The organism is Ferrimicrobium sp., from assembly GCA_022690815.1.
GTDB lineage: Bacteria > Actinomycetota > Acidimicrobiia > Acidimicrobiales > Acidimicrobiaceae > Ferrimicrobium.
Genome location: JALCZJ010000016.1, coordinates 1 through 53,341, shown reverse-complemented (window position 1 = coordinate 53,341; position 53,341 = coordinate 1). Strand labels below are relative to the sequence as shown.

Sequence of the window (53,341 nt, the reverse complement as noted above, 5' to 3'; positions counted from 1 at the left end):
TGGAAGGTTCTATTGTTGGCGAAGTAGTCTGGTATCTCTCCATCAGGTGAATTCACAATCTCGGTGAGTATCCGATGGAGCACCACCTTCGCTGCATTCTTGTGATCGTAAGGGTCACCATTGGCGATTGCTCTCCCCGAAGCTAGGTATTCGAGGTGACGTTGCAAATTCTCCCTCAAGATCACCAGCGACTCGGCGGCTAGGAATTTGTCAACGTCATCGCTGTCTGACTGTTTGACATCCTCCTCCCCAAAGTCAGTTGATCTCCCCGGAAAGGCCTTCTTATATGCACCTGTCAATGCGTTGTGCACAGCTCGGAGGAAAAAGCTGGTCAGGTTAATGATATCACCGGTGCGCCATACGCCCCCAACCTGCTCAATCTGATAGTCAGGACAGGAACGCGAAAGTCTTTGACTAACACTAATCCATGCATTTTGGATAGCGTCATCGACGTTCGCAGTACCCCAAGAACGAAATTTAATATGGCAATAGCGCTCAAGCACTCTCTTGTCCGCGGCGAAAAACGTCTCCCACCCGTGGTCCTGGTCCATCGTCCCTCCCTCAGACGTGTTGTACGGCCATATTACACCAAGGTTTTAGGGGGGGTCTCAAGCACGCTCGTGAAACATTCTCTCTAGGTCATCGAAACCAAGCGAGTCACCGAGCTCCTTGGGAAGGGAGGCGAACTCACCTGCGATCCAGGTAACAGACTGTCCGATCGCCATTATGGTTACTTCCAGCAGATGGAGAAGCAACTCGTCGTCGACTCCTGGCTCCAGCAGAGAGAAGTGTTGTAAAATGATCCTCCCACGGCCGTTGTCATCGCAGCGCAGAAAGGCCTTTGGCATACGACACTTCAGGTTCCAGGCATTGAGCATGCTCAAGACCCTCGGGCACTGATCGGACTCGATCGTCCTATCGAGCGTGACCCGGCAATCGAGGTCACCCTGGAGGCTAACTATGAACCAGATCTTGTACACCTCTGCCTCGGCACTAAAGGGGGCCACTACGTCGCCATCCTCATCAACCAAATAGTGCAAGTCGAGGTCCTTGAGGACTTTGGTGATGCGTTCTGTCGTGAGCTTTGCTTCTGACATCTGTTTTGCCTACTTTCTTATCGATCCCATTCTTGGATTCCAAGAGGGAGAGTCCTACAGCGGGGTCTTCTTACAGGTTTTGGGGAGATTTTCTGTAGATGGGCTCGAAGATCCAAAAGCTTTCTATCTGGTTTGAGATCCTCGAGCCCCTTCTCCTGGTCTTTTACTTACCTCTTAGGGCAACCTTGCCGGCAAACTTTGCCGTCTTGGCATCTACCTTCCGAGACTCATGCGGCTTGGTCTCTTTGCGGATGTTTGGCGGGTCCTTCTCTGGGTTGTACATACTTTCTCACCTCCTCTCGCCTTGTCTGTGTGAGTGATACAGTTACTAGAGCTGTCGCAGGGTGCGATATTACCGATTGCAGAGATTTACTTGGAGGCCTTGACGATGACAAGGCGATCAAGCTCGGCTAGGGTATTGTCGAACTCGCCGTTGATCACATCAGGAACAAACCCGTCAAAATGAGTTCCAACTCCTGCAATGGTGACATCTGTACTTGGTACGCCATCGTGTTCTAGGGTGGTTGCGACTGACTGAGCTCGGGCTAGAGAAAGTGCTCGATAACCTGGTAGCGCTGCTGTACCAGTGATTGTGATCTTGGTATAGCCTCCTGAGGTGATCTGTGTAGCGAGATTTAACAACACGCCACCTGCTCGAGCTGGATTGAGGTAAGTCGCCTCGCCGGGGACAAAATGGACGCTAGTGCTTCCAAGGTCACTCACCATCTGCCCAGAGATCGATCCAAGCCCACCCACGGGAGTTGGCGTGACTGGTGGCAGAGTTGAGGATGCGACACCGGGGAGAGGGGAGGTGTTAAAGCTCGTGGTCTTGGCTCCGCTCGCCGTCAAGATAGCCATCCAGATTGCCTTGAGGTCACCCTGGTCAGCGATTGTGAGCTGGCTTTGTTGCCCAGTTACATCGCCGAGACCTAACCAGTCGATTGAAATTCCCGATAGGTCCGGTAGCTCATCTGCTGACCGTAGTTGACTCACCACCTGGGATGGAGTGTCCGAAAGGATGCCGTTTTGAAACCCTAGTGGGGCCACCGAACTAAGTCCAGAGTTGATCACGATTATCTCACGCGGTCCCGCTCCTGATTTTCCATGCAACAAGTCAGCGGCTAGGTTCAACGCATAGAGAGGGTTGTTCTGCGGGGTAGTGGCATCGAGGGTACCAAGGTACTTTGCAAGTTTTGATTGCTCAAGGGCTGTCGTCTCCTTCCTGATGAGGCTGTTATTTCCCTGTGGGGCGAGGTTGAATGACATTGGGGCCACTGTTGGAGTCCCATCTGGAACCACGAAGTGGATAATTGCGTCAGCTGCTACGAGACCGGTAAGTTCGCCATCGGCGGCGAGGGCATCATTAATGGGGGCAGCATTGGACTCATTGGCACCAACCACAACGACGGAGGCTCCAGTCGTTGGCTTGGCACCAACGAGGCCACAGCCCGTCAACAGAATGCCGGCACCGAGGGTGAGAGCTATGGCCTTGATCAGTCGCTTAGTCATCTGTTACTCCTTTACTTTGTTGAATACAGGTCCTTTCAGAGAGATGTCTCTTGGATCCTGTGATTACACATACTTTGGGATTGATGGTGCACGCAGCTAGAATCGAACCCGCGTCCTCGACATTTGTTGCTAGGTGTTCTTTGAGTGCAGTATTGATATATCTCCCTGGGTCGCTCAAGACAACCATCCCGCCCTAGGTCTCAGTATCAGTGTGTGCGAATTCCATCAGGTGTGCCTCAGTGAGATCCACAAGCCCAAGAGAATGCTGAGCGGTGCCCGCCGCAAACTCCCCGATAAGAGCATCGGGAGCCTGCAGCGCTGCTGACTCAAGGCCCAAGCTGTAGGTCGAGCTACTGGACGAAAGCACCTTGGCTCTCAAGTCCGCAGTCTGGTAACGACCAGTGTGGTTTGTAGAGCATAGGTTCACAGTAGCGATGGAGCCAGCCGTCTTCGCTTGAAGCAATCGTCCACTCACTGGTTATAAGATGATCGCTAAGAATGCTCTATCCACGAAATGGGCCTTGGGCCAGCGGTGTAGCCGTTGCCTGCGACTCAATCACAGACCCGCTTCGTGTCACGAAAAATGTCACGAAATCCTGCGCAGTCGTGACTAATCCCGACAAGCCATGACAATCTCACCCTCTCTGAACTGCACTGATGCAAACTGGTGGCCAGAACTGAGTCACTTATAAGCCGACTTTGGATCAGGAGGTTCCAGGTTCGAGCCCTGGCCCGCCAGCCACATTCTACCAGTTCAGAGGCCTAATCTGAATCTTATCACTGCTACGATCCCCATTGACCCAACATAAAACCCAACATTCGTCACAAGGGGTGGTTATGGCAGGATCGATTCGTCTCAGGAAGCAGCCCTAGGTCTCATCCACCCCGGCGCTACCAAACTGCGGATGCTGACCAGAAGATAGACTCTCGTGCCGTCTGACTGCACTCGGGCAGCAAGATCGTGTAATGGCAATCTCGCCGGTTCAGTTCTGCCTCGCACGGTACGCTCTCGGTTGCCGAGGTGCGTTAAGGCTGCTTTGGGATGGGGGAGCCACTGGCTAGGAATCGGACGGGGAGCCTCCGCCAAGTCTTACCCTGGTCTGAGGAGACGTAGGTCGCGGTGACTCTCGGAGCGGTCGGTGATGGAATGTCGACCTGCCCTGCCAGCGTAACTTGAAGTTGACCTTGAGCGTTCACGAAGAGCGAAGATGGTCCAAAGTACTTCGCACCTGACGGCCCAGGAGGATCGGAGACCAAGCTGTAGGAGCCATTTGATTGGAAACGTACCAATTGAGGCTGGCCGTTAAGGTCTGGTGTCACCCAGATCGAGTCGCCTCCTACTAAGGCTACTAAAGGTGGACCTTCGATAGCCTGCCCTATCCCGGTGAAGGACGCGATCTCCTGCCAGGTGGCGCCGTTATTGGCGCTCTCGTAAGCTGCGGTTGTCACCGGCAGGTTGCCGTTGCACCCACCATCTGGTCCCTTGGAGGTAACCATAACGGTCTGCCCAGAAGGCAGTTCACCGGCGATGGACGGATACACCTGGTAGAGGCAACCAGATCCGGTTTTCTCATCGAGTGACTCACCCGGAAAGTGGACAGCGCTCCAGGAGACACCACCATTAGTGCTTTCATCTAGTTGTTGTTGTGCCGCGCCAGCGAGAAGCCACAGCGTAGATCCCACTTGGGTGATCTGGCTCCCACCGATATTATGTAGCGTGTGGTACTCCGTCCATGAGGTGCCATCGTTACTCGTCGGGTACCATTGCCCTTGCAGGAAATCCGGCATTGTCTCGTCGTTGACCAACAAGCCGACGACTGATCCGTGAGACACCACGAACTGCCCGTCTGCAGGACCAGAAGTGAACGCAGCTGGCAGCTGGACTTCACTCCACGTCGATCCGCCATCATGAGAGACATCGACGCTTAACTGTGGGTTGACCTGAGATTGGGGTGGCATGGGGTACACCATGACGGTCGAACCTGTCACCACGACGGTCGCCGCCGAGGCCGCTTGGGGGACCAGATTGGGCGGATCTACCGGATAGTACGTCTGACCATTTGTAGAGATGTAAAGCTTGCCTGAGGGAGTTATTCGCCAGTCATGACCGAGGGCTGCGAACTGCGGAGGTGTCGCCGATGAAGCGGGGTTGGTGGCCGCCGCACTCAACTTGGCGCTCGCTCGATTGCCCCTGGTCCCCTTTGGCTCGTGCGCGACCGAGTGGGATGTGGTAGGACGATCATGGCCATTGTTGAGGACAAACGCTGTGAGTCCTGCAATCACCAAGACCCCGGCAGCGCCAGATAAGAGTAGTTTGCGATTTAAGGGCTTTGACATTAGCACTTCCCCAATAACTCTAACAGAGAGGCCCGTCGGCCTCGTCAAGGTCGACTACAGCCGAGCCACCACCCACCGGTATCGACACGTTACCCTGGTATTGCTTGAGACGCTGGTTGTTGTTCCAATCCCCATTCGGGATGGGAGGAAGGTAGGCTGGATTCGAACCGGTGCCCCAGTCAGATCCCCAAATGAATGCGGGAGCCGGAGCACCGGCGAGGTTGGCTATGAAAGAACCTCCGGCTGAGACCCGTACACGCGTGGGGCAACTGACGAGGCAACGTGGCATCCCAACCTTAGATAAATTGTTCAGCTGCCACCTTGTATCCTGTCCCATTGGGGGTGAATTTTTCTAGATCGTAGACAATCGGGACACCACCTCCACTGACATCGAAGCCCTCATCCTGTAGGGCAGTGTAGGCGAGGTGTGCCTGCTGTTCGCCTTGTGAGTAGGCAGTGGAGGGGTTGTTTGAGAATGCGGAATATCCACTGCACTGTGACTGTGGGCCAGCCCATAGGGGCTCAACGAACCACCCCTGACTTTCATTGGCATTGAACCAGCTAGCAGAGGGGAAGTTCTGGCAATAGGCATCCTACCCTCCTGCGTAGACGCCCACCCAGCCGTAACTCCCAGTAGACCACAATTCAGACATTTGCGATTCACCGAGATGCGAACACGTGTCAAACGTAGCAGGGTTAGGACCGCCGGAACCTACCACCAGTTGGGCGCGGAACTTCCAGCTTGACCCGCCGCAGAAGAGTATGGTTTGGAGGCCGTGAGGGTGCTTGAAAAAACTCCGTGGTCCCAAGCCAATGCACTGCCGTCAGCTAATCCCGTGATCCCCAGACTCAAGGATGCTGCTGGTACCCCCCAAGCGATGGTTTTAAGTTTCATAGTCCCCTCCCATTCGGCACTACCGCAACATGGCCACCAACAGATGATTACAGCTCTAGTCGATCTCAACAAAGCTTGTGTCGTAATCACCAAGATTCGTCGGGACGTGTAATCCGTTTGGATGACACGGCGAAACTCCAAAACCCAAGCAAGGCTGGGTTCTCTCGCCGATGCGTAAAGCCGCTGGCGCAGTTCTCTCACCACAATTAAACATATTTCAGTACGACTTGAGGCGCATGCGGTAACCGTCGTGCATCAGCAGTGACCACACCCCGTCTCGCAACCGCTGCGCTTCAAGCGGCTACTCGGCGCGACGCTCCTTCCACTGGTTCCACTCGCGATTGGAAACGCTTGACTAATCTGGCCCCACCAGGTTGGCGGTAAGAATTGGGTATCAAGCGATCGGTGTTTGCGCTCTCATACCCCTCGGCGAAGCTCATCGTTGCGCCACTTGGGCGTCCCGTCCACCCAAAAAGTAAGGCGACAGCCTCTGGATATCACGCGGACCCGTCGAGATGCGTCCCTGATTGTCGCGGTGTCAACAACAGCTTCTAGCATGTCTCCTCCTTGCAACTTCCAGCGATGTCAGTGAGGATGTGCGTTAGCTCGTTGAGATATGCTGCAAAGTTGTGTACGGACCACTTCAAAATTGTCTTCGGACCCAGTTGCTAGCCGGTTGACCAATCGGGTATGATTGCTGCACAAATGCCACCAACCGCTGTAGTAGCCAGAGCGACATTAGGCACAGGTTTGGGGACCATCTCAACGTTCGTGGCTAGGGTTCGACGATAAACCCAGTGCCGACGAGTTCGCTGATTGTGATGCTCTCCTCAAACGAGGGGCAATGCCCACCGATTCCGACTCGTCGCATGAAGGTGTGACACTGTGTGCAGCGTTGTTCTCCAAGAGAGCGCTCACCACAGGTATCGCACACATAGACGGCGATCTCCCGACGTGGTTGTAACTTGGGGACCCTGACTTGCCAAGTCATTCCACTGCGACGTCGTCGATAGGCATTGGCCTGACAAGCATCTGAGCCTAGGTTCTCCTCCCGGAGGGGCCAAAGCTACTCTGACAGACTTGGCACGCTATCGTAGGGCAACGGGGATTTGACCCCACACTCGGGTGAACTTTGCTATTCGCATTGGCACTGGACATGGTGATACTCCAATTCTTAGGGTTGTGCATTGCTCAAGATGCTGGATGCTTGGGCGCGCTCCCGGGATGCCATTGGCAAACCCGATGTTCTCGCTGTCGCGCCTCGACGATGTACTCGTAGTCCACCTTGAACCAGGGCCCAGATGTGCGTGCAGTTTTGGTGTCCGTCACCGTGCAATTATTTGTCCGCCACTGTGCAGTTTTAGATGTCCGCTAACATGTGCGGCTATTTCCGCCCCAAATACCCTCACTGAACTGGGGCTATGAAACCTCGATGGGGTCTGGGCATCCACATGAATGTCAATAGAGCCCGTAATCGGACGGAAGTCGACTGCACCAAAGTTCAGCGATAACAAGGGGCCGTTCAGCGAGAATACTGATTAACCGTTAAAGTTTGGTGCTCTGTCAACCGACAATACCGGTGTGTCAAGTGTCGATGACGACCTATCGTGTCATTGATGACGCGGAAATGAGTAGAGGCGGACCATACTGTGCCGTGGTTGTTGATTAGTAGGGTTGGCTGATTTCAAGTTTTGACGACTTTTATATCGTTGGTTTGCGTTCGGCGTTGGGAGGTGTAATGAAGAAGTCGCATTGGTTGGCGGTTAGCCCATTGGTGTTGATAGGTGGTGCATGCGTGCTTGTTCTGAGTGCGGGATCGGTTGCTTGGGCTAGTGGTAGCCCATCACCAACTGCCCCTGCTGCCCCGACTCCTGCGGCTGGATTCCAAACGACGGTCTTGAGTCAGCAGGTTAGTCCTTCGACGAAAACTCAGGTGTTTTCTGCAACCTCGAATGGATCAAATGTGACTGCGTCCGTTCCGCCTGGCGCCTTTGGCAATGAGAATGTTGAGCTCGTGATCACCGAGCCTAAGCTCTCTGACTTGACAGGCTCCCTGAGTTCTTTGGGCTTGGCGAGTTACTCGTTAGGTGCGGGTGTCGGGGTTGAGGTGGTCAATCCGTCGACTGGACAACCGTTGACGGCAACGTTCGCTGCTCCAATCTTGGTGTCCATCACGTCAAGTTCGATTACATCGAGTTCTAAAGTGATTGAGTTCCCTTCCACCGGGAGCCCTTTTGTTGTTTCCAATGCCTCAGTCACGAGCGGGAAGGCGGTGGTCTCCATCACCAGTGATCCTGGGTTTGCAATTGCATCTCCGACCTCGACTGCGGTAGTTCCCGGGGCCACCACTCCAGTTACTGGGAAGAATTTCTTGTCTGAAGGACTTCTCGCGGCATTTTTGATCGTTGCTGGCTCATCCGTTGTTCTGGTGGCACGACGACACGCGTGAAGCTTTTCGGGAGGGTTGGTGCGATCGTTGTGGGTCTTGGACTCGTTGCGTCCGCCTGTGGGTCGTCGGCAAAAAGTACGGCGACACAGCGTGTCTCTGATACGCATCCACAACCCACGGCAATAGTTCCGGTGTCCTCGGGGGCAGTCTCGTTAGGCCCACTTCAAGCGAATGGCACCTTCGCGATTCTGGCTGGCACGCCATCGACGAAGGGAGTCTTCATATACGATCTTGCCACGCATCATGAGGTTGGAAGTTACTCCGTCTCGGCGCTCGCTGACTCGGTTACAGAGCTCCCGGATGGAATCATTGCGGTTGGCCTTAGTGGACAAGGCGTTGGTGCGGTTGATCTCTATAGCAATTCGAGGAATGTTGTCGCATCAGTTCCGGTGGCTGGGCCTGTCATCTCGTTAGCACTTGCGACAAATGGGAACGGCATCCTTGTGCTAGAAGGGACGCAAAGTTCGCGAGCCGTCGCGATCCTTGACACCACCACACGGGTTGCGACCACGACAATTCCGGTTGCTAGTAACACGGTAGCGGTCGTGGATTCAGCCCATGGACACGAACTCTATGGTCTTGGTTCCAGTGGGACGGTGAGCGTCTACGCTTCGGCGACTGGCCAGGAGATTGGAGGATTTCCTGTCGGTCACTCTGGATCCAGTCTAACGTTAGCTCCTAACGGCACGCAACTATATGTCCTTAAAGGGAGGCGTGATGTGCGTAACGTGGCTGTGGTTGATCTGAACACACAGCGAGACTTACGTGCGCTACCGGCACCGGCCGGAGCGGTAACGTTGCAACCCAGCCTCGGTGGCCAACATCTACTGGAGCTTGCTAGTGTCGCGGCCTCATCGAACGTACAGGAATGGCCACTGTCGTGACGACGCTCGTGGCGCCCAAAGGATCGGAAGAAAGCTCTGATCCGCCAGTTCCAAGATCAACGCTCGTGCGCAAGGTTGCCCTCGATGGGTTTGGTGCGTGGGTGCTGTTGGGAGCGGTGCTGGTGCTTTGGGGGCTCCGTTTCGGCACTGGCCTTCAGGAAAATGCTTGGTTTGCGCTAGCTGAGCCATTATTGATAGCAGCAGGCATTGCGGTCATGGTAAGTGCGCCATGGTTGGCCAGTTCACATTCCGTTGCGAGGTGGGCACGTCTCGTGGTGGTCGGACTGGTGGTCATCGCATTCTTGGCCTGGGCTTGGCAGCAGATATTGATCGCGCCAGCCTATGCGACTGATGAACTTGCGTTCGATCAATACGCTGCCCATCTCTTGCTGGCCGGGGTTGATCCCTATAAGGTGTCTCTGGGCGCTGCGTTCGCCCGTTACCAGGTATCACCAGATGCCTACACGCTTCGCTACAACGGTTTGCCGGTAACGACGCTGTCTTACCCCGCTCTTGCTTTTCTGGCCTACGTTCCCCTATTGTTAGCTGGAATACACGCTCAAGCTGGTGAAATTGTCGACGTAATTGCTTGGGCGGTGACCATCGTCTTGATGTGGTTGGCAGTGCCGAGGAGTTGGCGACCGCTCGTATTGGTCCTGGTTTCGTTGTCGGCTTATATCGCATACGCTGTAGGTGGCGTCACGGACGCTGTCTTTGTCCCCATGCTGGTGGGCGTTGCCGCACTCCTTGGAAGATTCGTTGAGCATCGACGCTTTGGCTGGCTCGCACCTATGCTTCTGGGCTGCGCCATGGCGGTCAAGCAGACACCGTGGCTGGTGGCTCCCTTTCTCGCCATCATTGTCTTACGCGCGGTTGCCGATCGGGAAGGATGGACGGTGGCTTGGCGCCGCTTGTTGTGGTTCGTCCTAGTAACGGCGATCCTGTTTTTCGTCTGGCAAATCCCATTTATTCTGTGGGATAGTCGGGCCTGGCTCGCCGGAGTGCTGACACCATTTAACTCGTCGGTCGTGCCGGCCGGCCAAGGGCTGGTCGCACTAACCCTGTCGCTCGGCATAGGTGGCGGTGGACTGGGTTGGCTGAGTGTGTTGTCCTTCGTGATTCTTGCCGGTGGGCTTGTCGTGGCATGGCTCACTTGGCCTCGGACCGCCTGGTTGGCATTTCTTGTCCCGGTGGTTGCGCTGTTCTTTGCGACGCGCTCGTTTGGATCGTATTTTGTCAACCTTATTCCACCTGCGCTTGTCGCCTTAGGACGATGGCCGAATGGTCCATACGTCCCAGCGTGGTCGCGGTTGCGTCTGGTACTCGGTGGCTTCGCAGCTCTTGTCGTTGTGCTCCTCGCGCGATGGGCGCTCTCGCCGGCTCCCTTGTCGGTGCAGATCACAGGAGTGCATACATCCGGCCAACTGGCGACGGTCGATCAGGTCAAGCTTTCGGTCGACAACCGATCGGGAGCCAGTTTGCGACCCCGGTATGTTGCCGTGCTCGCAGGCTCGTTTAGCGTTCCATGGGTTCAGCTGTCAGGGCCGGCTCGCATCGCACCTCACTCCGTTGGGACAGTGGTGATAGCGGCGCCAAACTTCCCCTCACAGCCCTCGATTGTCGGGGGATTCCAGGTTGTTGCGCTGACGCAAGGGACGATGGCACCAAGTCCGCTGTATCAGCCCGGACTTTTACATGTTGCGCTGGTGCCCTCCGCGGTCAATCAACCGGTGCGCTTTGGCCAGCCAGTACTGTTGAGGGCTGAGTTGCTGAACAGATTCGATCAACGGGTACACCAAGCCGGTGTCCCGGTGTACCTTGGTCAGGTTGTCTATGCCCAGCGGGGTCTGCTGTATGGGAGCTCGTCCATCAATCAGTCGGCGCCTGGAGCCACCCCGGTAGAGGAATTGACGGGCCCCAATGGCGTCGCAACGTTTCGCGTCGTTGATGATGCGCGAGAAGTTGACCCGATCAGCTACGAGGCTAATCTGGTCTCAACCGATGGTTTCTACCCGTATGGCTATTCTCAGGTGGTCCCCATTCGCTTCGGTGTAAAGGGTCACCTACGATGACGGATCTCCAACAACGACACGACCGGATAAAGCTAGGTGACTCGTTTAACCTCGCAAGGCAGAGGTTCTGTGGCAGGTTGAATGCCTGGCTCCACCAACAGGATGCAGTCGTTCGTTCTGCTTGGGGGCTTGGAGCGCTCCAGTTCCTTGTATTGACCCTCGAAGAGGTCCGTATCGGATCACAGGGTGCATTGAGCTGGGACTACTCGGTGGATGCGGGCGCCTATGGCGCAATCGCTCGCGGTGACTATCATCCGACGTTTGTTATCGGAACTAATCTAGCGCCCTTTCTCCACAATCACTACGACGTGTTAACCTGGCCACTAGCGTATTTACTTGTCGGCATCGCGCATTTGCCGGTGAAGTGGTTGTTACTCATCGGGCTCCAGGCGTTGCCTCTTGCCCTGATTGGGCCAATAGTCGCCACCTACGCGGCGGTCCGTGCTCGCGAAGCGGGCCTGGCTGGACCCACCCGCATCCTGGTGGTGGTGGTCCCCGCCTCGTTGGCCTGCCTCGACATCTGGTTGTACTGGTCTGCTCAGTTTGATTATCACGATAAAGCGCTTCAGGGTCTGCTGATGGTGCTCGGTGCGATCGCGCTTGAACGACGTCGTTCCGGCTGGCTTATGGTCATCGTAACTGTACTAGTCATGACCGGAGATACCGGCGGCCTAGTGGTGATTGGCTTGGCGGCCGTAGCCCTGTTGCGTCGGCGTTGGCAGGTGGCGGTTGTCCTATTCGTCGTTGGGCTAGTTGTCGCAACTGCGCCAGGCACGCTGCTACCACCAGACGCTTGGGGTGGGGCACTAGGTCTGTATGGAGCACTCGCCCCTGGCGCGCATAGCATCGTTGGTCTCGTTGTCGGTGTCCTTAGACATCCCGCTCCAGTGTTGGTGCGACTAGGGAAGCACTTGCCCGATGCCTGGGCATTGCTCGGCGCCGCCGGGTTGATTGGGGCGTTGACCCCCGAAGGTATTGGTGCGCTGGTATCGGTGGGGCTAGCTGCTTGGTTGGCGCCATCGTTGTTCGCGTATGCTGGCTTGTTTCAGACGGTCCCTGTCTCGGATATGGTGTTGCTGGGCTCGGTGGGTGGCTTGTTGTGGGTGACTCGCCATCGTCGTTTCCTGGTTGTAGGGCTCATGAGTGGGGCGGTTGTTGCGTGGTCGCTCGGCTGGGCGCTGGTGTTCGCCCCACAACTTGTGGCCTCGGTGAGGGCAATCGCGCCGATGGGTCCGACGGGCAGCTCACTGGCGGCGATCGAGGCGAGCATACCAGTGGGACAAGAGTTGGTGGTGCCGAATGGGACCATCGGCGATTTTGCGGTCCGACACCAACTGCTACAGTTCTTTCCGTGTGGAGGCACTGGCACCATCCCGACCGTTGGACGAACCGTCAACTTCGTGGTGGCGCCCAAGACGGGCGTCAACTCCTGTGCGCCTGGTTCGCTGACAGAGGCGGCGAGTGAGGTAGCGGAGCTGCCCGGCGCGAGGTTGAGGGTATTCCCTGGACCAGTGTATTGGGTGCAGTGGATGCCGGGACCTGGGGAGCAGCGACTCACCATTGATTCCAGCGCGACCGGTGTCTGTCCTGACCTGTTTTCTAGTGCAAGGAATCCTGATGGTTCTACCAGCCCGAGGTCCCAAGCTGGTGGGTCGATATCGAGCTGTTCACTCACATCACGTACCCCTGGACTACTGGTCAAGGGCTATACAGTCGACTTACCGCCACGAAGTAACGGTGAGGCGATTGTAGAACTTTCTATCCGGGGCGCTGCATCGATCCAGGTATGGGATGATCCAGCTGGTCAGCTTGTTGCTCAGCGCTATTTGGGCTCGACCTCTGGCAACGAGACCGTGGTGGTTCCATTTAGGACCCCAAGGCTTACGCCTTCCACCAAAATTTTCAGTGACGGCAGTGCGCCATTTGTGACACGTTTTGTGCCCCCGGTTCCGCTGGATGCCTTCGAGTTACGAGTTGCTGTGGACCCAGGCTCAACGGTAACGTCATCTGGGGTTTGGTTGGGGAGTCAACAGGAAGCCCAGTCGGTTCTCCACACCGCCATGTTCGAAGGTGTTCAGAGCGTTAATTAGGAATCATGGTTGCTGGCCGCGCGAGCCAAGATGGAATACGACTTGAGAAAAGATATTGGTTTGGGAGGTGGTGAAATGTTGAGTGGCAAGAGGGTGATCGTCGTGGTTCCAGCGTATCGGGCTGAGCGTACGATCGAGCGTACCCTCACCGAGATTGATCGTTCGGTCGTGGACGAGATCATTGTCGTGGACGATGCTAGTGGTGACGCGACGGCTGAGCTGGCGAATGCTTGCGGCGTATCTGTTGTTAGACATAAAGCCAACGCTGGGTATGGTGCAAATCAAAAGACTTGCTACACGGAGGCATTACGACTAGGCGGCGAAATCATTGTAATGGTACACGCGGACTACCAGTACTCTCCTCGCCTGATTCCAGCGCTTGCTGGACTTGTTGCGTCCGGACACTACGACGTAGCCCTTGGCTCACGGATCCTGGGTGGTGGTGCCAAAGAGGGTGGGATGCCCTGGTGGCGTTATGGCGCCAATCGAGTATTAACCGCAATCGAGAACCTGCTTCTAGGGCAGAAAATTTCTGAGTATCACACGGGTTTGCGTGCGTGGTCGCGAGAGGTGCTGACCATGCTGCCATTGAATGATCTTTCAGACGACTTTGTATTCGACAGCCAGACGCTTGCGCTGGCGATTGTTGCGCAAGCGGCGATTGGCGAAGTGTCCTGTCCAACGCGATATATGAGCGATGCATCGTCAATCAATTTTTGGCGCTCGATACGTTATGGACTTGGTGTCCTCGGCGTCTCGTTGGCTGGGCATCGTGCGCTGCATGGTCGGCCTCGTGGGGTCTTCACTGCTATTGGTGAATTGCGGACTCCATCTTCATTGTTAGTAAAGGCAGCGTCGAAGTAGTGTGGAGGTGTTCCCTGTCAAGAGAGGAGTCTATGGACGATTGCTGCACTGTGACTCAAAGAACGATCGTGAGGCCATTAGCCTACCGGTACGGAGCGCGTATGCTAGTGTCACTCTATTGGAGTTTGTGAAGTGTCGACGGTGAATTGGGAATGAGTGCACGCCGCGGCAGGCATAGCTCGGCTCGGCTAAGTGCGTCGCGTCGGGTCCTCATCTCACTAGGCGTTTTGGCCATTCTGGGTGGTCTGTTCTTGGCTGGACGCATTGCATTCTTCTACACCCGCACCGCTGTCGTTGGCGGCGGTAAGGTTCGTGCGGTCGTTGCGGCAGGTGTGGCGAAGCCGTGGCCCTCCGGGGTTTTAGCCTTACTCAGAATTCCCAGTCTTGGTTTGGCTGCCCCAGTTGAGCAGGGTACGAATGACTCAGTTCTCGATGTGGCCGTGGGTCACCTTGCTACGAGCGTGATGCCTGGCCAGGCGGGAACCTCGATCTTGGCCGCCCACAATGTCAGCTGGTTTTCCGGACTTGGCGGTGTGCGTCGGGGGGATCTCGTCGAAGTAGATACACCGACAGCCCAGCAGGTGTATCGGGTTGCGTGGCATGAAGTGGTAAAGGTGGGCGCGCCGGTGTTGAATACTCATTCCCCGAGCATCGTCTTGGAGGCCTGTTGGCCACTCAATGCCTTGTATTTGACACCTCATCGATACCTTGTTGGTGCAACGCTAGTCTCATCGGTTCGGATTGAGCGAACGCCAGCTATCCCTGCGCAGCAACGGTTCACAGCCGTCGGAATTGTGAAGTCCATCGCCGATGAGAATCTGTCCCTCGTCGCCAATGATCTCCCAATGGGTTCGTTCGCTATTGTTGGTAATCCCTCTCCGTCATTCACCGCCTCAAGTAGCCCATATTCTCTAGCAAGTGCGGAGGTAACGTGGCTGATAGCCTTGTTGCATGCATCACGTGCAGGTGGCGTGAGCGAGCTAACAGCTTTGACTCACCAACCGGCCAGTGCCGTTCGCCCGCTGGCTGATGGATACTCCGGATTCGCCTCACTCGCTGATCTGACTGAAAATGCTATTGGCATTCGGGCGATTGCGGGAAGTGCTACGGTGGCACTTGACACTGCTCATGGTCCAGTCACAGTCATCGAGGAGTTTAAGGTGACCGGTAGGTCTGTGGAACTCGATGGTCTGCACGTCAGCTAAGGTTGACGGTGGGGAATGCGAATGAGGTCCGGCTTTGCCGTCATGGCGGAAGCTCTCAATTTGGCCAGGGAGTCGGTGAAGCTGTTATCAACCGCACCCAAACTAGTTCCGGTTGCGGTTGAAAAGTGGTTCATACACGAACATATTCCATGCCTCACGATCGATAGCACTAGACCCGGTTGACGCTGTCAATCTGTGGAAAGTCACAACACTTCGGGGAAGCCCGAACGCTCTGTCAGTCATCGTCTAATCCATGAGTATCAATAATCGCACCTTCTCACCTGCCGGAACTTTGACATCGAAGCCTCAGCCTTCCTTGAGTCCCTGGACGCTTCGCTAGCTTGGGCGTTGACCGCATGCGTACAATGGAGAGTCCGCGAACTTATCGCTCACTTGGCAGCTGGTGCCGTCGTGATAGCCATCAATTTGGAGGCCTACGCAGAGGGCCGTCCCGTACCGGAGCCCCGAGGCTTCGGAGAACGAGAAGCTCCATAGTGAGAATTCACACTATGTATTGGCAAGGGAAAGCCGGTATGGCGGCTGCTGGCATTGCACGTTCTCGCCAATGGGAGTGTGAGGAAGATGCGATCTTAAAGCTGCGCGCCTTACGCAACAGCGACTTCGACGAGCGCTGGAGATACCATCTCGACAGTTACGGTACCAAGTGCACGAGGTTCCATACGTCCATAAGGCAATCCTGTTGGCCGCATAATGTTCCGCTGCGGGAGTCACACCCAATGCAAATGGTCCCGGGGCAGCTAGCAGCGTGGCAGACAGGTTATCGCGGCTTTGTCGTTGGTTCGCCTATCGACACTTTGCGTCTCGAGCCTGAGGATCCCCGCTCCGATCATCTATACCTGGATCATATGGTGCAAGAGGATGAGCTGAGCTACCGCCAGTGGGGCGGATCGCTCGCTCGTGCTGATACGCCCAAGACTCTCGGGGATCTCGCCTGGGAGGCCGATGTGCTCCCACAGCTTCTCCTCGACGATGCGAGTGACCGACTCCGGTGCGTGCCCATGGACGTGCAGCGCATCAACTGGCTTGCCATCTTGGTCTCGAATGAGCTTGATGTGAGCGGCCTCTCGAGTGGAGGGAGTGAGGATGTCGTGAAGATCGGGGTGCGGCGCCGTCGGCCGCAGCAAGATCGTCGCGCTCAAACGATCGCGGCCCTCGACTGGAGCAAACGAGATGACTAGGTCTGCATGGGCACGCTGTGGACGGATATATTTTTCGGACTCGGATTCACGTTTTTCGAGGTCCGCAAGGACCTGCTCCTTGGTATAGCCTCGTTTGCTGGTGTCCCTGGCGATCTTCCACTCGCGACGGATTGGCTCGGGTGGGTCAAGGTAGGCCGTGACGTCAAAGGCGGCTCGTGAGAGTTTTGACCATAGAGGGAATAGTCCCTCCGCAATCACAATCTCGCTTGGTGTAAACAGCTCGGGCCGCCCGAGAGTCCCATCAGCGTGGTGGTATTTGGGCTTGAGGATTGGTTGTCCGAGTGTTAGGAGCTGGAGGTGTTGCTCCATGATTTTCAGATAGTTACATTCGGGATTGAGTGGGGTGAAGGGGAGGGCCTTGCGTTCCTGGCGGTCGTAGCGATGATAGTCGTCCGTGCAAAATGAGGTGATACGGTCCTTGCCGAGCGCCTGCACCAATCCTTTGGTGAGGGTCGTTTTGCCAGAAGCCGAGTCCCCACCGATTGCCAACATGGCGACCCTCGGCGGATGAGGCTCGGTGGCGAGTAGTTTTTGGATCGCTGCTATTCGATGGGGCATGAGGTCTCCTTGATGACGTGGGCTGCTAATGATCTTTGGTGCCGCTGGGCAGCGCGGTCTTCTCGGTTGCCGTGTGGGTCGCGGATGCGCTATGGAACAAGGCGCCGAATGATCCCATATCGCCCCTCCCCAATCCACAGGCTCTCGAGGTAAGTAAACTCACCGACGCTTCGAGGTGGTGCCAACGGGTAGGCGCCACTCACCGAGGTCGCGACCACGATCGAGCTCGGATGTGCTAACTCACTAGCTTCGAAGCACCGGGTCGCGTAGTCAGGGTAGACGCCTGCCACGGTCGTAGCCTCTTGCTCACTTTGGGGAGCGCACCTGGCCTGCATCTGACCCGAGAGTGCGAGTGTCGCTGCCGCTGAGATCACGCCTTCAGGTGTTCCACCGATCCCCCAGAGCATCGCGGTATTGGGATCTCCGCTCAAGACCCTCAGGCTGGCCATGACGTCGCCATCGGAGATCTCAAGTACCGGTACCCCATGAGCGCGAAGATCTGCGATTTGAGTTGCGTGTCGAGGCTTTGCAAGAACCACAACGGTGGTCTCCCCGACGCCGAGTCCGAGGCGACTCGCGACCCGCTTGACGTTTTCCAGGAGTGGGCGATCGAGGTCGATGACCCCAGCGGCTCGTTCCCCGACGATGAGCTTCTCAAGGTAGTATCCCGGTAGAGCTCGTAGTCCCCCCGATGGGGCAGCGGCGATCACCGAAATTGCCCCCTCCCTGCCGGAGGCGGCAAAGTTGGTCCCCTCGAGCGGGTCGATGGCAAGATCGATGTCGATCGTACCGGTACCGAGTCGCTCGCCAACAAAGAGCATGGGTGCATGATCCTTCTCACCCTCACCGACGATAACGGTGGCCAAGACCGGGAGGCGCCCAAGCTCTTCGCGCATCGCTGACACCGCCGCTTGATCAGCTCGGTTCTTGTCGCCAAGCCCCACCTCGTCAAGGGTTGCACAGGCCGCCGCCTCCGTGGCTCTGAGTAGGTCAGCTACCAGATGCGAGGGCTGGCCAAGCCGATAGGCCTCGACGACGAGATCAAGAGCTGCCTCGGCGATCTTGTCAGGGGTAAAGCCAAGATAGGCGGCCACGTCGTCAATCGGGGCGGAGGCGCCGAACCGGTTGATGCCATAGAGTCGGTCGCCGGGACTTAGGAACTCATGCCAGCCGGTACCGACCGAGGCCTCAACGACGAGGCGAGGGATCCCAGTCGGGGCGAGAAGATCGCGCTCTCTTGGATCGATACCCAAGAAGCGCTCACGATGGGGCACGGAGATGACCCGGGCGTCGATGTCATCCTCGTCTTTCAAAATCTTGGCAGCCGCGATTGCGAGCGCTACCTCCGATCCCGAAGCCACCAGGACGACTTCTGGGTTGTTCTCAGTATCGTGGACCACCCTCGCACCGGTGTCTACGAGCCAAGTGGGCGACTCGGAGCTTGGAAGCTGAGGGAGTGGTTGGCGCGTCAGGACCAAGATGGTGGGTCGGGAGCGTTCGCTTCGTGCAAGCTCCCAACAGGCGTAGGTCTCAAAGGCATCGGCTGGGCGCAACACCTGAGTATTTGGGATGATCCTCAGTGCTTCGAGCTGTTCGATGGGCTGATGGGTTGGCCCGTCCTCGCCAACGGCGAAGGAGTCATGGGAGAAGAGGTAGATGACCCCGAGGCCCATGAGGGCACTGAGACGAAGTGCTGGACGCAGATAGTCGGAAAAGACCAGAAACGTCGAGACGTATGGGCAATAGCCCGAGAGCGCAAGCCCGTTGGCAATAGCAGCCATCGCGTGTTCGCGGATGCCAAAGTGGATCACTGACCCGGAGAAGTCCCGAGCAGTGATCGCCACAAGACCGACGTTGAGCCCAGTCGACTCGGCGAGGTCAGCCGAACCCCCGATGAGCGTTGGGTCATGAGCGGCGACACGAGCCAGATAGGTCGCAGATGCCACTCGAGTCGCCACGGGCTCGGTTGTCACGGTGATGTCACTGGCATCAACGGTTGTGCTAGCTGTGACACCCCCAGTTGGATTGGCCTCTTCCCAGCTCTCATGGATTACCCGTTTGGCCGCGATCTGTTGGTCAACGTAGGTCCTCACCTCGTCAGGGACGAGGAACGTCGGCTCATCAGGCCAACCATAGCCAGCCTTGGTGGCGCCAAGCTCGCTGGCACCAAGGGGTGCCCCGTGGGCCTTTGCGGTGTTCTCTTTGGTGGGTGCGCCACGTCCGATGATGGTTGGGGCCACGATCAGGGTGGGACGTTCGTCGGCCATGGCCTCGCGGTAGACCCGTTCGATCTCCTCGACATCCTCAGTGTCTGCAATCGTGAGTACCTGCCAGCCATAGGACACAAACCGCATGACCACATCATCGGTGCACGACTGGTGCCGTGGACCATCGATGGTGATGTCATTGGAGTCATAGCCAACGATGAGGCGACCGAGGCGCAGGTGACCAGCGAGGGAGGCGGCCTCGTGACTGATTCCCTCCATGAGATCACCGTCAGAGACCAAGACGAAGGTGTGGTGGTCGATGACGCCATCGCTCATTGCGCGTTGCTTCGCCTCGGCGATCGCCATCCCGACGGCGGTTGCCAGTCCCTGACCGAGCGGGCCGGTGGTAGTCTCGACCCCGGGTGTTACACCATACTCCGGGTGCCCGGGGGTCTTGGATCCGAGCTGGCGAAAGCGCCTCAGCTCGTCGATGGGAAGATCATAGCCAAACAGGTGCAAGAGGGCATAGAGGAGCGCGGACCCATGACCAGGGGAGAGGACGAACCTATCACGGTTAGGCCAGGTGGGGTCCAGGGGATCAAAGTTCATGATGCGTGAAAAGAGGGTGTAGGCAATGGGTGCGAGGCCAAGCGCTATCCCCGGGTGTCCAGATTGGGCCGCCTCGACCTGATCGATGGCGAGCATGCGGACGGTAGTGATGGCGCGCTGGTCGAGTGCCTTCATGTGCGAACTCCTTGTACGTGGGGATGCTCCTCTGCGTGCTGGCACCAGGTTGAGCATCGTTCCCGCCTCGTGATGGTGGTTGGTGATGAGGCCTGCGCGATGGTGGCCGTGGGCGGCATGTGACGCTGGCCTGGAGCTGTCGCAGATGTAGGAAGCTTCGGAGAAGTAACGTTGCACGGGTGAGCGAGAGCCTGAGCGAGCACCCCTGGATATGACTTGCGTCGAGCTAACGCTACACGACCCAAGATCTCAAGAGTGGTGGTCACTGTGCCCGGGTATCCCGTGTGACGATACGTGTACCTTGATGGGGCCACCTGAACCCCGTGTGTCGGCGGCCACTGGAGTTCAGCCATGTTGTGATCTGCTTGATGCCCAGCGCCTTGATGTTGCGTGTCTCGGTGCTGGGATGGGGGTCGTGTGGACGAGGCCTGTGCGTGCCGGCATGGCGCTTGAGTCGTGGCATTATCTCCGATGACTGGTAAATCGTCACCCTGATGAGGAGCGCGCTCTTCATGTGTGTAATCGAGCGGCTGCTGTGCGTTCATCTTTGCCATCACCCCTTGGCTCATCAATGTCATCCCAACCTAGCGGATACGTGTCGGCTCTCTCCTCCCCAAGATGGGTGATGGTTGGGGTGAGGCCAGTGGCGATGCCATGTGCCGAAACTCCGCGAGCGACGTGGCGTCTGTGTGCCCGTTTGGCGTCAACTATTCATCGACGCCTGGGCAAACCAGTGCCTTCGACTGCATGGGCGACAAGCGGCAGACGCAGACGCACCAGCGTGCCCTCTCCCATAGTTGAGTAGAGTTCGAGGTGACCGCCGATCATACGAGTACGCTCACGCATGCCTCGGACTCCGAGGCTGGTCGCCAACGTCGTCTGTTCAAGATCGAAACCATTGCCACGATCGCGGACAACAATCACGAGGTCTCCACCGATCGTCGTGAGGCGGAGTTCGCATTGATGGACACCGGAGTGTTTCCAGGCGTTGTTGAGGGCCTCCTGAAGAATGCGCAGGGTTGCAAGCGCTCGTGTGGGTTCAAGGGTCCCTTCGAGCTGATCGGTTCGATCCGTGACGACGACGGAGAAGTCCGGATATGAGGTTGCCAAGGTGTGAACGGCCTCTGGAAAGCCAAGTTCGTCGAGGACTTGCCGAGCTGAGTCTCCAGTAATGTGACGAATCGCTTCGGCACTGGATCGAAGCAGTTCTGAGGCAATTCGGACATCTCTGACTTCATTCTCGTCGAGCCCGCGAGCGGCCTTGATCGCCTCAAGACGATAGTAAGCAGCGTGAACCTGCTGAAGGACGCCATCGTGGAGGTCAAGCTGGATGCGGCGTCGTTCAGCCTCTTGGGCGTCGATCAGCTGTTGGGTGAACCCTTCTAAGGTGCGTTCGTGTGCTGCCAGCTGTTCCACGAGGAGCGCGTGATCGAAGGCGCCAGCGAGGAAGCTGGCCACGCTGGTGAGTACCTCTAGATGGTGATCGAGATCGACATCGTCGCGTTGCCAGTGGACGTTGAGGACGCCGACCACCGTTGCGTTGACGTTGAGCATCGGCACGGAGATCAGCGCGCGAAAGCGCTCTCCTTGCAGCTCGGGAAGATAGCGATAACGGTGATCACTCCACTTGTCAGGAACAACGGCAACCTGTCCGGTCTGGGCGACCCAGCCGGCGATGCCGTCGCCAAGGCCGAGCGATACGCGACGACGATAGGTGTCAAAGGGCGGGGTAGCACCAACCAACTCGATGCGAGTCAACTCCTGGTTGACGAGGTGCACGAAGCAAACACTGGCACCAACTGCCTCAACCACGAGCTGAGCCGATTGGGTAGCGAGCTGGTCGAGCGTGAGGTTCTGCGCGAGCACGAGCGCGAGCTTGCGATAGAGGGTGAGTTCGTCGGGTTCGAGAATCATCGAAAGGTTACATCTTTCAAGGCGACTGCGACCGCCTCAGCGCGTGACTTTACCTTGAGCTTCCGATAGATCGAAGATAGATGACTTTTTACCGTCTCTTCACCCAGAAAAAGGCTCTGTGCAATCATCTTTGTTGACATTCCTTTGACGATGAGCTCAAGAATTTCGCTCTCGCGTTGCGTGAGACCCAGATGTGCGCCGGGCCAAAACTCGCCAAACTGTAGCCTCGCCGCGAGCAGGGCGACCCGGCCGGCAATAGATGGATCAATCGTGATCTCACCCGCCATGACACGGGTGAGGAGCCCGACGAGTTCGGCGCCAGTGGCCTGTTTGAGGATGTAGCCACGGGCGCCGCCACGAAGTGCCCGGAACAGATAGGCCTCGTCGTCATAGGCGGTGTAAAAGACGACGGGAGCCTCAATGCCTGCCGATACGACCTGCTCTAAAAGCTCGAAACCTGAGCCACCTTTGAGCCGGGCGTCGGTGAGAATCAGATCAGGTGACTGGTTGCCGAGGTAATCCATTGCCTCCCCAGTCGTCTTCACGGCCGCTAGGACCACCACCTCGTCGGCGTAGTTGCGAAGCATGGCACGAACACCATCAATGATGACCTCGTGGTCATCGACGAGGAGCAGTTGAATCGGGTGCATTAGTCCCCCTCCTGGTGATGTAATCGCCGCCTGCGTACTTGGGTTGGCGTTTCACGGTAACAAGGCACAGCCCTGGCTCTGGTGGCGGAGAGCGAGAGCCTCGATCGACATCCCAGCGATTAATGTGATCGGGAGAGTCCTTCGACCGACGACGATCGTCACGGTTGGCCTTGTCGTTGTGGACCGTTGAGGAACAATCATCGTATGCCTTGAACTGCTGGTGGTCAGGAGACATTCTGCCATGTTTGGACCCTCCGGGTTCTAGGGTGGCCAAAGCTTAGACGCCGTCGACGTTGGGTACTGCGACCGCTGTGTGCAAAGGCGCAAAGCGGTGTTGGATGATCTAACCCGAACGAAGCTCACCCAAGTGGACAGGGTGTCGTGACGGGGTGGGAGATTGTCGCTACTTGTGTGCATGTGCAGGGCATCTGGTTCCATGGTTGTCAGACTGAGATCAGCTCTTGGGGTTTGCGGGTGTTTGCCGCTGCCCGGACCCTTGTCATCAGACTCGCCTGGGTCAGCTGGCGATCCTGTTTGGAGCTTGCCCACACCCGCAGCGGGGCATCTTGGAGTGCGCGACCAAACGAAAAGGTAATCGGCCACGGTAGCGATCCTTTCGCATTGATCGCAGCCAGGTTCTCGGTCGCATCGTGATCTGACTGGCCCCCTGAGAGCAGGGCGATCCCAGCGACCGAGGCTGGCACAGCATCGAGATAACAATCGATGGTGGCCTGTGCTATGGCATCTGGTCGAGCTGATGGCCCAGCTACGCCTGGGGTTACCATCGATGGCTTGAGTACGATGGCCTCCATAGCAACCTCAAAGAGACGCAGCTGGTCGAAGACGGCTACGAGTACAGTTGTGGCAACCTTCTTAGCGACCGCCAGATCATGTTGCCCTTCCATGAGGATCTCTGGCTCAACGATCGGAACCAGGCCGAATGTCTGACAGAGCTTGGCGTACCGTGCGAGAGCATGCGCATTACTGGCGATGCAGGCAGCACTTGGCTTGGCGTCTTTGATGCCAAAGACGGCGCGCCATTTGGCAAATCGGGCACCGCCCTGGTGGTAGCGCTCCAGGCGTGCCCCCAAGTTGTCAAGCCCCTCGGTGACGAGCTCGCCGTCATAACCAGCAAGCGGCTTTGCACCCGTGTCGACTTTGATGCCGCATAACATGCCCCGGCGGTTGAGAAAGTCGCAAAAGGGTTCTTCTGTCGACGTAGCTTGATTAAAGGTTTCATCGTAAAGGATGACACCGGAGACGAACTCGGCTAGTCCTGGGGTATCGAAGAGCGTTTCTCGCCAGTCGCGTCGTGAGTCCTCAGTCGAACTGAGTCCGAGAGCCTCGAAACGCTTCGTCAGTGTTGGGCTGCTCTCATCGGCCGCAAGGATCCCCTTCGGGTAGGCGACCATCATATAAGCGGTGTTGACCATCTCTACGTAGCTCGTCGATTGGTTGGCCATTGGTCCTCCTGGTTTGGGTTTTTGTCTAACCTAGGTTGATCTCTCCGATGGTGTCTCACCCAAAGGGTTGGGCTAGGGGGTGAACTTGACCTCACCCGAGGCATCTAGATGGTTGACGAAATCGAGGATCGCACTGGTGGGTGACTCTTCGCTTCGGACACCAAGGCACCAGGTTCTTTCTTGGGGTAGCGGTGGTACCCGCAAGGAGATCAGCTCGCCAGCCCCGAGCTCTTGGGCTACCGACTCAGTAGAGATGACCGCGATGCCGAGCCCAAGTTCCACAAGGCGCTTGATGGCTAGATTAGAGCCAACCGTCAACGTAGGTGGCGTAATCTGGAGTTCACCGATGAGCTCCTCTGCAGAAGCTCGGGTTCCAGATCCAGGCTCTCGCACCAGCCAAGTCAAAGCTCCCACCTGTTCTGGGGTGGGTGTCTGAGCGGGGCCGAACCATTGGTAGGCCTGTCGCTCGTTGGCGATCAGGGCGAGTTCGTGCCCTCTGGTGGCGATTACCCTCACAGGGTCGTTGTTCCTAGGTCGCCCAGAGATTACTAGGTCGACGCGATGCTGGTCAAGAAGTTCGACGAGTGTCGTCTTGTTCGCGACCTCAAGACTCACCGTGGCGGTTGGACGAAGTGCAAGATAACCCTGGAGCCAACGAGGAAGGAGTTCTTCGCCGACGGTCGCGACCGCACCGATGCGAAGGACGAAGGCGTCGGAGTTGCACGCCTCCCTGGCTCGAAGCAGTGCTTCGTCCATGGACCCCAACAGGGTCGAGGCATACCCAGCCAGCACCTCTCCAGGAGGGGTAAGGACAAGACCTCGTCCAGCTCGCTGCGTGAGATCGACGCCGACCTCGCGAGCCAGGGCAGCCATCGCCGATGAGACAGCCGCCGACGTCACGAAGAGTCGTCGACTTGCCGCGACGATGGAGCCAGTCTCGGCTACTGCTAGCAGGGTTTTGAGTTGAGTTGTGGTCATAGTTAATATTATAGTTAACAATCAGAGGTAAATTCATAGGTATTAAATGATGTATTGAAAGAACAAGCTGGCTATCGTTACCTTGTGCCCACAGGCAGGGCAAAAGGAGTGAGACATGGCAGAGTTGACCGGGGAGGATCGCTACAAGGCAGGAGTCATCCCTTATAAGCAGATGGGCTATTGGGATAGTGACTATGTCCCGAGTGAGACCGACATCATCGCACTCTTTCGGATCACTCCTCAACCAGGGGTCGATCCTGAAGAGGCGGCGGCGGCAGTCGCCGGTGAGTCCTCGACGGCAACATGGACGGTGGTGTGGACCGATCGCCTGACGGCGGCTGACCTCTATCGAGCTAAGGCCTACCGGGTTGATGCGGTCCCGGGCCAGGAAGAACAGTTCTTTGCCTACATCGCCTACCACCTAGACCTCTTCGAGCCGGGCTCGATTGCGAACCTCACCGCCTCGATCATTGGCAACGTCTTTGGGTTCAAGGCGGTCAAGGCGCTGAGGCTCGAAGATATGCGGATTCCGGTTGCCTATGTGAAAACCTTCGATGGTCCCCCGACTGGCATCGTGGTCGAGCGAGAGCGGCTTGACAAGTTTGGTAGACCGTTGCTCGGTGCCACGGTGAAGCCGAAGTTAGGGCTTTCGGGGCGGAACTACGGGCGAGTGGTCTACGAGGCCCTCCGAGGGGGCCTTGATTTCACCAAGGACGATGAGAACATCAACTCCCAACCCTTCATGCACTGGCGGGATCGATTCTTATACTGCATGGAGGCTGTCAACAAGGCACAGAGCGCCAGCGGTGAGGTTAAGGGTCACTATCTCAATGTCACCGCAGCGACGATGGAGGATATGTACGAGCGAGCCGAGTTTGCCAAGGAGTTGGGCTCGGTCGTGGTGATGATCGACTTGGTGATCGGTTACACAGCGATTCAATCCATGTCCAAGTGGGCACGGCGCAACGATATGGTACTTCATCTCCATCGCGCAGGGCACGGTACTTATACCCGTCAGAAGAATCACGGGATCTCCTTTCGCGTGATCTCAAAGTGGATGCGATTGGCTGGGGTCGATCACATCCACGCTGGTACGGTTGTCGGCAAACTCGAGGGCGATCCGAACACTGTGCAGGGCATCTATAACGTTTTGCGTGAATCGGTCAACCCGGTCGATCTTCCTAGAGGGATCTTCTTTGAGCAGGATTGGGCGGGCCTTCGCAAGGTGATGCCCGTCGCCTCCGGTGGTATCCATGCTGGGCAGATGCACCAGCTGCTGACATACCTCGGCGATGATGTGATTTTGCAGTTTGGTGGTGGTACCATCGGCCATCCGATGGGCATCGCGGCAGGCGCTACAGCCAATAGAGTTGCCCTCGAGGCGATGGTGCTTGCGCGCAACGAAGGCCAAGACATCTGGAACAAGGGGCCAGATATTTTAGACGCTGCGGCAAAGTGGTCGCCAGAGCTCCGTGCGGCTCTCGACACATGGCGCGATATCACCTTCAACTACGCCTCAACCGACACCCCTGACTTCGTGCCCACCGCGAGCGAATCCTATTAATCACACCGTTTAATCACACCGTGTGAAAAGTGAAAGGACAATACGACAATGCACCTTACCCAAGGCCAGTTTTCATTTCTACCTCCATTGACTGACGAGCAGATTGTGGCCCAGATCCGCTGGGCACTTGCCCATGATTGGGCGATCGGCGTGGAGTTCACCGACGACCCACACCCTCGGAACACGTATTGGGATATGTGGGGTCTGCCGATGTTCGACCTCCACGACCATGCGGCGATCCTCTATGAAATCAACGAATGTCGACGTGCGTACCCAAAACGCTACATTCGAGTCACGGCGTTTGACTCCACCCGAGGCTGGGAGGCACCCCGGATGTCGTTTCTGGTGAACCGGCCCGATGACGAGCCTGGCTTTGCGACCGAGCGTCAAGAGCTAGAGGGGCGCCACATTGTGTACTCTACGTCTAGCTACGCGGCCACACAGCCACCGGGGGAGCGCTATTGAGGTGTCTACGTTCGATCACTACTGGCTCATTGCTGCGCTTGAGGAGGACGAAACGTGAGTGAAGAGGTGGATCTTCAGGGACTCTTTGTCGCGGCCAAAATGCAGGAGACGCTTGATGAGCTCGACCAAGAGCTCGTCGGGTTGCGACCAGTCAAGACTCGCATCCGCGAGATCGCGGCGTTGCTGCTTGTAGATCGGGCCCGGGCAGCGCTCGACCTAGTAGGTGGTCACCCGAGTCTCCATATGAGCTTCACTGGTAACCCCGGCACTGGTAAGACGACTGTCGCGCTTCGAATGGCCGAACTTTTGGCGCGGCTGGGTTATGTCCGACAAGGCCATGTGGTGGCGGTGACCAGGGATGACCTTGTGGGTCAATATATCGGGCATACCGCACCGAAGACTAAAGAGGTTCTTAAGCGGGCGATGGGTGGGGTGCTCTTCATTGATGAGGCATATTACCTCTTTAAGCCGGAGAACGAGCGTGACTATGGTGCAGAATCGATTGAGATCCTGCTCCAGGTCATGGAGAATCAGCGTGAAGATCTGGTAGTGATCTTGGCCGGCTATAAGGATCGGATGGACACCTTCTTTCGGTCTAACCCTGGTATGTCCTCGAGGATCGCCCACCACGTGGATTTCCCGGACTATTCACAAGATGAGCTCCTCGCCATCGCCAAGCTCATGCTTGCGGCACAACACTATCGGTTCTCGGACGAGGCGGAGCAGGTATTTCGTCGCTATCTCGAGCTGCGCATGATCCAGCCGAACTTCGCGAACGCTAGAAGTGTCCGTAACGCCTTGGACCGGGCGCGCCTACGTCAGGCGAATCGCCTCTTTGAACGGCGTGGCTCGTCGATAACCAAACTCGATCTGATGACGATTGAGCCGGAGGATATCGCTGTCAGCCGCGTCTTTGATGCCGATCGCCTAGAGGAGCCGCCGCTCGATTCTTGATCGTATGGCCAGATGCGATCACCAACCAGATATCGTGCTCTTTGTTCATGACACAGCGCCGACGTCCGATCCTACAGCGACTGGTTAGCGGACTGACGGTCCATTGATCGCTACGTCTGTCGAGGGTGCAGGGTGTACGACAGAGAGTAGATCAACTGAGTTCTGTAGGGGTATGGGCATCCACACGAATGCCGACCAAGCCGGGTTCGAATCCCTCATGTCATCTCCCAACAGCTTGGGGCAGCACTCCCTGCTTTGTTGTGGACATAGTTGTAGTAGTCTCACGAGCTTGGTCCATCCGATAATCCACCGCACCCTAACTGGTTCTGGAACTGGTTCTGGTCATGGTTTTGCAGTATTTCATACACAGCATTTGTTTTTAGCTCAGCTTTACGTTGTAACTGACACCCTTCTGGCAACGCCCCCTGCACTTCGCGCTAGCTCACATCCTGGCACGAAGCTACACCTGGTCGGATTCTCCACTTGAATCCAAAGTCTCAAGAATGCATGTCGGCTGTCTTTCCCGGCAACCTGGTTGCCTCCCAACAACGTAAAAGTTGCGAGGCCCTGCCTGAGACCGACCGCCAGCCTTGGATGCGAGTCTGGCTACCCACTTGTTGTAAGGTCAAAGACTGTCGGTACCTCACTTAGTGCTCTCTGGCTCCATTGTTGGTGTGCGGTAGCCAAGCATCGCTGTGCCAATCAAGGCACTGAGCGCGATGAGCACGAGAGGGAGTCTAAAACCGACAAGTGCGACCAGCCCAGCGCCGAGAGCGATCGAGATGCTTTGGACTCCACTGAAGATGACATTGAAGGCGGCGTCAACCCTCCCCATAAGCCGATGCGGAGTAGCGCGTTGGATGGCGGTATTGGCCCCAACCAGAAGCCACGTCAAACCAACTCCAAGCGCTATGATGCCGGCGCAGACGATCGCTAAGGCGGTCAGCGAGTGAAGTCGAGCTCCTGCCAAAACGACGACCGATCCAATCGCGATGGTCACCATCCCGAGTGCCATTGTCTTGAATTCGCCGATCTTGCGCATCCATGGGGCCGATGTGACACCGCCGACGATCGCCCCAACCCCTTGGAAGGTGACAAATACGCCCACAAAGGCCGCCGAACGCCCAAGACCGGTCGTCGCGACGGCGAACATTGCGGTTTGGAAGAAGCCGACCGTGCACAGCAACACCGTCACAGCCCAGGCTAGCCGACGAAGAACTGGTGTGGCCAGGATATGGCGAACGCCTGCAAGGGCCTCCGCTCGCCAGTGCTGCGGTGCTGTCCTTTCGTGTTGTTCCTGCACCCGAACGAGTAGCAGCAGCCCGATCGCCAGCACGTAGGCTCCGAAATCGACCCCGATAACCGCCATTGCGCCAGCGACTACAAACAATCCGGCCCCAATGAGAGGCACGATCAGGCGGAGTCCCTCCGATACCGTTGACAACAGACCATTGACAGAACCAAACTGTTCTTGGTCAAAGACCGTCGTGCGTAGACCGACGTCAGCGGCGCTGCTGATGGCCGCTAGCGCTCCGTAGAGGACCATGACGAGATAGATGCGCCAGATATCTGTGGCTCCGCGGACTCCAATCAACCCGAGCAGGCAAAGCGCACTGAGTGCGTTTGCGGTGATCAATACCCGACGCCGAGGAAAGCGATCGACGATGAGACCGGCCAGGGGTCCTACAAGTATGGTAGGAGCAACGTAGAAGAAGTACGTGAGCCCGCCGGCGGCGTTGGAACCAGTGAGTTCACGAACCCAAATGCCGGCTGCGATAAAGAGGACCTTGTCACCAAAGCCCGTCAACAAGGTCCCAAGGATGTAGGAAATGGCGTTGCGTGAGTGCATCATCGCTCCTTTGCTTCGTCGCTCGTGGCTGCAAAGGCCCTATCGAGGTCGACGGGATACGCAAGGTAGAGAACCTCAACGAGGTGAGCATCATCGGGCCTTAGGCTTGGATCGATCAGACGGTTTCGGTAAGTCCCAAGTATCTCGCGGACTTTGGTATTGATCTCGTCGAGCTCTGTTGTTGTCACGAACAGAAAATTTTGATCTACGGCACCCACTTGCTCCCACTCCTTGGGGTAGGATCCGTGCGTGCGTTGCCATCGTTCGAACCGTTCCAGTGCTCTGCGAAAATAGACCTGCATGAGGCTGTCTGCGGCGATACGTCCCTCGCCATCGAGTTCCTCTTCCTCGATTGTGAAACCTATGTTCACGAGCTTCCAAGGTCGCTTGCGCCCCTTCCCATGGGCAGCCTCCTCGACATAGCCATATTTGGCAAGTTGCCTAAGGTGAAAGGAACACGTTGTAGGACTCTCCTGGATCAACTCACCCGCCTGGGTGGCCGTCAGGGACTCGTGCAGAGCAAGCACCTCGAGGAGGGCAATCCTGACAGGGTGAGTAAGCGCCCTCATTGCTTGGGGTTCAGTCAGTCGCTTGGTCTCGGAATTAACCGTCTTCTTATCACTAGACATCTCTCGATAGTACACTCTCGAGAGATGTCTCGTGTAGATTTTTCCAAAAACTCCTTTGCCATAGATTCGCCCATCGAGATCGGGTTAGCTGGTTGCCTCGTCACGCTGTCGATTACCAACAAGGAACTCATCTCACCGCTCGCTCGAAGTTCGCCCAACCACGGCAAGCACTAACATGATCGAGCTGGGGCTGATGGTTTGAGTTCTGCCCTCACGTAGCCGAGGCTCTCGGCGACTACTTGCGGTTTAAGGGCACAGCGTTGGGCTGTCTGGACGTGCAGTGAGCTCCAGCTTTGGAAGGTACGCCAGCACCACACGATCATCGGAGTGCCAAGTCCGAAGGACATCTGAGGAGATTGAATCTCAGCGTCTCGCGAGGTGTTGGGTTGAATCAGCGAAGCGTCGTGGGGGCCATCACGGCCCAACGCGGCACACGTAACTCGATGCCTCTGCCCTGGTGGATAGCGCTCTGATGGAGGTGGTACCTGTCGGGCAACCAATCAGAACGGTTCGCACGCCAGCCGAGTTCTTCGTACTACCAACTGAAGAGAGCTGGGCGGGCACCGATGCGACAAAGGATTTCATTGAATTATTAGCCAATTGTTGGATGGGTTGCATCATTCAATATTCAATGTATTGTTGGTCCTATCGTTCAAACGTTGGGGGTTTTCGATGCGGTATCTGCCACAACTGCTTGTTGACCGACTTGAAGCTGCCGTTGAAGTTCATGCCGAGGCAGAGTTCGAGTTCCTGTCAGAATTGTCAGCAAGGACTCTACTGTCGGCAACGAGGACGACTCGCTGAAGATCCTTGGCGAGCGGCTGAGCGACATCGGCATGAAAGTTCAGAGGCTACCGATTGACCCTAGCATTGCTGATGACGACCTTGCTGGAGTCCCTCAGGGCAGCTACGTTGGACGTTCCAACCTTTTAGCTGGAATTGTGAATGACGAGTTCCCAAGCCTACTTATTAACGGCCATATCGATGTGGTTCCTGCAGAGGGTCCAGCACAAGAGCGAGAGCCGTTCGAGCCAGGCAGGGTTGGGGACCGACTCTACGGTCGTGGCGCCGATGACTTGAAGGGTGAAATTGCCACCGCAAACCTAGCTCTCCAGGCGATTAGCACTGAAACGCCTCAGTTTTTGTTGTACCCATTGGCGCTCCAGGCGGTGGGATGAAGCTCTTATTGGTTTTAGGACATATCTAAGCACTTAGTGGCTATAGGGAAGGGGAGTTATGGCTGAGGTGACTGAGCGAGACGCCAGAGATCCACTCGAACAGACTGAGGAGGAACTCACTTTCAACGACTGATATTCTCGGTGTCTCCTTGGCTGATACCGCGCCTGCGATGAGCTTCTACTTCTCCTTTGCTGGCATTGCTCTTGCGGCAGGGATAGCGAGCCCTTGGGCCATCATTGTGGCTGCCGCTGCGATTCTTCTCAAGCTCAACAGCGTGACCGAGTTTACCAAGGCGACACCGAGTTCTGGGTCTCACATCTCCTACATCGGGAAGAGTTTTGGCGCTGTTACCGGGGTGGTTGCTTCGTGGGCATTGACCGGAGGGTACATCGTAGCTGTTGGCTACGTAATGGCTGTGGTTGGCGGACTCACTTCGGAGATACTCAAAGAGTACGCGCACGTGAGCATCCCCTAGGAGCCGATCACTGTTGTGTTTGTGCTCTTCGTTAACTTTTTGGTCTATCGTGGTGTCAAGATCAGCGCTCGTTGGGCCACGTTTTCCTTCGCGTTCGGGGTGTTGTTAATCCTGGTCAGCATGATAGCTATCATCCCAACCTACCTGAATCATCTGACCTTTGCTAGCCTCAGCCCGTTGAACATTCACCGTGGGATTGCGGGCCTCGGTTTGGGGTTCCCATTGGCAATGCTTCTATTTATCGGAGTTGGCAATCCCGGCGCGATGGTAGAAGTGACCAAGAATGCCAGGAAGAATGTTCCGAGATCCATCGATTCTGCGACGATCATCGCGGCGGTCCTCTACGTGTTGATGGCTCTCACCACGTCCATAGCCTTCCACAACAACTATGAGAAGATCGGTGGGCTCAATGCCCCCTTCATTACGGCTGCGGTGTCGGCTCTTGGCCCCGTTGCTATTCTCGTCTACCTCGCAGGCTTGGTAAGCACGTTCTCTTCCCTTCTCGGCGCCACTACCGCTCAAATGCGCATTATTCTCAGTGCTGGCCGAGAGGGCCCGTTGCCTGCGCCGCTAGCGACGCTCAACAAGCGCCACGCTACCCTGGTTGGGTCGCTGGCGCTTTACTCGATAGTGGCAGGGGCAATCACGCCGATCTGGGCGAGCCGCGGCAACCCGTTGGACATTGCAGGCGATATTGCAACTCTTGGAACCATACCGGTCATACTGATCTACCTGGCGCTCAATTGCGCACTTCCTGTCTACTTCTTGCGGTTCAAGCGCGAGCAATGCAAGCCCTTCAGGCATCTCGTTATTCCGATCCTGGGGATATTGGCCTTAGTGCTGCCGCTTTGGGGGCTGGTCAAGCCGGGACAACCTTATCCCTTCAATATCTTTCCCTACATGGTCCTTGTGTTCTTGGTACTCGCCGCCATATACGCTGTGATCAGGGTGAAGCAGATGCCAGATCTTGCTAAGCGTGTTGGAAGTGTGGTTGCGGACGAGTGACCGTTGGTCCATCTCCATGGAAAGAACGGGGGCAAACAGAGAGTTAGCTGATTGCCCATACACCTAATTAAGTAGATGTTTTTGACACAGAACAAGGCGCGAGGTCAAGTTCTGAGCCAATACTTCTGGTATCGAGTTTCGTTTTGAGTGGTGACTCAAGTGATAATGTGTGCTTGTTGAGTAGGAGTTCAGCACGCGAATGGTTGCTCTCATTGTTCGGGCAACGTGTCATCGGAGATTCCGACGTGATTGTGGGAACGTTTTTGAAGACGGGTTGGCTATGAGCTCGGTGGGAAAACTGGTTTGCACCGTAGTCTCCCTTGGCAGAATTTCCTTTAGCGTGGAGTTGTCAACCGGCACGACTGGCGATCCCAGTTGGTGTCTACTTTAGGGAGATGCTCGGTGATCAGAGATGAGGAAGAGCACCCACAACAGAGGAGCCGTTATCGAAGGTCAGTGGGCGTCGCATCTTCTCTGAGGTGACGCTCTCTAGGACTGGGGTCAGAAAACCTATGAGCCCGTATCCCTCGCACATCGCCTGACAGGGCCAGGCTCTGGCTGAGCACGATTACCTTGGATGACCACGTGGTCGGTAGATGTAGGGACAAGGACCAACGCGATTGTGACAACACGCTCTCTATCTAACGCAAACAGGAGATAGGTGGAGGCGACGGTTCTCGTTGTCTGGGGTAAAGACACACTTGGATGCTCCAAGATCTGGAGGCTCCAAAGACCCACGAAAGGCGACAAGATCGCCACGGCCCATTAGCGCCCATCGCCACGACCACTCCCTTGGATTCATGAACACATGAACACCATTACAGCCCTCGCTGGCGTGTCTTGGCTCAGCGGCTGAGAGAACATGGGCCAACCTTTGGCATGGCGCCGCATGGCTAAGCAGAGTTGTACGTCGCATTTGATGAGGAACTCCATTGATGGCTTTCATGGTCGGTAGCGGTTGGCGGGGACTTCGTCGGAGTCAAATGAGGTGCGTTGCTCTAGGTTACTTCGGTTTAAATTGACAGCTGGGTCATTGCTGGAGCGGTGATGTTTCTATTGGTTGATCGGTCGCGGGTTGTACTGGCATTTGAGCAGTGCAACGAGATCGAGGGCGTGAGGATGTCGGGTGGACAGAGCAACGAGGGAGACTGTCAGGGGACTGATCGTCGACGTCGATGGCATCGACGTCGAGCTTGTCTTCAAACCGATCAAACGAATTCGTCTTACCGTAAGCCCACCTGAGGGCCACGTTCGGGTCTCCGTCCCACTCGGAGTCGATCTCGAGTTCGTCATCGGTCGGGTTTATGAACGTCTTGATTGGATTCGCGCCCATCAGAACCGGTTGCACGAGATTGCCGTTCTCGCGAAGGCCGACATGGTGACGGGCGAGCCACACTATGTCTGGGGTAAACGGCACGAACTCGTTGTCCTCGACGGCATTGGTCCTGCGAAGATCAGACTCGAAGGAGACCGGCTGATCCTGCAGGTGCCCATGAAGACAAGCCCCGAACGCACTCGCGGCTTGCTCGAGAGTTGGTATCGACGCGAACTAGTTCGAGCGATCCCGCCGATCATCAACATCTGGCACCCGATTGTTGGTGCTTGTCCCACGGCGTGGGGGGTGCGGCGCATGAAGACTCGGTGGGGTTCGTGCAACACCACCACCGGGAAAATCTGGTTAAGCCTTGAGCTTGCAAAGAAGGATCCTGAAAGTCTTGAACACGTTATCGTCCACGAGCTCGCCCATCTGATTGAGCATGGTCACGGCCCCAGATTTAAACAAATTCTCGATGGTGCAATGCCAGACTGGCGTGCGCGCCAGCGTCGGCTGAACTCGTCGATTGCTCATCCGGACCTCTGGGAATCGATGCAGTAACAGTTGTGTGGGGTGGACTCGACACCCGGGCAGGGCCCAGTGGCGGTAGAAAACTCGTGATTGTCTGCATCTTGTCCAGTGTTCGGGTGTGATGGGTGAGGGGGTCTCGTGTAGGCAGGCTGTCAGATAGGCATTGACCAACAGGACCGAAACTCGCCCGAGCGGCGTGGACGACCTGGGGCCGCTTAAGTGGACATCATCAACCTGAAGGTTCAGGCTAAAGATTCCGAGAGTGGCCGCATGTCGCGCAGAGGCCGAGGTGTTGAGGATCGTTGAGGTCGCTCGTTGGGGCGCACAGAGCAGGAGGATTCGCGTCGATGGCTCGGATTATGCTCCTCCCAATCCCTTTGGCCCCTCTCTTCTTGAGAGGAAGCTATGGCGTTATGGATCGAGTTCGCCCGAGAGCGGACAGGCCGAATCACGACTGCGTGGGTGATGGCAGGATCGAGGGTGGCTCGGACTGTTGTGATGAACGGTATGGGCAGTAGCTGTGGCCAATGATGCGATAGCTCCTGTCGTCCAAGCCCCTGTCGTCCAATCCAAGGCTGACCATCGTGGTCGTGATCGCGTCGCGTTTGCCAACACCTACCTTGACTTCCGTGAATCATGGGATGCCGGTTCTTCAGAGGTCCCCTTGGCGGACCGCTTCTTGGGGCTGTTGACCTCTTGGCGTCAGCATTGGCAGGATGCATGATGAAGAGTCTGGCGCGCACCGGAGCACTTGAATTCGACTACAACAGTGCTTGTACCACCATCACTGCCCGTCGACAAGATGCCTGGCCGCGCTTTGTTGAGTTCGTCCATGACCTTGTGATTGTGATACCTGAGAATGGCAGCGGGTCGATCAGGTCCATCGCAATCTTTGTGGGTTTCGTACCGTCTTCTTTGGACTGGCAGCGCTCTGTGATGTGTGCGGGATCGCCAGCGAGCTGACGACAGGGGCCTCCTCCAGACTGATTCGTTGTAGTTGGCGTAGATGGCCAAGAGGTACGACGTGAGGTACCGGTTCACGTGTCGCGTTTGGTGATACGGTGGCTTATGGCGAACCAGCACGGCCTGTTGGTGTGGCAACCATGGTGGTCTAGGCTCCAGTTCAAGGGGGGATCACTGTACTCGATCGCCCCTTTCTCGCTAGCAAATGTCGTAATCGAGGTGAAGATCATGCGAGTGGCAGTCTGTCAAGTGGAGGTGACGGTTGGTGACCTCGAAGCCAACCGGGCCGCGGGCATCGACGCGGTGAGCAGGGCCTGTGACGAGGGTGCCGATCTTGTGGTGCTGCCAGAGCTGAGCGACAGCGGCTATGTCTTTGCCTCGCGTGCAGAGGCGCGTTCACTGGCGAGTACGCTCTCCGGGAGTCCAACGATTGCTGCTTGGGTGTCGTTGGCCAATGAGCGAGACGTGGTCATCGTGGGTGGATGGTGTGAGCTCGGCGCCAATGGAATGCTCTATAACTCAGCTGCTCTCGTCGGACCCGATGGTCTTCGTGTCGTGTACCGAAAACTACACCTGTGGGATCGCGAACGTGAGGTATTTCTCCCCGGTGATCAGCGCTCCCCGGTGATTGAGATCAGTGGAGTGCGGATCGGCCTCGCCATCTGCTACGACCTAGAATTCCCAGAGCTGATTCGGCTGCTGGCGCTAGACGGTGTCGACCTGCTTGTGGTACCCACGAACTGGCCGGCGAGCGCTATCCCAGAAGGTGAACGTCCGATTGAGTTCGTCAAGGCCCAGGCGAACGCCGCAACCAATGGAATCTGGATCGCACTTGCCGACCGCTGTGGCGAGGAGCGTGGGGTCGATTGGGTGGGGTTTTCGACGATCCTCGGCCCAGAGGGTTTCCCGGTGGTGCCACCATTGGAGCCGAGCAGACCCGGTGTGGTAATCGCCGAGATTGACCCGCTGCGCTCACGGGCGAAGTTGATAAACGAGAACAACGACCTCCTTGCCGATCGTCGTGAGGATGTCTATGTGTTGACCCCGCGCTCAGCGCCTCCGCAGGCCTAACTCGAGCTACCATGCTTGTCGGATGGCTGGCTGGCTGGCTGGCTGGTTTGTGACACGCATTGGCGGCGGTTGGTCTCGATGGCCGTTGGTGCTCAATTTCTGATGGACGATTGCAAGTGGTCAGGAGAACTGTCCCTCGTATCGCTACGACGATGCAGGGCCTGTGTTATGGATGCGTCAACCAACAGAGTGGGTACGTGTATGTCGAGTCTACGGCGTTGATGGCGGGTCCCTTGGGCGATGACCTGTTGTTGGCGCGCCAGAGAGATCTTGGAGTGCCGATCTCGACCGGTGGCGTCACGTAGCCGTCAGGTCACGACCTGGGAGCGCGAGATCCATCAGTTGGCTCCACGTCGTGTTGGGCTGGTCGCCCACCGATCGGCCGATCACGTAAGTGGAGGTATTTGGGTGTGAACGCATTGTCCTGGTCCCTCCCGAGCGTGCAGCCATCCTGAGGCCGTTGATCGAGCTAGCTGCGCTATCGATAGATGCTCGCAGGTTGCCAGGGTGAGAACCCGTGAAGTTGTGATTGTTGGTGAGTTTTCTAGATCGCGACAAGGAGACTTGACATTTTACATAGATGATCTAGACTTGACGTAGCGGACAAAGGGGCTCATCATGAAAAAGTACGCCATGCAGACCGGGCGGGTTGTACTCGCGCTTTCGATCTCGGGTGCGATATTAGCTGCGTGTGGATCTCAATCGAGCTCCTCCAAGGTGCAGTCGTCCTCACGGGTATCCTCTGCGTCGCAGTCCAACTCCAGATCGGTGTTGTTGACCGCATATCACCTGGCTCAGAAGCAAAAGTCGCTATCGCTCACAGGTTATGTGCAGGCCCAGGCGAACGGGGAGTCGACGACCGCGACGCTCTCGGGGTATAGCTATCTGCAAAACCCGAACACGAAGCCGAGTGGCGTGTTGGTGGAACGCACATCGGTTCCAGGTGTCGCTACACCGGAGGTTCTTCGATATCGAATTATTGACGGAACAATGTATCAACAGATTCCAGCCAACGAACGCGGGTTTACGACGCTGGGAAATGCCAGCTGGGTCCAGTATCCGGCAGTGGCGTCTAGTAGCTCGTCGATTACATCGTCTACGACCGCCCAGACGGCCAATCCGACGGCCATGCTGCAACTCCTGCTTGGCAAGGGTGTCGCTGGTGTGCAATCTGTTGGTACTGCGATGATCGGTGGGCACGAGACCACGGAGTACCAGGGCAGCGTCAACATCGAAAAAGAGCTCGCTGGCCTGAGTGCGCACAGCTCAGATAAGGCTCTTCTCCGTAACTTGGCTGCGCTCAACGTCGATAGTCCAGCGATTGCAAAGATATGGATAGGCTCGCACGGGCACGTTCGACAGGTCTCATTTAGCGTCGATCTTTCGATAACTACCCAGGGGACGCCGCCCAACGTCGCGTTTACATTGGTGCTTCATCTTGACTTTGGGCACTACGGTGCGTCGTTTGCGCCGGTGAGTGCGCCATCGACCGGTGTGATTTCGCTGTCGACCTACATGTCCGATCTTAAAAGTGAACGGCCGATAGCGTCGTCATAGACTGTGAGGAAGCACCTTGGTGCACACCGATGTTGGGTGGCCTGGTCTTGAGTGGCCTGGTCTTGGGTCAGTTCCGGTGAGCCCTGGTCAGTGGGCGGTCACATGTCGGGGTGGTAGGAATTCCTGATCGGGTATTGTTGGGTGCGTCGGGTCTAGGGACTTGTGGTGAGGCCACATGATCGGTGACAGCATCATGAGTCAGAATCCGTTGACTGTCGATATGGGTTCTTTGGCGTCGTAGGTTGTGATTGGCACCAGGGGAGCTTGGACCTCCTTGTCGTGGCATGTCTTGGCGTGGTTGGGGAGCTTCACAAGGATACCTAAGATTGTTGTAGCCAGCCCCCGCATGTGCAGTAGCGGACTGGCCCGATTGAGAGGTGGCCGATGGGCGTAGTGGCGGTGATAGTGCTGGTCGCCCTCGCCTTAGCCACAGCGTTGGTCAGTGGTTCTAACGACGGAGCCACACTCGTCGCGTTGAACACAAGAACGACGACCATCGCACCACTTCGAGCGGTGATCGTACTGGCCTTCTTTGTCGCCGTTGGTCCGATGATCGTTGGGACGGCTGTCGCCTCGACCGTAGCCCGCGGCCTCGTAGCTTTCGAGAAGGCCGGCGGTGAGCTGGCCTTTATTGTCGCAATTGCCTGTGCGTTGATCATCGTGTTCGGGCTGAGCCATCGTGGACTCCCCACCAGTGTCACCTTGGCAATCACTGGCTCGATCGTAGGTGCTGGCATCGGCTTCGCCTTACCGGTTCACTGGGGCGTGGTGGTTGCGGTCCTGTTGGCTGGCGTTGTCGCACCACTGTCCGCGGCGTTGGTTGCCTATGTCGTGACCGATATCGAACAACGGTTACGTCCCCCTGAACTGCCGCGTCGCTTCCGAAAGGCGGCGGAGTGGTTCGGTTTCCTTCTTCAGTCATTCGCTTACGGGACCAATGATGCTGAGAAGCTGGTGGCGATTCTGGCGCTCGCCTTGGGAATCGCTCACGGTGTTCGAATCTCGATCGCCGGTCAGATTGGAGTAGCGATACTGTTTATCCCGGGGATACTTCTCTCTGTGAGACAGGTGGCGGCCCGGGTTGCAGAGCGCATCACCCATGTCCGATCAGATACTGCCATCGCGGTGACCGTCTGCGCTGCGGGCGTCGTTCTACTCTCATCGTTGTTGGGGTATCCAATCTCTTCGACACAGGCGGCGACCGCCGCGTTAGTGGGGGTGGGTGTGCGAACTGCCCCACGTCAAGTCCAATGGCCACAGATCGGTAGGATTGGAGTCGCTTGGTTGGTCACGTTGCCGCTCGCAATTGCGACGGCGGCGATGGTGGGACTCGTTGTGAGATTCGTTCGATGAGTGCCGAGCGATCTCTTTGGCGACGGTTTATTGCCTTTCTTCAGAGCTTTGGACCAAGGGCGTCCAAGGAGCTCGTTGGCAACCTCGTGGCACACCTTGGGGCCGATGCCGATGGCGTGGCACTGGTACTCGAGATGCTCCAGGGGCGAATCGATTACCAAACGGCCGTGGTCTCGATGTCCGGCATCGAACATCGAGGCGATCAACTGCGGACTGAGCTGGTGACAACCCTTGCACGTACGCTGGTGACACCGCTCGATCGCGAGGATATCTATAGGTTCTCACGATCGATTGACGACCTCTTGGACGAACTCCGAGACTTCGTGCGAGAGTGGGACCTGCTCCAAGGTGTTGACCCCGAACCATTGGTGCATGTTGTGACGGCACTCGGCGCGGCAATTGCCGACGCCAAGGTCGTTGTCAACACCATAGGAGAACCCACCGGAACCGAGTCATCACAGCTCAGGCAAGCTCTGCGGTCCGCCAACCAGGTACGTCGTATCCATGAGGATGAAATCACGGCGCTCTTTGCCGGCGACGGCGAGGTCTCCATGGAGCTTTTGCGAGAGCGCGAACTCCTCCATCGTCTCGATGCTGTTGGGCTCCACTTGGTGCAAGGACTCAATACGATTGCTGATAGCTTCGTGAAGCGCGGTGAGTGAGCTCTGTCACTGGCGACGCTCTGTCACTGATCGTCGAGACCATTCTGTTTAAAGGCGACACTTGACCCGTAGCGACATGGATGCTCTGATGCTGATGGCCGCCGACAGGCGAGCCAAGGGTCCCACTGCAAGTGGACGGACCAGGCTCGCGTGCGACAAGCTTTCTTTGACCGGAGTTCAATCCTTTAGCTCTACCTCGACAAAGCTGACCGGACGACCACTCGTGTTGATGACGTTGTGGGCCGTCCCTTTGACCCCTTGATACGGGACACCCGCCTCTTGTGACATGTCATGGGATGAGCCTGAGGCATCAATAACATGAAATGTCCCCCCGGTAATTGGGATGACGACGTAGTCATAGGCGTGAATGTGTTGTTGGGTTTGGGCTCCGTCTGCGAAGTGCCAACAGGTGGTCCGAGTATGCGAGTCGTTGATGTATTCGACTGGTTCAGCGTCGGGCACCGTGCACTCCTCTCGTAAGACCTATGACCGGTAAGCATACTCATTGGTGGCATTGATCGCGTTCCACTGGGGCTAGGAACAGGTTCCTCGGCCTCACCGTCTCTGTGTGGGTATCGGCAGAATCGATGGGCGCTGACCGCGACACGGCTATTACATCGTCGGTTGGCCCAGGAAGGCTACCGGCGCGTTCATGCGTTATCCTTCTCTATCCCTCGTGGCGTACAAGCGAAAGATGTCAAGTTCATGGCGCGCATGTTTGTCGCGCTGGGCAAGATTCGCTACGATGTTGTGGCGGGAATGTGCATCACTGGCTAGAGGTGATGCCCTCATGGAACCGATGTCCGTTTGGAACGGTCTCAAGGACCCCAGGATGGGATCTTGGTCGAGAACCTTTGTTGAGAGAGGCCTCATTGGCTGGCGGTGATCCACACTGTGATCAGAGGACATCGTGGTTCGACAGCGGAGCCAGCCTTTTGAGATGCTACGAGTTTTGGGTGGATGATGGGTGAGCTGATGACGTGGTAGCAGACTCCGATGCCGGAGGCCTCGAGGATCGACGCGGTTGGCGCCTCGTCCTCATCGGAACGCTGGTCTCATCGGTTGGGAGTGGTCTCACGCTCCCATTTCTCGTCGTCTATCTGCACAGCATTCGGCACATGAGCCTCCCAATTGCTGGGCTGGTTGTAGCAGCATCCGGGATTGCTGGGCTCGCCACTGGTGCTATTGGGGGGAGCATCGGTGATCGCCTTGGGGTCGGTCGTCTTCTATTTGGGGGCCTTATCGTCTCTGGGCTTGCGACCATCGCCTTGGCTGAGGTTCACACGCCGCTCCTTGGGGTAGTCGTTGTGGGCAGTGTTGGAGTGGGTGAGTCCGTCACATGGCCAACGCTTAATGCCCTGGTGGCAAGCCAGCTCGCGAGTCGTAATCGTTCAAGAGGCTACGCCTTGCGCTTTGGTGTCATGAACGGCGGGTTGGGGGTCGGCGCCGTCATCGCCGGCTCCGTCGTCTCGTTGCACCACCCGATCAGCTTTGAGCTGATCTATGTCGTCGATGGCCTCACGACGCTGGTTTTTGGCCTAATCGTAGGCCTCGGTTTGCGTAATCGTCCAGGTTTTCGAGCCCACGATGCACGCTCCTCGTCAGAGTCCAAGGGCGGTTATCGAGTGGTGTTAATGGATCGAGGTTTTCTTGCCTGGCTCGTCGTCTCGGCACTCTTCGTGGTCTTCGGTTACGCCATGGTGGATGGGGCATGGGCTGCGTATGCGACCGTGATCGTGCACGCGAGTCCCCAGATTGTCGGGATTGGGTTCGCCGTCAACACCGGCGTGATTGTCGTTGCTCAGCTTGGGGTCGTCCACTTGACTCGGCGCTGGCGTAGGAGCACCATGTTGGCCGGAGTGGGCGCACTCTGGTTCGTGGCTTGGTTGATGGTGGGACTAGCCGATCTCCCGGGGCTTGGACGCCTCGAGGTTGATGTGGCCTTAGTGCTCTCACTTGGCATCTTCGGTTTGGGTGAGACATTGTTAAGCCCAGTGGCAGGTGCGTTGCCAAATGACTTGGCGCCCGAGCATCTGCGTGCTCGCTACAACGCACTCAGCTCCACCGTGTGGGCGGCGGGCACGATCATTGGCCCGCCAATTGCCGGGGTTCTCCTCGCGAGCGCCTTCCCGCTGTCGTGGGTTATCCTCGTGGTCGTTGGCTCAATGCTGGCGGGGCTCATCGGATTTAACTTACGACGCGTTCTTCCTGCGGCAATCGACCACCCACAGTTGGACGAGGCGACCGGTTAGCGTATTGGTTCGAGCAACGCAGTCGGTGCCGATGAGGTCGCGTTGGTCTCAAGTATCCAGGGTGCTTTGGTTTGGTGATGGTGAGAGGTACAACCGAGATGGTCGATGCTTCGAGGTAGCCAGCCCACGGGTCGAGTCAGCAGATGCCAAGGCATCGGACCCTTGTTGGTCGGTCTTCGCATCTGGCTCGTATTGGCGTTCACTCTGTGGGCACGTGGTCACGATCACCGTGTGGCTAGACGCTTTGACAGGGAGTTCGGCGTTCTCACAGACTCAACGGGTGGTCAAGTGACGTAATTGCGCCGCGTGGTAATCGCCGTAGGTGAGGAGCATTAGCCTGAAGGCATGATGACCCCCGATGACGTTATCGATGCACGACGCAGGATCAGCCCCTGGGTACGCGAAACTCCAGTGATCGTGTGGGATGATCATCCCCGAAAGCCAATCCTCAAGCTCGAGGCTCTGCAGGTGACGGGGTCCTTTAAGGCACGGGGAGCCTTCAACCGCGTGCTGGCTGCTCGCGAGGCAGGTGACATCGGTGCCGCTGGCGTCATCGGTGCCTCCGGGGGCAATGCTGGCCTCGCCCTCGCGTATGCTAGCAACCGACTTGGCATCCCAGCGGAGATCGTGGTTCCAAAGACCTCAAGCCCCGTCAAGCTCGAACGCTTACGCACGTTAGGGGCGACTGTCGTCGTCCAAGGGCAGCGTTATGGCGATGCCTACGACTGGGCAATCGCTCGACAAGCTGAGAGCGGTGCTCTTTTTGTTCATGCCTATGATCAGGCGGAGGTCGTGGCCGGTCAGGGTACGGCCGGTGTCGAGTTCCTTGAGCAGGTCGGCGAGATCGATGTCGTGATGGTCGCTGCTGGCGGTGGAGGCCTTGTGGCGGGGGTCCGATTGGCGGTGCCACCCGAGACGCGGGTGATTGCGGTGGAGCCCGAGCTTGCACCGACGATCCGGCGAGCCCTCGAGCATGGAGGTCCAGTTGATGTGGATGTCGCCGGTGTTGCCGCCGATTCGCTCGGCGCTCGCCGCTGTGGCGATGTCGCCTTCGAGATTCTCTCAAAGCTCGGCGTGGAGTCAGTTCTGGTGAGCGAGGAGGAGATGGTGACGGCTCGTCGCCGCTTGTGGGACGAGTTCCGACTCGTTGGGGAGTATGGAGGTGTGGCTGCGTTGGCCGCCTACTTGGCGGACAAGGTCGCCCTCTCGCGGACCGAGCGCGTGGGAATCATCTTCTGTGGTGCGAACTCTGACCCCTCAGATCTTGTGGACAGCGCTCACTGAGCTTGACGTCGATCGTGCTCGACCGGTCTTGAGGTTGTGACTTTAGCTTGGACCGAGTCGGCCAGCGATCAAGGACGGGACAGCCGTATGATGGGTTGAGGGAGTTAACTCGCCAGTGGCGGGAAGAGGCCAGCTCGAGTGAGGAGTCCTGGTACCGGTTTTGCAAGTTTGTGACTGAGCAGGTCGACGACCGGGAAGAGGCTCGCAAGGTCGCAATTGAGCTCATAGCCGGATCGCATAAGCATGTAGGCAAGGTCTTCGGTGGGGATATTGCCGGTGGCGTTTGGCGCAAACGGGCAGCCTCCGATTCCACCGAGAGAGGCGTCGAGCACCGTCACCCCCTCCTCAACGGCGGCCATCGCGTTCGCAAGGCCGGTATTGCGGGTGTTGTGGAAGTGGCATCGTAGTTGAATTGACCGACCCTCGATTATGCGCTGAACACCTTGGATGCGCTCATGGACATCCCTTGGCACGGCCACACCGATGGTATCGGCGATTGCGATCTCAAAAGGTTCCATGTCGGCGACCGTCTTGACGATGGCATAGAGCTTCTCAGCACTGACTTCGCCCTCGTAGGGGCAGCCAAAGGCGGCAGAAATGGTAATCGAGGTGCGCAACCCCGCAGCCTTGGCGCGGTCCACGACGGCCTTAGCCATGGCAAGATTATCCTGAACCGAGATTCCCTGATTCTTCTGTGAGAAGGTTTCCGTGACGACCACCACGTAGTTGATCTCTTCCAAGGGGGTCGCAAGGGCACGGTCGAGACCTCGTTCGTTCAACACCAGTCCGATGGCTCCGCCGAACGCGGTGGGATCTAGACGAGCCAGAACAGCCTCGGCGTCAGCCATCTGTGGGACACGTTTGGGATTGACAAAGCTGCAGACCTCGATTCGCCGAAGGCCAGCGGCCAAGCACCCCTCTATGAGGGCAACCTTTTCCTCGGTGGTAAAGGGCGTGGCTTCGTTCTGGAGGCCATCGCGCGGCGATACCTCGACGATCTCAATGGCTGGCTGATGCATGACAACTTCTCCCTCGACTGTTCCAGATCCTCATGACGTGCTCTCGTTTGCTTATCGGCGTTGCTCAGCAAGGTTGCGCTCTCTTCAAACACGTGGTAGTCACCACTCTAGGCGCAATTTAACTTTCTTTAAAAGTTTTCCACCATTGTCGCTTTCCTGTGATATTGTATCCAATATTGGCGTATCTTGCCAGACATAGGGGGCAATATTGGGGGAAGCTAGTGCAAATGTATACAAGATGCTCAAAGAGGAGCTCGTCATTGGTGACCTGGTGGCCGGTACGTCGCTGCGCGAGGAGTCGTTAGCGCAGCGCTTCGGCGTGTCTCGAACGCCGGTACGCGAGGCGCTGCGGCGGTTACAGGTCGAGGGGTTTGTCGAGATTATTGCTCACCGTGGCGCTCGGGTGCTTGGTTGGCGTAACGAGGATATCGAGGAGGTGTTTTCGCTTCGAGGAGTGCTTGAGCCTCACGCAGCCCGACAGGCTGCAGCGCGACTTGCTGATGAAGATCTGGCGGTTGCGGACAAGCTCGCCAACGAGATGGACATCCTCGCTGCGCAACAACCAGCTGGTTTCGATGACCAAATCTCACGTCTCAACAACCAGTTTCACACCTTGATCGTGCGCGGATCCGGTAACTATCGGCTGCTCGAACAGCTTCAGTCGATCATGGAACTGGCGCGGGTTCGCGCGACCTTTCAGCGCTACAGCCCCCACGAGCTCGCCCGTTCAATGTCGCATCATCGTGAACTACTGGAGGCCCTCGCTGCCCATGACCCCGACTGGGCTGAGGCGGTGATGAAATGTCATATCTACGCGGCGCGTTCGGTCTACCGATGATGCGCATGGTTTGTAAAGGAGGCTGATGGACGCGACACAAGTACACGACCAAGACGCACGACTTCCTCTGGAGGATCTTCGCGTCATCGAGATGGGACAGCTGCTTGCGGGCCCGTTCTGCGGTCAGCTGCTCGCCGATTTTGGCGCCGACGTCATTAAGCTCGAGGATCCCAACCGTGGGGATCCGATGCGCCAATGGGGTCGTGAGAAGCCGCATGGTCTCTCGTTATGGTGGCCGGTGGTAGCGCGTGGGAAGCGATCGGTGACCTTGAACCTGCGTACCGAGAAGGGTCAGGAGCTGGTTCGATCCCTGGTGGCCAAGGCCGACATTCTCGTCGAGAATTTTCGCCCCGGCACCTTGGAGCGCTGGGGGCTCGATTATTCGACGCTTGCAGAGATCAACCCAGGGCTTATCCTGGTGCGTGTGACCGGCTATGGTCAGACCGGCCCCTACGCATCTCGGGCTGGTTTTGGTTCGATCGGCGAAGCCATGGGTGGTATCCGCTACGTTACCGGCGATCCGAACTCGCCACCCTCGCGAGCTGGCATCTCGATCGGCGACTCGCTGGCTGCAACCTTCGCAGCGCTTGGTACGTTGGTGGCGGTGCATAACCGCACGGTTACCGGCCGAGGGCAGGTCGTTGATGCTGCTATCTACGAGGCGGTCCTGGCGATGATGGAGTCTCTTATCCCTGAATACACGCTTGGTAATTACATCCGCGAGCGCACCGGAGCCATCTTGCCCAACGTCGCGCCCTCGAACATCTATCCCACCAAGGATGGCCTCCTGTTGCTGATCGCCGCAAACCAGGACTCAGTCTTTACCCGTCTCTGTCTGGCGATGGGGCGTCCCGAACTCGCGGATGACCCACGGTTCTTTAGCCACAGTGTGCGAGGAGCGAATCAGGAGTTGCTCGACGAGATCATCGCAGCCTGGACGGTAACGCTGACGACCGACGAACTCGAGGAGCTCCTCCAGGCACACGGGGTGCCCGAGGGCAAGATCTATCGCGCGCCTGAGATGCTGGCTGATCCACATTTCCAGGCGCGTGAGGACATCATCACCCTGGATCATCCGCAGTTTGGTGGTTTTCAGATGCACAACGTTGCCCCTCGGCTGTTGGGAACGCCAGGACGGGTTCGTTGGGTTGGCCCAGCATTAGGTGAACACAACGACGAGGTGCTCACGGGGCTCCTTGGTCTCTCGGCGGACGAGGTCGCCTCCCTGCGGGAACAGGGGGTCGTCTAGGTCACCGATCGTGAATAGTGGTATCGAGAGACGCGTGATCGGCGTCGTCATCAGGATAAAGACCAGGTCGTGGAGAATGCAGCGAAGGAGCCCTCGGGGTTCAGGTTTGAAAGGAGCTAAACGTGGGATATCGATTGGGTGTGGATGTGGGGGGAACCTTCACGGATTTGTTGCTCATCGATGAGGACTCAGGGGTGACGCACCGAGCAAAGGTGCCGACGACGCCCCAAGATCCATCGATTGCGGTGTTGGAGGGGATCGACTTGATCACCCGGCGAGCATCGGTGGATCCGAACGAGGTACGTCAGTTGATGCATGGCACGACGGTGGCGACGAACGCCGTGTTAGAGGGCAAGGGTGCCAGAGTTGGGTTGGTCGTGACCGAAGGATATCGTCAGATCCTCCAGGTCGCACGCTCGTTCGTTCCCGGTGGACTCGCGGGGTGGATCGTGTGGCCAAAGCCGGAGCCGCTTGCGCGCCTTGAGGACACCATCGAGGTCAAGGAGCGAATCGACGCTCGCGGCAACGTTCTGCGTCCCGTCGATCTTGGGGCACTCCGTAACGAACTCGAACGGCTGGCCACCCATCACATCGAGGCGTTGACGATCTCATTGATGAACTCGTTCACCAATGACGAACACGAGCTCGCCGTTGCCGCGTTGGCGGAGGAGATCTTTGGGGATATCCCGATCTCGCTGTCGTCCAAGATCCTGCCGGAGATCAAGGAGTACGAGCGGACTTTGACGACCGTGGCCAACTCCTATGTTCGGCCACGAGCAGCACAATACCTTTCCAATCTCGCCAGCGAACTGGGGAAACGAACCCCTGACGCGCGACTGCACATCCTTCGCTCCGACGGTGGTTTGATGGGGATGGAGGTAGCCTCCGCCGCACCAGTCAACATGTTGATGAGTGGACCGGCAGGGGGCGTTTCGGGTGCGGTGTGGATTGCTGCACAGGCAGGCTACCAGGATCTCTTGACCTTCGACATGGGTGGAACGAGCACCGATGTCGCACTCGTGCAACAGGCGGTCCCAAAGGTTGGACGGGAGACTTCGGTTGGCGACCTGACCATTCGGGCCTCCTCGATCGATGTGCGCACGGTGGGAGCTGGAGGAGGATCCATCGCCCACGTCCCAGCCTTGACCAAAGCGTTGCGGGTGGGTCCTCAGTCGGCTGGCGCCGACCCCGGGCCGGCGGCCTATGGGCGAGGTGGGACCGAGCCAACGGTGACCGATGCCAACCTGGTGCTTGGCTACCTGCCTGCCGGCCTCCTCGATGGGGAGATGTCGCTCGACGAGGAGGCGGCCCGTCGGGCGCTGCAACCGTTGGCCGAGACCCTCGGGATCGAGATCGAGCGTGCAGCTGCCGGGGTCATCGATATCGTGAACGAGAACATGTTTGGGGCTCTGCGGCTGGTGTCTGTGCAGCAGGGTTATGACCCCAGAGATTTCGCCCTTGTCGCCTTTGGTGGTGCTGGCCCGCTCCATGCCAACGCGCTTGGACGCCTCATGGGCTCGTGGCCGGTCATTGTGCCCCCATCACCAGGTGTTTTGTGTGCCTTTGGCGACGCCACCACGAGGCTGCGCTCTGAGTCCTCGCATACCTATATTCGTCGCTTCTCGGAGATCACCAGCGCCGAGGTGGTCGCCGAGCTTGCGACCCTGCGCGCCGATGCCGCCGATGAACTCGCCCGCCAGGGTGTCACTGCATCCGAACACGAGATCGGTTACTCGATCGATGTGCGCTACCACGGGCAAGGCTTTGAGGTCACCGTCGACGTCGACGAGACGATGTTGGATGAAGATCTCCTGGGGGCGACCCGCGCGAAGTTCGAGGCAGAACACGAGCGACTCTTTACCTTCGCCCTCGATCAAGAATGCGAGCTGGTTCATCTGCGTGCCATCGCCCAGGGTGCTCGCCCCAAGGTCGAAGCGCTGCGGATCGAGTCAGGTGACGGCGACCCTGGTGGGGCCATGATCGCCGCGAAGGAGATCTATGTCGACGGAGAGCGGGTTCCGGCCAAGATCTATGCCCGTTCGCGTCTTAGGGCTGATGATCGGATCGAAGGGCCGGCCATCGTCTCCGAGATGGACTCGACCACGCTGGTGCTTCCCGGGCACGTGGCCGTCGTCGATGCGTTCGGCAACCTGGTGATCAACCCCCTTGGCTGAGCTGATCTAGCACCCGTTCCTCAGCCGGGTTTGTGTCTGTTGTTGTCTGTTCCTGTTTGATTGAGCAAAGGAGTTATTGTGGCCCAGATTATCGAGACATCGACGGAGCCGTTTGCGTCGGTCGATGTCGACCTCGTGACCGTCGATATTATTGAAAATGCGCTCAGAAATGCGCGCTACGAAATGGATGCCGTACTCTTTCGTACGGCTATGAGTCCGGGTATTCGCGAGCAGCACGATGAGTTCCCTCTCATCGCCGATCACAAAGGACGAATGGTGGTCGGTCAGTTCGGCTCCTTCATCGGTGGTTTCTTGGATAACTATCAAGGGACGGTCGAGGATGGCGACGTCTTCTTGACGTCTGATCCCTACAGCTGTGATGGTGCCATCAGCCACGCCAACGACTGGCTGGTGCTCATGCCGATCTATCTCGAGGGGCGCATCGTGGGCTGGTCGGCGATGTTTGGACACATGACCGATGTCGGTGGCAAGGTGCCTGGATCCCTACCGACCGATGCCGAGAGCATCTACGAGGAGGGGGTGGTGATTCCCCCGACCAAGATCTATCGTCGTGGCGAGCTCAATCGTGAGGCGTTGGAGCTGATCTTGAACCAGGTGCGGATGAAGCAGTGGAACCGCAGCGATCTCAACGCCATCGTCGCGGCCTGTAGGACTGCAGGTCGTCGGGTGGTTGAGCTCTGTGGTCGATTTGGCACTGATGTCTATATCTCGACGTTGGAGCTCCTGTTGGATCGCAACTATCGGGCGATGGAGCAGCTGATCCTCCAGACGGTCTCAGAGGAGCGACTTTCGTTCACCGACTACATCGACGATGATGGGCTCGGGAACGGCCCGTATCGGATCCACTGTACGATGTGGCGTGAGGGCAACAAGGTACATCTCGACTTTGATGGAACCGACCCACAGTCTGAGGGTCCGATCAACTTCTTCTTGAACGTCAACATGTTTAAGATGTTCTTCGGGATCTATATGATCATGGTCTTCGATCCGCAAATCCTTTGGAACGACGGCTTCTATCCCCTAGTGGAGGTCCATATTCCGGAGCGCTCCCTGCTTCGACCTGCCTATCCAGCGGCATTGTCGTGTCGGACCCACGCGCTTGGCCGGATCTTTGATATTCTGGGCGGTCTGCTGGGTCAGCGTCAACCAGAGTTTCTGTGTGCCGCTGGCTTCTCGTCGTCGCCGCACCTCATGTACTCAGGGACCGATCAAGCAGGGGAGTGGTTCCAGCTCTATCAGATCGGCTTTGGCGGTATCCCCGGCCGCCCCTTTGGTGACGGACCCGATGGTCATTCGCTGTGGCCGTCCTTTACCAACGTTCCCAACGAGTTCTTAGAGGCCTACTTCCCGCTGGTGATCGAGAAGTACGAGACGGTGGCCGACTCCGGTGGCCCTGGCTTCTTTAGGGGAGGTAACGGCATCGACATCGCCTATCGGTTCCTCGAGCCCGGGACGATATCGATCCACGATGATCGCTGGCTCACCTATCCGTGGGGGGTGAACGGCGGACTGCCGGGTTCACGAAGCACTAAGTACCTCGTTCGGACCAACGGCTCGACCGAGATCCTCCCCTCCAAGTGCGATCACGTCAAGGTGGGGGTCGGTGATATCCTCCACTACATCACCTGGGGAGGTGGGGGCTGGGGCGATCCGCTCGATCGCTCGGCCGATCTCGTTGCCCTTGAGGTGACCCGTGGTTTGGTGAGCCGAGAGGGTGCCCGCCGCTATGGTGTGGTCGTCGATGACCAAGGTGTACTCGATGTTGGGGCGACCGAGGTGTTGCGTTCTACGATGCGTGAGCAGCGGCCTGCGTTATCCGTCTTCGACTACGGAGCTCCATTGGCCGAGCTGAAGGCGCGCTCGCTCGCCGAGACGGGGCTGGAGCCACCACGAGACCCGGTGTTTGGCGGTCGGTAATCGAGGTGGTGCAGCTACGAGATGACTATCAGCAAGCCGGCTTTGCTGGCTCGGTCGGTTTTGGGTGGAGACCAGCGGTGATCGTTGTCGACCTGGTTCGAGGGTATCTCGATCCGACTTCGCCGCTGTTCTCTCCTCGATATGAACAGGTGCTTTCGGCCGTGATCGAGATCGTCGACACGGCACATTCCTTTCGACATCCGGTGATCTTCACCCAGGTCAGCTACGCAAAAGGCGGTCTCGACGGGGGCTACTTCTGGCGAAAGGTGCCCTCGCTTGCCATCTTCGAGGCTGGATCGCCGTTGGCCGAGTTCGACGAACGTCTTCGCCCAGTGGATCACGATGTGGTCGTTACCAAGCAGTATGCCTCGGCGTTCTTTGGGACCTCGCTGGTCTCGACCCTCAACGCGCTCGCCATCGATACGTTGATCGTCACGGGGGTCTCGACCTCGGGCTGTGTACGAGCCACGGCTGTTGACGCCTTGCAGTGGGGGTTCCGCCCGAACGTGGTTCGTGAGGCGGTGGGGGATCGCGATGATGCCATCAACGACGCCAACCTATTCGATCTCGAGGCGAAGTACGCTGACGTCTGTTCCTTGGCCGAGGTAGGCTCCTACCTCGGCCGGAGCGATCTCGGGGTCGGTCACGCATGAGTGGGCAGTGGAGTGCGAATGGCGAGTGAATGAACGTCGTGTGTCTTGTGGCTACCAACTCAGCCAAGCCTCGATGACGTCGGTGTTCCAAAACGGATGTGTAGCTCTTGCTTGATGGCGTGAGGGAAGTCTCGTGAGGTGCTTCGCTGGAGCCGAGCCACCTCGATCTGGGCCTGTGGGTCGCCGTTGAGGGCTCGTTGGCATAGCAGAGGGTCGATGTTTGCGACCGCCAAGATGGCTCCCTGGATGTTGAGGAGGCCAGCAAGGGCAAGGAGCACAGGGTTGCCGACGTAGAGAGCCCCGGTGAATCGCTCGGCCTCTGCAAGCAGTCGGCCAGCATCGCCGCTCGAGTCCTTGCATCCGACCACGTCGAGTTCGCACAAGGTATCGACATCAAGGCCAGGCGCGGAGACGCTTGGGAAGTGATAGGCCAGGACGGGCGTGGTTGGGCAGGCCTTGCAGACCGCGTCGTAATAGGGTCTCGGATCCAGCGAGCGGGGAGGTGAGAGTACCAACAGGGCGTCAGCACCACTGCCGATGGCGCGGATGGACGTGGCGACCGCGGCCCGAGCGGACGGCTGGCCAGTGCCCGCAAACACGGGGACGGTCGATGGCAACGCACGGCGTATGGCTTCGATGAGACCCGCCCGTTCATCATCGTCGAGGGCACTCGCCTCGCCCGTTGAGCCAGCGACCAACACGCCGGTGACGCCAAGCTCAACGAGCGCGAGAGCGTGCTCGACGGTGGCTCCAATGAGGAGCTCGCCATCGTCATCGAAGAGGGTGACAAGCGCGACGCCGATGCCGGAAAACAGCGGATTATCCGGGTATGTTGATGGGGTTGGGGCATTGTTGGCCATGTCTCGATAGCGTAGTCCAACGAGGTCAAACGTTGTCTCGGGACTGAGACACTGTCGGAACGTGGGGCTCGTTGTTGATGTTGAGCCTGTTAGGGGCCAGGAGCCGTCCACCCGGCCAGGATGCCCGTCTGATCCGGCGATGGGTCGATTAACCTGACTGACTCACTGGTTGTAGCTCAGGGACCTGCGCGTTCCGCTCCAAAAGACATCTACATTTATCTGCACCTCTGTGTTCGCTTTCCAGCCGCCTGTGAGTGTTCTGCCCTCTCCACAGGGACAGAACGAGCCCAAGTCGATGCTTGACCACCTCCTAGGTCCAACTTGCGTTGTCGTGGTATGCCTGGAGTCCTGCCGTGAGCGGCAGCC

The 53,341-nt window shown here is 57.5% G+C and carries 40 protein-coding genes; 24 read left to right on the top strand and 16 right to left on the bottom strand.

The features are described 5' to 3' along the window. The 5 genes from MP439_06560 to MP439_06540 form a co-directional block, all read right to left on the bottom strand. Positions 1-551, bottom strand: a 551-nt coding sequence (locus MP439_06560) for a hypothetical protein (GenBank protein MCI2975721.1), incomplete at its 3' end; no start/stop codon positions are given. 57 nt (positions 552-608) lie between these two features. Further along, the gene (locus MP439_06555) at positions 609-1,097 is read right to left on the bottom strand and encodes a YbjN domain-containing protein (GenBank protein MCI2975720.1); all 489 of its coding nucleotides are present in this window, start codon (positions 1,095-1,097) and stop codon (positions 609-611) included. 369 nt (positions 1,098-1,466) lie between these two features. Then, positions 1,467-2,606 carry a hypothetical protein gene (locus tag MP439_06550; protein ID MCI2975719.1) on the bottom strand — a complete coding sequence of 380 codons (1,140 nt, stop codon included), beginning with the start codon at positions 2,604-2,606 and terminating at the stop codon, positions 1,467-1,469. A gap of 193 nt (positions 2,607-2,799) precedes the next feature. Beyond that, a complete protein-coding gene (locus tag MP439_06545; GenBank protein ID MCI2975718.1) occupies positions 2,800-2,973 on the bottom strand; it encodes a hypothetical protein in 174 nt (57 codons plus the stop codon). A 659-nt stretch (positions 2,974-3,632) separates the two neighbouring features. After that, the gene (locus MP439_06540; protein ID MCI2975717.1) at positions 3,633-4,943 is read right to left on the bottom strand and encodes a hypothetical protein; all 1,311 of its coding nucleotides are present in this window, start codon (positions 4,941-4,943) and stop codon (positions 3,633-3,635) included. A 2,858-nt stretch (positions 4,944-7,801) separates the two neighbouring features. Here MP439_06540 and MP439_06535 point away from each other — a divergent pair. The 6 genes from MP439_06535 (at position 7,802) to MP439_06510 (ending at position 15,402) form a co-directional block, all read left to right on the top strand. Continuing rightward, a complete protein-coding gene (locus MP439_06535; protein ID MCI2975716.1) occupies positions 7,802-8,287 on the top strand; it encodes a hypothetical protein in 486 nt (161 codons plus the stop codon). Next, positions 8,284-9,171: a hypothetical protein gene (locus MP439_06530; protein MCI2975715.1), complete on the top strand. Its 888-nt coding sequence runs from the start codon at positions 8,284-8,286 to the stop codon at positions 9,169-9,171. The genes MP439_06535 and MP439_06530 overlap by 4 nt, the downstream gene beginning before the upstream one ends. Further along, complete coding sequence (locus MP439_06525) at positions 9,156-11,243, top strand: hypothetical protein (GenBank protein MCI2975714.1); 2,088 nt, start codon at positions 9,156-9,158, stop codon at positions 11,241-11,243. Before MP439_06530 ends, MP439_06525 begins: the two co-directional genes overlap by 16 nt. Then, positions 11,240-13,333 (top strand): hypothetical protein, encoded by a 2,094-nt coding sequence (locus tag MP439_06520; GenBank protein MCI2975713.1) that lies wholly within the window; start codon positions 11,240-11,242, stop codon positions 13,331-13,333. Before MP439_06525 ends, MP439_06520 begins: the two co-directional genes overlap by 4 nt. A gap of 42 nt (positions 13,334-13,375) precedes the next feature. Beyond that, the gene (locus tag MP439_06515; GenBank protein ID MCI2975712.1) at positions 13,376-14,197 is read left to right on the top strand and encodes a glycosyltransferase family 2 protein; all 822 of its coding nucleotides are present in this window, start codon (positions 13,376-13,378) and stop codon (positions 14,195-14,197) included. A 152-nt stretch (positions 14,198-14,349) separates the two neighbouring features. Continuing rightward, a complete protein-coding gene (locus tag MP439_06510) occupies positions 14,350-15,402 on the top strand; it encodes a class D sortase (GenBank protein ID MCI2975711.1) in 1,053 nt (350 codons plus the stop codon). An 851-nt stretch (positions 15,403-16,253) separates the two neighbouring features. Here the strand turns inward: MP439_06510 and MP439_06505 are convergent. From MP439_06505 to MP439_06480, 6 genes are all read right to left on the bottom strand, one after another. Then, the gene (locus MP439_06505; protein MCI2975710.1) at positions 16,254-17,180 is read right to left on the bottom strand and encodes a phosphoribulokinase; all 927 of its coding nucleotides are present in this window, start codon (positions 17,178-17,180) and stop codon (positions 16,254-16,256) included. Positions 17,181-17,269: 89 nt separating this feature from the next. Beyond that, positions 17,270-20,131 (bottom strand): transketolase, encoded by a 2,862-nt coding sequence (tkt, locus tag MP439_06500; protein ID MCI2975709.1) that lies wholly within the window; start codon positions 20,129-20,131, stop codon positions 17,270-17,272. Positions 20,132-20,842: 711 nt separating this feature from the next. After that, positions 20,843-22,045, bottom strand: coding sequence for a GAF domain-containing protein (locus tag MP439_06495; protein MCI2975708.1), 1,203 nt, complete (start codon positions 22,043-22,045; stop codon positions 20,843-20,845). Beyond that, the gene (locus MP439_06490) at positions 22,042-22,695 is read right to left on the bottom strand and encodes a response regulator transcription factor (protein MCI2975707.1); all 654 of its coding nucleotides are present in this window, start codon (positions 22,693-22,695) and stop codon (positions 22,042-22,044) included. Before MP439_06490 ends, MP439_06495 begins: the two co-directional genes overlap by 4 nt. A 443-nt stretch (positions 22,696-23,138) precedes the next feature. After that, the gene (locus tag MP439_06485; protein MCI2975706.1) at positions 23,139-24,158 is read right to left on the bottom strand and encodes a fructose-bisphosphate aldolase class I; all 1,020 of its coding nucleotides are present in this window, start codon (positions 24,156-24,158) and stop codon (positions 23,139-23,141) included. 72 nt (positions 24,159-24,230) lie between these two features. After that, positions 24,231-25,136, bottom strand: a complete 906-nt coding sequence (locus MP439_06480) for a LysR substrate-binding domain-containing protein (GenBank protein ID MCI2975705.1) — start codon at positions 25,134-25,136, stop codon at positions 24,231-24,233. A gap of 115 nt (positions 25,137-25,251) precedes the next feature. Between MP439_06480 and MP439_06475 the strand changes: the two genes are divergently transcribed. Genes MP439_06475 through cbbX form a run of 3 tightly spaced genes read left to right on the top strand, consistent with a single transcriptional unit; the run spans position 25,252 to position 28,119 of the window. Continuing rightward, positions 25,252-26,700 carry a form I ribulose bisphosphate carboxylase large subunit gene (locus MP439_06475; GenBank protein ID MCI2975704.1) on the top strand — a complete coding sequence of 483 codons (1,449 nt, stop codon included), beginning with the start codon at positions 25,252-25,254 and terminating at the stop codon, positions 26,698-26,700. 48 nt (positions 26,701-26,748) lie between these two features. Further along, entirely contained in the window at positions 26,749-27,165 is a 417-nt protein-coding gene (locus MP439_06470; GenBank protein ID MCI2975703.1) for a ribulose bisphosphate carboxylase small subunit, read from the top strand. 54 nt (positions 27,166-27,219) lie between these two features. After that, entirely contained in the window at positions 27,220-28,119 is a 900-nt protein-coding gene (cbbX, locus tag MP439_06465; GenBank protein MCI2975702.1) for a CbbX protein, read from the top strand. A 643-nt stretch (positions 28,120-28,762) separates the two neighbouring features. Here cbbX and MP439_06460 read toward each other — a convergent pair. Together MP439_06460 and MP439_06455 are read right to left on the bottom strand one after the other, a co-directional pair. After that, a complete protein-coding gene (locus tag MP439_06460) occupies positions 28,763-29,971 on the bottom strand; it encodes an MFS transporter (GenBank protein ID MCI2975701.1) in 1,209 nt (402 codons plus the stop codon). Beyond that, a complete protein-coding gene (locus tag MP439_06455) occupies positions 29,968-30,597 on the bottom strand; it encodes a helix-turn-helix domain-containing protein (GenBank protein ID MCI2975700.1) in 630 nt (209 codons plus the stop codon). The genes MP439_06460 and MP439_06455 overlap by 4 nt, the downstream gene beginning before the upstream one ends. An 836-nt stretch (positions 30,598-31,433) precedes the next feature. On the opposite strand from MP439_06455, the gene MP439_06450 reads away from it, so the two are divergent. The 8 genes from MP439_06450 (at position 31,434) to MP439_06415 (ending at position 40,708) form a co-directional block, all read left to right on the top strand. After that, the gene (locus tag MP439_06450; protein ID MCI2975699.1) at positions 31,434-31,775 is read left to right on the top strand and encodes a M20/M25/M40 family metallo-hydrolase; all 342 of its coding nucleotides are present in this window, start codon (positions 31,434-31,436) and stop codon (positions 31,773-31,775) included. A gap of 149 nt (positions 31,776-31,924) precedes the next feature. Further along, entirely contained in the window at positions 31,925-32,251 is a 327-nt protein-coding gene (locus MP439_06445) for a hypothetical protein (GenBank protein MCI2975698.1), read from the top strand. A gap of 15 nt (positions 32,252-32,266) precedes the next feature. After that, on the top strand, positions 32,267-33,256 hold the full coding sequence (locus tag MP439_06440; GenBank protein MCI2975697.1) for an APC family permease: 990 nt from the start codon (positions 32,267-32,269) through the stop codon (positions 33,254-33,256). 1,126 nt (positions 33,257-34,382) lie between these two features. Then, positions 34,383-35,132 carry a M48 family metallopeptidase gene (locus MP439_06435; GenBank protein MCI2975696.1) on the top strand — a complete coding sequence of 250 codons (750 nt, stop codon included), beginning with the start codon at positions 34,383-34,385 and terminating at the stop codon, positions 35,130-35,132. 1,161 nt (positions 35,133-36,293) lie between these two features. Next, entirely contained in the window at positions 36,294-37,136 is an 843-nt protein-coding gene (locus tag MP439_06430) for a hypothetical protein (GenBank protein MCI2975695.1), read from the top strand. A gap of 618 nt (positions 37,137-37,754) precedes the next feature. Then, on the top strand, positions 37,755-38,693 hold the full coding sequence (locus MP439_06425) for a hypothetical protein (protein MCI2975694.1): 939 nt from the start codon (positions 37,755-37,757) through the stop codon (positions 38,691-38,693). Between the two features lie 384 nt (positions 38,694-39,077). Continuing rightward, complete coding sequence (locus MP439_06420) at positions 39,078-40,046, top strand: inorganic phosphate transporter (GenBank protein ID MCI2975693.1); 969 nt, start codon at positions 39,078-39,080, stop codon at positions 40,044-40,046. Next, positions 40,043-40,708, top strand: a complete 666-nt coding sequence (locus tag MP439_06415; GenBank protein ID MCI2975692.1) for a DUF47 family protein — start codon at positions 40,043-40,045, stop codon at positions 40,706-40,708. Before MP439_06420 ends, MP439_06415 begins: the two co-directional genes overlap by 4 nt. A gap of 177 nt (positions 40,709-40,885) precedes the next feature. Here the strand turns inward: MP439_06415 and MP439_06410 are convergent, their stop codons facing one another. Beyond that, on the bottom strand, positions 40,886-41,170 hold the full coding sequence (locus tag MP439_06410; protein ID MCI2975691.1) for a hypothetical protein: 285 nt from the start codon (positions 41,168-41,170) through the stop codon (positions 40,886-40,888). Between the two features lie 518 nt (positions 41,171-41,688). Here MP439_06410 and MP439_06405 point away from each other — a divergent pair. Beyond that, positions 41,689-42,960, top strand: coding sequence for an MFS transporter (locus MP439_06405; GenBank protein MCI2975690.1), 1,272 nt, complete (start codon positions 41,689-41,691; stop codon positions 42,958-42,960). Positions 42,961-43,305: 345 nt separating this feature from the next. Continuing rightward, positions 43,306-44,244, top strand: coding sequence for a threonine/serine dehydratase (locus tag MP439_06400; protein MCI2975689.1), 939 nt, complete (start codon positions 43,306-43,308; stop codon positions 44,242-44,244). 104 nt (positions 44,245-44,348) lie between these two features. Here MP439_06400 and MP439_06395 read toward each other — a convergent pair whose 3' ends face one another. Next, positions 44,349-45,263 (bottom strand): hydroxymethylglutaryl-CoA lyase, encoded by a 915-nt coding sequence (locus MP439_06395; GenBank protein MCI2975688.1) that lies wholly within the window; start codon positions 45,261-45,263, stop codon positions 44,349-44,351. Positions 45,264-45,471: 208 nt separating this feature from the next. Between MP439_06395 and MP439_06390 the strand changes: the two genes are divergently transcribed. The 5 genes from MP439_06390 (at position 45,472) to MP439_06370 (ending at position 52,115) form a co-directional block, all read left to right on the top strand. Further along, positions 45,472-46,101: a GntR family transcriptional regulator gene (locus MP439_06390; GenBank protein ID MCI2975687.1), complete on the top strand. Its 630-nt coding sequence runs from the start codon at positions 45,472-45,474 to the stop codon at positions 46,099-46,101. A gap of 25 nt (positions 46,102-46,126) precedes the next feature. Further along, on the top strand, positions 46,127-47,350 hold the full coding sequence (locus tag MP439_06385) for a CoA transferase (protein MCI2975686.1): 1,224 nt from the start codon (positions 46,127-46,129) through the stop codon (positions 47,348-47,350). 122 nt (positions 47,351-47,472) lie between these two features. Further along, a complete protein-coding gene (locus MP439_06380; protein MCI2975685.1) occupies positions 47,473-49,524 on the top strand; it encodes a hydantoinase/oxoprolinase family protein in 2,052 nt (683 codons plus the stop codon). Between the two features lie 78 nt (positions 49,525-49,602). Continuing rightward, positions 49,603-51,462 carry a hydantoinase B/oxoprolinase family protein gene (locus MP439_06375; protein MCI2975684.1) on the top strand — a complete coding sequence of 620 codons (1,860 nt, stop codon included), beginning with the start codon at positions 49,603-49,605 and terminating at the stop codon, positions 51,460-51,462. A gap of 8 nt (positions 51,463-51,470) precedes the next feature. Beyond that, entirely contained in the window at positions 51,471-52,115 is a 645-nt protein-coding gene (locus tag MP439_06370; protein ID MCI2975683.1) for an isochorismatase family protein, read from the top strand. 59 nt (positions 52,116-52,174) lie between these two features. On the opposite strand, the gene MP439_06365 is transcribed toward MP439_06370, so the two are convergent. Next, positions 52,175-52,975: a dihydrodipicolinate synthase family protein gene (locus tag MP439_06365; GenBank protein ID MCI2975682.1), complete on the bottom strand. Its 801-nt coding sequence runs from the start codon at positions 52,973-52,975 to the stop codon at positions 52,175-52,177. Positions 52,976-53,341 lie beyond the last annotated feature (366 nt).

Coding starts and splice junctions, on each gene's coding strand:
- MP439_06555 (MCI2975720.1), bottom strand. CDS start 1,097: ATGTCAGAAGCAAAGCTCACGACAGAACGCATCACCAAAGTCCTCAAG.
- MP439_06550 (MCI2975719.1), bottom strand. CDS start 2,606: ATGACTAAGCGACTGATCAAGGCCATAGCTCTCACCCTCGGTGCCGGC.
- MP439_06540 (MCI2975717.1), bottom strand. CDS start 4,943: ATGTCAAAGCCCTTAAATCGCAAACTACTCTTATCTGGCGCTGCCGGG.
- MP439_06525 (MCI2975714.1), top strand. CDS start 9,156: ATGGCCACTGTCGTGACGACGCTCGTGGCGCCCAAAGGATCGGAAGAA.
- MP439_06520 (MCI2975713.1), top strand. CDS start 11,240: ATGACGGATCTCCAACAACGACACGACCGGATAAAGCTAGGTGACTCG.
- MP439_06510 (MCI2975711.1), top strand. CDS start 14,350: ATGAGTGCACGCCGCGGCAGGCATAGCTCGGCTCGGCTAAGTGCGTCG.
- MP439_06505 (MCI2975710.1), bottom strand. CDS start 17,180: ATGCCCCATCGAATAGCAGCGATCCAAAAACTACTCGCCACCGAGCCT.
- tkt (MCI2975709.1), bottom strand. CDS start 20,131: ATGAAGGCACTCGACCAGCGCGCCATCACTACCGTCCGCATGCTCGCC.
- MP439_06495 (MCI2975708.1), bottom strand. CDS start 22,045: ATGATTCTCGAACCCGACGAACTCACCCTCTATCGCAAGCTCGCGCTC.
- MP439_06490 (MCI2975707.1), bottom strand. CDS start 22,695: ATGCACCCGATTCAACTGCTCCTCGTCGATGACCACGAGGTCATCATT.
- MP439_06485 (MCI2975706.1), bottom strand. CDS start 24,158: ATGGCCAACCAATCGACGAGCTACGTAGAGATGGTCAACACCGCTTAT.
- MP439_06480 (MCI2975705.1), bottom strand. CDS start 25,136: ATGACCACAACTCAACTCAAAACCCTGCTAGCAGTAGCCGAGACTGGC.
- MP439_06475 (MCI2975704.1), top strand. CDS start 25,252: ATGGCAGAGTTGACCGGGGAGGATCGCTACAAGGCAGGAGTCATCCCT.
- MP439_06470 (MCI2975703.1), top strand. CDS start 26,749: ATGCACCTTACCCAAGGCCAGTTTTCATTTCTACCTCCATTGACTGAC.
- MP439_06460 (MCI2975701.1), bottom strand. CDS start 29,971: ATGATGCACTCACGCAACGCCATTTCCTACATCCTTGGGACCTTGTTG.
- MP439_06455 (MCI2975700.1), bottom strand. CDS start 30,597: ATGTCTAGTGATAAGAAGACGGTTAATTCCGAGACCAAGCGACTGACT.
- MP439_06450 (MCI2975699.1), top strand. CDS start 31,434: ATGAAAGTTCAGAGGCTACCGATTGACCCTAGCATTGCTGATGACGAC.
- MP439_06430 (MCI2975695.1), top strand. CDS start 36,294: ATGCGAGTGGCAGTCTGTCAAGTGGAGGTGACGGTTGGTGACCTCGAA.
- MP439_06425 (MCI2975694.1), top strand. CDS start 37,755: ATGAAAAAGTACGCCATGCAGACCGGGCGGGTTGTACTCGCGCTTTCG.
- MP439_06420 (MCI2975693.1), top strand. CDS start 39,078: ATGGGCGTAGTGGCGGTGATAGTGCTGGTCGCCCTCGCCTTAGCCACA.
- MP439_06415 (MCI2975692.1), top strand. CDS start 40,043: ATGAGTGCCGAGCGATCTCTTTGGCGACGGTTTATTGCCTTTCTTCAG.
- MP439_06400 (MCI2975689.1), top strand. CDS start 43,306: ATGATGACCCCCGATGACGTTATCGATGCACGACGCAGGATCAGCCCC.
- MP439_06395 (MCI2975688.1), bottom strand. CDS start 45,263: ATGCATCAGCCAGCCATTGAGATCGTCGAGGTATCGCCGCGCGATGGC.
- MP439_06385 (MCI2975686.1), top strand. CDS start 46,127: ATGGACGCGACACAAGTACACGACCAAGACGCACGACTTCCTCTGGAG.
- MP439_06365 (MCI2975682.1), bottom strand. CDS start 52,975: ATGGCCAACAATGCCCCAACCCCATCAACATACCCGGATAATCCGCTG.